Genomic DNA, 57,671 nt, shown 5'->3' with positions numbered 1-57,671 from the left:
CTGCCCTGTGAATCTATTACCCCAACAATTACAATACTACGCCAAAAGCGCCCCTGAAAAAGCCCTCGCGTATCGACTGACTGATTGCATTGAATGTGGGCTTTGCAGTTATGTCTGCCCTAGCGATATTCCATTGGTAGAAATCATTCAAGACGCCAAAGCCGTCCATCGTTTAAACACCGCTGAAAAGGCGCTTGCCGAACAGGCAAAAATACGCCATGAAGCACGATTAACACGACTAGAAAAGCAAGCCGCCGAACGCGAGGAAAAACTCACCAAACAACTCGCCAAACAACTTACTATCCATGCTGACGATCAATCTAACACAACCCCTAACACAGAAACCAAGACACAGCCAAATACACAGTCTAGTCTCAATCAAGCCCAAACCGCTGACTTGATTGCTGGCGCTATAGCGAGATCACAAGCGAGATTACAAGAAAAATCACAAGCCAAAAAACAACAACACCCCCAACAAACAACCACGCCTAGCGCTACAGCAGAAAACTTAGCAGAAAACTTAGCAGATAACTCATCAGATAGCATGACCGCAAACACAGATAACCCTTATCACCCTTATCAAACCCTCATCGCAGAGGCACTACAACGCACGCAGACAAGAAAAAACCAACAAGCGGCACATGACCCAAAACACAAACAACCCTCTCAAACCGACGCTGATGATGCCAAAACGCAGGGTGACGAGTCGACATGACGCACAGAAAACCCTACAGGCAATCAAACGGTAAATCTCAGCAACAACCCCGTGTTCATTTTCCGCGCGTTAAGCAAAATAGGCTCAGCGCGACCCAAATGATGCAGCACGTCTTGATTGCCTTGCTCCCAGGCATCATGTTGCAATGGTATTTGCTGGGTTTTTGTGTCATCATCCAACTACTCCTTGCGCTTTGTACCGCAACCGTTTGTGAATGGAGCATGGCAAAATGCCGTGCCAGACCATTAAACGCGCTAGAATGGCAAACAGGTCTTCTCAGTGCGGTTTTATTGGCACTCGCGCTGCCTGCGATTGCACCTTGGTATGTGGTAGTGGTGGGCGTTTGTTTTGCTATTGTCATTGGCAAACACGTCTTTGGTGGCGTTGGGATGAATATCTTTAACCCTGCTATGCTGGGCTTTTGCGTGGTGGCACTCAGCTTTCCACAGGCTATCGCTTTATGGCCTCTCAGCGGCACACTGACTGGCACACTGACTGGCACTAATCCACTTGATTTTAATGCCATGATATCAACCGCTTCAGCTTACCCGCTATCAATCAGCGACAGCCTACGCCATATTTTCACAACATCCAATGCCCCTGATACGATTGCAGGCGCCACCGTGTTAGGCGCGTACAAGGCCGATAGCCTAATGCTAACCCATGCAACTAACACAGGCATTCACATACCGGCTACTCATGCCATCGCCATGGCTGCCGCTTGGCTAATTGGCGGTATTTACTTATGGTATCGCCAAATTGCCGATTGGCGACTTAGTATCACCTTAATGGTTGTCTTTGTCGGGTTGCTTTGGTTACTTTGGTTGCTGTCAACTGGCACTTCAATAGACACTTCAGTAGTAAATTCAATAGGAAATTCAATAGGTTCTCCGACAGACAACAGCACCCAAACGCGGCTTAGCTTATCGACACACTTCTTTCATGGCTCATTAATTTTCACCGCTTGTTTTATCATCACCGACCCAACGACTGCAGCGACTAGCCGCCAAGGTCGTTTCATTTATGCCATCATTGTCGCGACCGTTGCCGTGTTAATCCGCAACTACAGTAATCTACCTGATGGTTTTGCTTTTGCTATTTTATTTGGCAACCTGTGCGTGCCACTGATCGACGAATACACCAAACCCATTTATGCAAAACAATCAACCAACAACCCCTAGGGCAAACAGCGCAAGCCGCATTTTATTGCGCCTTGTCATAATAACAACGGTTAGCTTGGGCGGCGTTTTCCTTGCCTACCAACTCAGCCAATCCCGCATCGAAGAGAGTCGACAACGCTATTTATCACAACAATTAGTCCAGCTACTGCCAGCAGGCCGCTATGACGATATTTTGCTGAGCCGACAGCAAACCCCCGATTTTATCACTTACCATGCCTGTACCGAGGCAGGTATTGCGTTTACCCTACTTGAAATCGCGACAGAAAAAGCCTATAACGGTCGTATTGAATTACTTGTTGCCATTAACCATCAAAGCCAATCCATCACGCAAATTCGCCCGTTATTTCACCAAGAAACACCCGGCTTGGGTGACCAGATTGATGTCGACAAATCTGATTGGTTGCAACAGTTTGCGGGAAAAATAACCACACCGAGCACGCACGTTGCATTACGCCATAAAGGCGGCCGGATTGATGCTATCACAGGCGCTACCATCACATCACACGCGATTAGTCACGTCATGCAGCAAACGATTAAAACCCTCAACCAGCACCCTTTGCCCACGCCAGACTGCACCAAAAGACAAGGACCAAAGTACAATCAGCAACAATTAACACTCAGCGACAATACACACTAACCGATAGACACCATTATCAACCATGATGAACCATAATGAACCATGATGAATAGCACACCGCAACCGCACACTGGATTATGGAAAAATAACCCAGCAATGATTCAGCTACTTGGGCTGTGCCCCTTGTTAGCCACGAGCACCAGCGTCGTTAATGCCCTCGTTATGGGGATAATGACGATATTTGTCTTGGTTATCACCGCGCTGATTGTCGCCAGTGTCAAGCAATGGATTGACCACGTGGTGCGACTGCCCATTTTCATGCTAATCATTGCCAGCACGGTAACACTATCCGAATTACTGCTACAAGTCATTGCCTATGATTTATACATTGAGTTGGGTATTTTTATTCCACTAATCGTCACCAACTGCTTAATTATCGGTCGGGCAGAAATGGTATTTTCTAAAGTATCATGGCGTCATGCTTGCCTTGATGCATTAATGATGGGCATTGGATTTACTTGGGTTTTGCTGGTACTGGGAGCTGTGCGTGAAATACTGGTCAAGGGCACGCTTTTCTCAGGTTTTAACAATATACTGGGCGGCTGGCTAAGTAACTGGATAGGTGATTTAACGGTCTACATCACTTCGCCTCAGCTATTGGTACTGGCGGGAATGCCCGCAGGGGCATTTATTCTGTTTGGTTTGCTGTTGGCGATACAACAAAAAATTAACGCGCGTATTAATGCCAGCCTTCGCGCTAAGCCGCGCATAAAAAGCCACACCAAAAACAACCCCCAACCAACAAAAGCGACCCACCGCTAACAAACCCCTAACAAATCTTTGCCACGCTAATTAGGATTCAGGCTAATCAGGATTCAGGATTAATCAGACAGGCAATCAAAGGACAATCAGATGATTTAGGCGGCCATCGCGCGTAACATCCACGCTGTTTTCTCATGGATAACCATCCGATCAGAAATCAACGACACACTAGACTCATCACCAGCTTGTTGAGCAGGGATTAATGCTGCACGACAGGTTTTGATGACTTGTTCGTGGGCAACCGTTAAGTGCTTTATCATTTCTGGGGCGCTAGGCACCCCTTCAACCGATTCAATCTGCGTCAGTTGTTGAAAGGTCTGATAAGTCCCTGGTGCAAACACGCCTAAGGTACGAATGCGCTCTGCAATATCGTCCACGGCAGTGGCAAGCTCAGTATAATGCTCCTCAAACATCAAATGCAGCTCACGAAACTGTGGTCCCGTTACGTTCCAGTGAAAGTTGTGCGTCATGAGGTACAGCGTATAACTATCTGCTAATAGTTTGGATAGACCGCCTGCAATGGTTTGTCTGTCTTGTTCATTAATGCCGATATCGACTTTCATGGTTTCTCCTTTTTTGTGTTGCGTGATTTTGTGTTGCGTGACTTTGTGTTGCGTGACTTTATATCTTCGTGATGCGCGAACTGCGAACTATTTTTAACTCGTCTAATCAGCATAACGAGGATACGTCAATTCGTCCAGTGAAAAAAATCAATCGCGCCGATAGGGCTTTACCGATAGGGCTTTTACTGATAAGTGCGTGCCGCACGAGCAAAAAACCATCAACAGACTGATTAATTTAAAAAAATAAAGAAACAAATTTGAAGGATGTTGATTGCTATAACTGAGGGGTATTGAAACATCTTGATGGTGCCCAGGGCCGGACTCGAACCGGCACGGTGTTGCCACCGAGGGATTTTAAATCCCTTGCGTCTACCAATTTCGCCACCCGGGCGGGTTGCTAAATGAAGAGTGGCATAATATGATGTCCCCTGCACTTTGTCAAATAGATTTTATCAAGAATTACACAAAAATAACGCCTCACGTGATAAAATCCGCCATACCTACTAGACAACACTTGCTTTTTACGTCCAAGAACGTACTATGTAGGATTAGTTAGCCCAATTTTTATTAGCAAGGTACCACAAATGGAAAAATCAACTTTACGTAATGTACATATCGTGTCCCAAGATGAATTAATCAGCCCGCGTGCACTCTGCGAAGCTATTCCCGTCACGCCTGCTGCCAGCAAAACTGTCCTCGCCGGCCGCCAAGCTATTCAAGACATACTAGATGGCAAAGACCAGCGAATTTTTGTCGTCGCGGGCCCTTGCTCTATCCACGATGTTGATTGCGCGATGGATTATGCCAAAAAAATCAAAGCACTCGCCGCTGAAGTCTCTGATACGATTTATGTCGTTATGCGCGTTTATTTTGAAAAACCACGAACAACCGTGGGCTGGAAAGGCCTAATTAACGACCCTGACCTCAATGATTCATTCAACATTAACAAAGGACTACATGTCGCTAGAAAATTACTACTTGATTTAGCCGAAATGGGCATCCCAACCGCCACCGAAGCGCTAGACCCAGTTACTCCGCAATTTATCGGTGACTTAATTAGCTGGACCGCGATTGGCGCAAGAACGTCTGAATCACAAACACACCGTGAAATGTCGTCAGGCCTCTCTACCCCGGTGGGCTTTAAAAACGGCACCGATGGTAACTTGGATACGTGTATTAACGCCATCCAGTCGGCGTCTTTGCCGCACAGCTTTTTAGGTATTGATTTTGAGGGAAAAAACGCAATTACCCATTCCACAGGAAACCCTTACTCACACGTCGTGCTGCGTGGTGGACGTAATGGCCCAAACTACGACAGCGTTAGTGTTAAATTAACCGAACAAGCCCTAGCTAAGGCCGAGTTACCACAAAGCATCGTTATCGATTGCGCACACGCCAACTCAAACAAAAACCCGATGCTACAACCACTGGTCATGGAAAATTGCATTCACCAAATCACCGAAGGTAACACCTCAATTTTGGGGCTAATGATTGAATCACACCTCAAAGAAGGCAATCAAAAAATCCCTGCTGATTTGTCACAGCTTGAATACGGCGTGTCGGTAACCGATGGCTGCGTGAGTTGGGAAACCACCGAATCCATGCTAAAAAATGCAGACCAATTGCTCAAGCAGTACTGGAAACGCGCGTAAGTCCTTGCAAATACGCCGCTAATGTCGAACTAACGCCGATGCTTTTCGCCTTAGCGGATTGCTTAACACACCATTCAAACGTCGCATGATAAAACACGCAGCAATGAAACGCACAACCAAAGTCACAGCCAAAGGCAAATGGCGGCAATTATTGCCCGCAATGATACTGGTTGTTTCCATCAGTGCCTTTGACAGCGCTTGGGTTAAGGCACAATCGGCACAGTCGGTACAATCGAGCAACCAAACAAATGCCCTCGCCATTAGCCATACCTACCAGCCAGAAAACAAACCAGACAATGCTTGGAGCGTCTTATCTAGCCCTGCACTGGGGCCTTCCGAGCCGATTGGCAGCTATGCCAATGGCTGTATGCAAGGCGCAAGTGTCTTGCCTGAAACGGGCACAGGCTATCAAAGCATGCGACGACACCGCAATCGCTATTATGGGCAGCCTGAATTAATCCGTTTTGTTGAGCAAGCTGGAGTGTTCATGGACGCAAAGCACGAGCAACGCCTGTTGATTGGCGATTTATCTCAAGTGCGTGGCGGCCCAATGAACTATGGACATAGCAGCCACCAAACGGGGCTGGATGTCGATATTTGGTTGCAAAGTGTCTTCCCCGATGAACCCGCTCACCCCAATCGTGACATGCGCTCTATTGTTGACAAAGCCGCTGGCACAGTGATTGCTGGTGGGTTAACACCCGCAATGCGTGATGCCCTTTATTTTTCGGCAACGTATGATCGCGTTGAGCGCATCTTTGTCAATCCCGTTATTAAACTGGCGCTTTGCCAACAAGAAACAGATACCCGCTGGCTACAAAAATTACGTCCATGGTGGGGTCATGATTCACATTTTCATGTGCGGTTGGCATGCCCTGCTCACGTAGCCAGCTGTGAGTCTCAGGCACCAATCCCTGCTGGTGATGGCTGCGATGATGATTTAGTCAATTGGGTCAATGAACAAAGCGACATTGTCACAGGCAAAATCAAACCGAGCCCCAAACCAACACGCAAAAAAGCACCCAAACAGCTCCCTACCGCGTGTGAAACCTTACTAACAAACTAGTTCAATTACTAGCTGTAAGTTTTTAAAACCGTGCCTGTCAATGCGTCTGGTCGTGCGTCTGGTCATGCATTTGGTCGTGCGCCTATAAGACAGAACTTTCAATCAAATGAATTAAATTTAATTCAAACAAACGCACATCATGGCTGACGTGTTTTTTTTCGTATGCTATAATTATCCTAGTTTTGTCCATTTTAATCACCACTAAACTATCTTAACGAGGTTCAACATGAAAAAAATAGTACTTATTATGTCAACTGCCGCCCTATTTGCAACCGGCTGTTCTAGCATTTCTCAGGCAGACTTAGACGCACTACGTGCTGACGTCGCTGCTGCGAAAGAGTCTTCTGATCGTGCTTACCAAGCCGCACAACAAGCAAACCTAAATGCCCAAGACGCCAAAGCTATGGCAGTCAAAACTGACGAAAAAGTCAACCGTGCGTTTAGTCGCTCACAGCGCAAATAAGCGACCCGCTCGTTTTCGAGTCAAAAAGCCCACTTTTTTGTGGGCTTTTTTATGGATTTTTATGAGCGTTTCTGAGCGCTTTTGTGGTTAGGTCATTCACCGTTTTCTTAATACGGCGATTTTCTAGGTCGTAGGCGTTTTGCTGGACGAATTGTTGCCCTTCTTGCCCACCGCGAGTAACGCTCACCAGTCGCTAACGCACGTCATACGCATAATCGGTGGTGAGATTGCTGGCGGTCTCGACCAACTGGCTGGTGTTACTATTGATAATGCATTGGGTGTCGTATTGGAAATTGTTAAGCGGCGTGTTAATCAGCTGGTCACGGGCGTTGTAGTTCCACTGTCAGTATTCGTATTATTGCCCGTATTGATGTCGCCCAGCAATTCACTCAAGCGATTACCCACCTTGTCATACGAATACGTCTCGTTATCCAGTGTCGGATGATTGGCTTGAATCAAGCGATACGCAGGCGTATAACCATAACCCACCGAGTGGCTAAATAACTCAGCACCTGCCGCATCGTAAAACGTCGTCGCCTGTGTCAATACGCCAGCAGAAAATTTCATAAACAAAGTTCGATATTATCCATTTTCGAAAATTGATGTTGTGTAACTGAGAGGAATTTTTTAGGCTTCTGAAACCTAACTTTTTCCCCTAAATTCTCGACCTTATAAATTTCATCTTTAAAATCATTTAAGCTTACTTTTTTAAATTGTGATAATTTTAAATCAAAAATGAAATAACCTGGAGTGCTATATTCTTGCTTATTTTCAGGACGATGCACATAGTTATTTTGAACAAATAAGTAATGATTGTCTATTGTCGCAATGTAGGAACTATTAAACTCAACATTTAAAATAGATGGCATCGAGTTTTTACAATCATTGTACTTATAGATTCCAACTTCTCCGTCCCAACTTGTATGAATTAAATAATTTGAATTGATTATACCAACCGTATTTCTATAGTAAGGTTGTAAAGTCCATAATAAAAAACCCAAGACAGGCAATATTACTAAAGCAATAATAAATAAAATAATTATTTTAACAAATAACTTAGGGGGCTTTGTCAAAGTGAACCTCCACCACTAATAGATTCAACAACTATTACAATTGTAGCCAATATTAATAAAAGCAAATCGATAGCTAAAATATAAACGCCTAAAAGACCAACATGCATCTCTTTTACATTTAAAGTGACTGTATTTATAAGGTCATGTAAGTTTACATCCCACCAAACGAAATATAAAATAAACCACAAGATAACATTTGCCAACGCAACAAAAAACAAAACCCTTTGTCTTTTCATCGTAATAAAGAAAATAACAGAGAAAAGAAGAACAAAACCAGTAGTCACTGCATCAGCTCTCATCCAATTCATAAAAAAATTCATATATGAAATATTATACTCATACATCATATGAGCACCTAAAATCGGTGGAGAAAGGACAACAACAGTTCGGCTAATTATTAAACTCAGGATAATATTCCTATGTATGTTTATATTTTTCATGCGCTTAACTTTTAATTATCGTTTCACAGCACACTGACTAACTTAGATTTTCAGTTAACTTTCTTGCTTGGTTTTTTCTTCCATTAACTCGATTTGGCTGATTGTATTGGTTCGCTGGGCTTCTAAATGCTCAGTGGTTGCGGCTGTTTGTGCTTCGTCTTTTGCGTTTTTTAGCGCAGCATCAATAGCATGCAGCTTTTCTTTTAGCGCCTGCACAGCTTCGGCTTCTTCTGCTTTATCAAACACATCAGCCTCTTTGCTTTTGTTATTTTGATATCGTTGGTAGGCTTTAACCTCAGCCATAAACATCTCATCGCTGCGGTATTGACGTTGATTCATAAAGGTTGGAGAGACAATTTCAACACCACCCTCGTGCAACGAGTCGATTATTTGTTTGCGCAGGTTAGACCGCGCGCCCAGTAATAGCTTAGGATTACCCAAAAAACCTGCCACGCGGTAGTTCACAGAAAAATCTCCCAAATCAATAACCTGCGAAAACGCATCGAGTAATCCTGTTTTGGCGGCAGCGGCTTCCAAAATTTGACAGACTTGGTGATGCGACACATCATAACCAATAGAAACCGTTGCTGAAACAATGGCTTTATCGCTAGGGATAACGGTCAACGGATGCGTAATAACAAATAGGTTCGGTAGCGTTGTCAGGCTTCTGTCTCGTGTTTGAATTTCAGTATGCAGCAACCCCATGTCCGAAACACGACCAAAATGCTCGCCAATCTCAATAAAATCCCCTGGTTTGAAATTTTTTATGACGCGCAGCATAAACCCCGCCATCATATTTGATGCAAACGTAGTAGAAGAAATAGCAATGACTGCGGTCACTAATAGCGCAATTAAACTAAACACGCTATTTTTGGCCTCACCTGCAATCGGTAAAAAAGCAAAAATAAACGCCAAACCCACAAAAATAACGCCACCGTAATACCAAGCGCTATAACGACGAATGGTCGTATTCGTTTGGCTGGCTAAAAATCGATTAAGCAGCACCAAAACCATCACCAAAACCAGTAAACTAACCCCGATTAGCCAAACACCCTGACCGTTTTGCATGATTTTTCCTTTAAAAGCGTTATAAAACCGCTATAATAGCATGGGTAGATACCCAACAAAAATTCAATTCTTTGGCATTTCCTTTTATCGGGCTAGCAACTCACCACCCAATTAATTGTAATGACTAAAGATAACCATGAGCACACTAATGAATAATCACACAGACACCCCTTATCTCATCAAAGACATTAACTTAGCCGACTGGGGGCACAAAGAAATCGCCATTGCGCGGACAGAAATGCCAGGACTGATGGCCATCACCGAAGAATACCAAGCGCAAAAACCACTCGCAGGCGCACGAATTTCAGGCTCGTTGCATATGACGATTCAAACGGCGGTGCTGATTGAGACGTTAGTCGCACTAGGCGCTGAAGTGCGCTGGGCATCGTGCAATGTCTTTTCTACCCAAGACCACGCCGCTGCCGCGATTGCAGACCAAAACATCCCTGTGTTTGCGTACAAGGGCGAAACACTCGATGAGTACTGGGAATACACCCACCAAATTTTCAACTGGCAAGATGGCGCAACCACCAATATGATTCTAGACGATGGCGGTGATGCGACACTATTGTTAATGCTAGGGGCAAAAGCCGCCAATGACGCGCAACTCATACAAAACCCCAGCAACGAAGAAGAAAGCAGTTTATTCAAAGCCATCGCCAATCAGCTCGCGATTGACCCTGGATTTTATCAGCGCCATTTAGATTCGATTTTGGGCGTCACTGAAGAGACCACAACAGGCGTTAATCGCCTCTACCAAATGCAACGCAACGGCACACTGCCCTTCCCTGCATTTAACGTCAATGATTCGGTCACTAAATCCAAATTTGACAACTTATACGGCTGCCGCGAGTCCTTAGTCGATGGAATTAAGCGCGCTACTGATGTCATGATTGCCGGTAAAATCGCAGTCGTTTGTGGCTATGGTGATGTCGGCAAAGGCTCCGCACAGTCGTTACGCGGGTTAGGCGCAACGGTCTGGGTAACCGAAATCGATCCGATTTGCGCACTGCAAGCCGCTATGGAAGGGTATCGTGTGGTCACTATGGATGATGTCGCAAGCCAAGCTGATATTTTTGTCACAGCAACAGGCAACTACCATGTCATTACGCACGAACACATGAAGCAAATGAAGCACCAAGCGATTGTCTGCAACATTGGACACTTTGATAACGAAATTGATGTGACTGCTTTGCGTCAATACCCGTGGGACAATATCAAACCGCAAGTCGATCATGTTATTTTCCCTGATGGCAAACGGCTGATTTTACTAGCAGAAGGTCGTCTAATCAACTTAGGCTGCGGCACGGGGCATCCTAGCTTTGTTATGTCGAATTCATTTAGCAACCAAGTCCTCGCGCAAATTGAGTTATTTGCCAACCATGACCAGTATCAAAACCAAGTCTACGTCTTGCCTAAGCACCTCGATGAAAAAGTCGCCAAACTACACTTGGGACGCGTGGGTGCAACGCTGACTCAACTAACCGCCGAACAAGCCGCCTATATTGACGTGGACGTTAACGGCCCTTATAAACCATCGCATTATCGCTACTAAGTCGATATTAATCGCTATTAAATCGCTATAAATATCCCCATGAATCAGCCCGTAAATCAGTCCACAAGTGAAAAACCACTGATTGAGTTCCCAACGCATTTTCCGATAAAAGCATTTGGCGAGCACCACGACAGGTTTAAAAACGCGGTCACGCAAATTATCGAGTTGCACGTTGAGACGATTCATATTATCGAATGGCGAGAACAACCGAGCAAAGGCGGTAATTATTGTGCCATCACCATTACCGTGGTAGCGCAAAGCCAGCAACAGCTCGATGCCATTTATATGGATTTGACAGATTGCGAACACGTCACCATGGCACTGTAGCGGTGGTGACGTTACCACAAAATCTGACAGTGATTATCGTCTTTGCTCACAAAGCACAACAACAGCCGTCAACAATCATCAACAATCACTAACAACCATTAACTATTAAGCGAACCACATGATACGCATTCGCGATTTAGGCTTAACCGAATACGTTGACACGCTAAACGCCATGCGTGAATTTACGCTCGCACGAGAGCCCGACACACCCGATGAAATTTGGTTAACCGAACACTTTCCCGTCTTTACCCAAGGGCAAGCGGGCAAACCCGAGCATTTATTGGTCACCCAGCAATCCATCCCTGTCGTACAAAGCGACCGTGGCGGACAAATCACCTATCATGGTCCTGGGCAATCGGTTATTTATTTACTCATTGATATCAAACGCGCCAGTATTGGCATCCGTCAACTCGTCAGCCTAATTGAAAACAGCACCATTGAATACCTTGCCGAATTCGATATCACAGGCTATGCCAAATCTGACGCACCAGGGGTTTATATCGACCACCAAGAAACCCCACAAAAGATTGCATCGCTTGGGCTGCGCGTTAAAAACGGGCGTACTTACCACGGACTCGCCCTCAATGTCGATATGGATTTATCGCCATTTCAGCAAATCAACCCCTGTGGCTACCACGGCATGCAAGTCACACAATTACGTCATTACACGACTTTTAGCCATCATCAGCTAGACACGAGCGCCGTGAGCAATGCCCTCGCAACGCGATTAATGCATGCACTGCAAGACACGGGCAATTCAGCTTCGTAACAGCAATCGGTTTAATGAGGCTTCAGACATGTCTGCATACAAGGCGAATTCGTCTAGCACATGACACCCCAACGCCGACTCAAATACCGCTTGGTTACCCTGAGCACTAAAGTTTTGTGCCGATTCATGCCCTAAATTAGACTGAAAAATGCCTGCGGCTGACACGGGCAAAAAGTCTTCGTAAGTAATGGGCACCAGCTCGACTTGACCATTTTCTAATTGCTGTGGCAACGTTTCTTTTGTCACAGCCGCATCAATCGCAACAGCAGCTCGATGGTATTCAAAGTATGCCAACCCGTCATTGTGCAGCGTCAAATAATCATCAGGGAAATCGACAAAGACCTGTTCTAATGCCGCCTCATAAGTCAAATCTGCGGCTTGGCTTGCCAATTCGCGCGTTTGATGGATTAATTGGTCGTACAGCGCGCGTCCTTTGGGTGTCAGGGCGATGCCACGTTGCTCAATCTCGCCAAACCGTGCGGTATGCGCCCCTGCCACATAATGCCCCTTATCATCGGCAAAATTAACGGCTTCTTCGATGGCTTTAAACGAAGTTTGTCGTAGCAAAATCGGGCATTGGCGACGGGGCGGCCCTTCGATAGTGGCTTTTGCTTGCATACCGTGCGCAGCCATTTGTCGGTGCGCCAAATCAATATCTAATGTGCGCGGCGTTAAGTGGTTAATATGCGGCCCTTTGAATGAAACCACGTCAGCAACCAATCGATGCGTCTCGTGCAATTGCTCGTAAAGCGCTGTCGTGACCGTTGCATTCTGATGCCAACGAAAAGTCTCTAAAGCCGCCGCAATAAACGCATCGGCTTCAGCCGCTGTTAATCCACCACGCTGCTCAAATGACTCGATTAATTGCAATGCCTCAGGGGTGAAAATCTCACGCTTCGCTAACATCGCATTAGCGGCTTCGCGTAGCGCATTATCCTCGACTAATTCTAGCCGCAATAATGAGGTAAAGACACGAAATGGATTGGCTGCCAAATCGGCGCGAGAAACTGGCCGAAATGCAGTCGAATGCACAGGGATACCCGCCACCGACAAGTCATAATAACTGACAGGTTGCATTCCCATCACTGCAAATAAGCGCCTGATATTAAATAGCTCTTTTTCTGTCCCTAAGCGAATTGCACCGTGACGCTCTTCGGAAATTCTCGCCAAATTATCAGCGTTCGTCAGCTGTTGCCGTAGCACGTCATCGTGTTTCAATACCTCATCATTAATGGATTTGACCATCGTCACCAACGTCGAATACGCAGGGACTTCTTGGCTATACATCACCGACATCGCCCGCGCGAATTGCGCGCGGATTTCATTTGGACTCACAAAATTTGTTTGCATATCTTTCCTCGCTTAGGTGTAGATGTAGACGCCGACTTATTGGCTAATACATTAATTTTAATATTTATTTAAGAAAATATCTTATAACCGATACGGTACCAAGCTCGTCTTTTTTATATTAGCAATTATGTTAAACCATTTATATAGAGAGCGCCACCCAATTTGACATAAAAGTTAAACAAAACCGTCAACTTACTGTCACGTTCATCAGACATACTAAAATTCCAAACAACTCTCGGAGAGAACGCCATGAAAATCAATTTAAAACAACAACATTTAGTTCGCCTTTTTATCCCAATTGGGCTATGCATATTAACACCGAGTTACGCACAAAACGCCCCTAATATTGAACATGGGATTCAATTTGGTGATTTACAGCATGATAGTGTAATGGTGTGGAGTCGGTCAGACAGCCCTGCCAAAATGATGATTGAGTACGCGGATAACAAAGAATTTACAAATGCTACCTTGGTTAGCGGTCCTTTTGCACTATCAAAAAATGATTTCACCACAAAAAAAGAAATCTCTGACCTACCCCTAGGAAAAAAAGTATACGTTAAGGTTTGGTACGAAGGCCTGACCAATGACCGTGCAAAAAGCAATGTCGTCACAGGCGAATTTGACACCCTGGATGACCAAACAAATATTCGCTTTGTCTGGGGTGGTGATACAGCCGGTCAAGGCTATGGTATTAACGAAGAATTTGGCGGCATGAAAATCTATGATGCCATGCGACGAACAGAACCACATTTTTTTATACACAGTGGCGATATTATTTATGCTGATGGGCCAATTGCTTTAGAAAAAGAAGCAGAAGAAGGAAAAACCTGGACCAATCTAGTCGCACATGGCGTTGATAAAGTAGCTGAAAGCCTCGATGAGTTTAGAGGGCGTTATCAATACAATTTAATGGATAAAAATGTGCAAGCATTCAATGCAGAAGTACCACAAATTTGGCAATGGGATGACCATGAAGTGGTTAATAACTGGTCTGATGCAAAAGACCTAAGCAATGATACACGTTACCAAGTCAAAGACGTTCCTTTATTAACCGCGAGAGCGGCCGCAGCATTCCATGAGTATAGCCCTAAGCGACCCAATAGCTCGGGAGAACCTAGTCGCGTATATCGAAAAATTAGCTATGGACCATTACTGGATGTTTTTGTCATTGATATGCGCAGCTATCGTGGACCGAATACAAACAACTTGCAAAAAACTTCAAGCCCTGAGACCGCCTTATTAGGGCAAAAGCAGCTGTCTTGGCTAAGTGACAGCCTGAACAACTCAGACGCCGTTTGGAAAGTCATTGCTTCTGACATGCCTATTGGGCTAAATGTCAGTGATGATTATGACAATAATCCGCCACAGCGTTGGGAAGCGGTTGCCAATAATAATGATGGGGTTGCCCTTGGTAGAGAGCTTGAATTTGAAAAACTTTTTTCAGAACTAAAAAACAATCAAGTTGAAAATGTCGTGTGGCTTACAGCGGACGTGCATTATGCGGCTGCCCATTATTACGAACCAATGAAAGCAGCCAGTAAAAATTTTAATGGTTTTTGGGAGTTCGTCGCTGGTCCATTAAATGCGGGTTCTTTTGGCCCAAATAGCAAAGACGCTACATTCGGCATACAAACTATATTTGAAAAAGCACCACCCAAAGGACAATCAAATTTGTCCCCCTACGCAGGGTTACAATTTTTTGGGGAAGTCAATATAGATAACAAATCAAAAACCATGACCGTGAATTTAAAAGACTTAAACGGAGAAATGGTTTTTAGTCAAGACATACCAGCAAAATTATAACACTGCCGTTCAGCGGAGCTAATTGGCTAAGCTGCCAAGGAGTAGCTGCCAAGAAAAAAGCGACTAGGATACGTAAAAACGTGCCTTAGTCGCTTATTTTTTCAACGGTCATTTGACGAGCTGTTATTATCAGTATCTACCATTTTTTTCACACTTTTTTTCGCTCGTTGCTCTATTTTATCAGCGATGGTATGCAATCGCTCACCGACTTTTTGCCCACTCTTATCTAGAATTTTTTGCGTAGGCTTTTGAATTCGCTCGTCTATAACGCCAAAAAACCGAAGCAAAGCAGCCGTAACGGGCTGAAAAAAAGCAATCAATCTGGGAAACCTTTTCAACACCCGATTGAATAGCCAGTTGACTGCGATTAACTCCAATACGGGGCGGATAAAGCGCCCATTGATAAAACGCCACAGCAAAAACGGCAACGTCCAAAGCCATTTGAAAAAGGCAATAATCAAGCTTTTTTGTAAAAGTATCGCGAGCACTTTGTCAATTCCCAGCCAAAAAGCAACCAACGAAGTGATTAAAGGCGCTGGCAACCACAATAGTGTTTTCTTTTTCCAGTGACGCCAAATCCGCCTTATTGGTACCATCACTGGGCGAATAAAGTGGCGCATATTTTTCGTCACAATATGATCGATGACAAAGCGTTTCACCGCAAGATTCATGGCTTTTGCCGCCGACAAACTCAAAAAAAACGTCAGTAGTTTATGCCATACACCAAAGACCAGTTTCTTAATCACGCTTTTAAACAAAATCAACAAAGCAAACCAATACTCAGGCCACACCACCAAAAAACAAAAACCCAAACCTAATAGACCGAACAATGCCCAAAACCATTGCTTTTTCGTCGGTCGTGTCAATTTGGGTTTATGCTCTGTAGACAATAGCGCCTCTTGCTTTGTTTCTATCTGACTTGTAGATAACCGCTTGGTGTCGCTCTGCACTTAATGGTTTACCACACATCATGGCTTGTCTAGCTGAGCTTGGGATTGTGTTAGCCGTTTTTCACTGACTTTACCGACTACTGGCACATCACCTTGGGCAAAAAGTGACAACCGAAATTCTTCGATTAAGTAGGCAAAATCTTGCACCGCAGGCGGCAATGTTTGCGCAATTCGATTGTCGCTTAACTGCGCTGCAAGTCGCGACAAATACGGGTCAAGCCGCTGCTGCCATGCGTTATCTCGACGCGGGTCAAGCCGACATTTATTTAGCCTGACCACCGCGCCTTTGACATAGCGCGCTATATCGGGCAATCGTGTCGGCGCTGTCGCCGCAATAAACCCAGGGAAAACCAAACGCGCCAGTTGTGTCTTGACCGGATCATAACAGACCAAATCCTGATTTAACTCACCGAGCGCAGTTTGGTAAGCGTGGATAATGCCTTGAACGGTTGCTAACAAGCGTGAGGCATCAGCTACTAAATTCGCTGAAATATGGGTTTGTAGCGAATCAAAATCACGGCGATTACGCGGCAAATTTTGCGCCGATAAATATTGCCCGAGCAGTGCATTAACCATGTCTTCGGTCAGGGTAGCCCCCTCACCCACCGCCCGATAACCAAGCGCCAGCTGGGTATCGTTAAAAACCCGTTTTTTCAGATACACAATCTCTTTGTTTAATTGCTTTTTTAAGAACGCTTTTACGCCTTGTTCGTGCGCTGTTTCGGCCATTTGCTCATTATCAATCAGCTGAATCTTAAACCCTGCTTCCGTCTCAATCAAAGCAGGATACGCCACGACTTTTTTTTCATTCAGCGCATAGGTTGTAGGGATTTGACTGGGGAAAGTTTGGGTAAATATTTCGGTAAACACGGACGCACTTCGTGCTTTAAAATCCGCACTCGCCTTTTGTTGATAACGTGTCTGTAATTCGTTGAAATTTCGGCTTTCTTCAATCACATTACCCTGTTTATCCACGATGGCAATATTCATAAAATGATGCGGCGCGAGTTTATCCAAGGCAAAAAGTGATGGCTGTAATTGAATCGAGGTCAATTGGCTTAATTGCGCCATGATGAATTCAATTATCGGCGGGCGTTCCATCGGCGGGCGTTCCATCGGTGGGCATTCCATCGGCGCGAGTGTCTCAAGCGCCTGCAAAATACGCTCAACGAACGGGTTCACTGGCACGAATTGGCGACGGTATTGTTTGGGTAGGCTTTTGATTAATGCGGTGACTTTCTCAGCAAGCATAGCAGGAACTAAATAATCAAAGTCATGGCTTGAAAAACTATTTAAACTCGCTAACGGTAACGCGATTGTTACGCCATCGCGTTCGCTGCCTGGGCTAAATTCATACGTTAATTTTAGCCGTTGCCCACGAATTGACAAGGTATTGGGGTAGGCTTGCTCAGCAATTGGCTGCGCTTGTGTCAAACGAAAATCACGCTCAGGAAACACCAAACGGTGTTTATCAGGCAATTGTGAATACCACGCCTCCAACCCTGAAGTTGCATAAACCTCCGCTGGGATAACCGCTTCATACAGCGCCGCAAATTGCGACTCATCAATCACAATATCACGGCTACGCGACTTGTCCTCTAATGCGAGTAATTTGTCATAGGTGTCACGGTTTGCTTGAATCGCAGGAACGCGTGTATTGATTGCGTTTTCCACCAGTGCATGACGAATAAAAATATCCCGCGCCGCCTCTGGATGCGTGCGTCCATAAGCCACCAACAGGTCTTTTACCAACGGCAAACCATAAAGCAATATGGTTTTTTTTGCCATGACATTACCCTGTTTTTTGCGCCAATACGGATCAGCGACTTGAGATTTGGTTAGGTGTTTAGCCAGCGGCGCTGCCCAAGCAAAGTCAATTTTAGCGACTTGACGCGCATAAACACGGCTGCTTTCAACAATTTCAGCGGCCATAATTTGTGGGTAGCGTTTTTTAAACAAGCGCGAGCCTGGAAAAATGGCAAACTGTTTATTGCGTGCGCCTAGATACTGTTGCGTTTCGGTTTGGTAGCTGCCTAAATGGTCTAAAAACCCCGTTAATAACGCGCTGTGCGTGGCGCGATATTGCCCCATATCCATTTCAACGGGGTGCGCAACGGGGTGCGCTTCTTTGTTTTCGGTGGGGTTTGTTAGCGTTATTTGATAATCCAAATCACTGGCCAATTGTTCGCAAAGCGATAACCACTCGCGGCAACGTACCACCGACAAATAATGTTTTTTCATCCATTGACGCGCTTTGTTTTTAGATTGCTGATAAATGGGGTAAAGGGTATTAAACACACTGACAAAAAACAAAAAATCAGACTGGTTATGCGTGAGATAGCGGTGTATTTGATCGGCTTGGGCCTCTTCGCCCATCGGCCGTAACTTAATATCGCCAACCGCAAGCCCGCCGATAATCGGCAAGCATTCGGCTAGTGCCGCATGCTGTTTGGCATAGAGCAATACCCTCGCAAAACGTGGATCGATTGACAGTTTTGCCATTTGCTTACCACAATCCGTAATCTGGTGCGCCTGATCAACCGCGGTTAATTCATGCAGCAATTTATAACCATCGCGAATCATTTTATGTTCGGGCGGTTCGACAAACGGAAAATGGCGAATATCGCCCAGCCCTAGCGCGGTCATTTGCAAAATGACGGATGCCAAAGACGTGCGTTTAATTTCAGGATCTGTAAACGGTGGGCGCTGATTAAAATCCGCTTCGTCATACAACCGCAGACACACACCCGGCGCGATGCGTCCACAGCGGCCTTTGCGCTGGTCAGCAGAGGCCTGAGAAATTGGCTCTATCGGTAATCGCTGAATTTTGCTGCGGTGTGAATACCGCGACATTCGCGCCAAGCCCGTGTCGATCACATTAATAATTCTCGGTACTGTGACGGACGTCTCCGCGACGTTAGTCGCTAAAATAATACGGCGTTTAGATTTTGGATGAAAAATCGCATTTTGTTCGGCAGGGCTTTGCCGTGAAAACAGCGATAGCACTTGCGTATTTTTAAGGCGCAACTTAGCCAATGCGTCTGCGGTATCACGAATATCGCGTTCGGTTGGCAAAAACACCAACGTATCCCCATACTGTATTTCATCAATCGCAGTGATTGCTTGACAAACGGCTTCGCTAAGCTCACCAGCGGCTTGTTCAGACGGCGGCATATAGCACGTCTCTACTGGGTAAGCCTTGCCCTCAACCATCACAATCGGGGCTTGATTAAAGTGGGTAGCGAATCGCTTTGGGTCTATCGTCGCTGAGGTGATGATAACCTTCAAATCAGGGCGTTTGGGCAATAATTGCTTTAAAAAACCCAATAAAAAATCAATATTGAGGCTACGCTCATGGGCTTCATCAACAATAATGACTTCGTAACAGCTGAGGGTTTTGTCTTGTTGAATTTCAGCCAGTAACATGCCGTCCGTTTGCAATAGCACTTGAGTTCGACTTGATCGCTTTTCATCGAACCGTACTTTGTAACCGACGGCATCGCCCAATGGCACATTAAGCTCTTCGGCAATACGCGCAGAGACCGAACGCGCGGCCAAACGCCGTGGTTGTGTATGCGCGATTTTCCCGCGCGCACCTAATCCAACAGCCAAACATATCTGCGGCAACTTGGTTGTCTTGCCCGAGCCCGTGTGTCCACACACAATCGTGACTTGGTTGTTAGCAATTGTCGTTGCAATCTCATCCCAACGTTGCGTAACGGGCAAATCGTCTGCTTTTTGCGGCGTTGGTAAGACGCTACGGTTTTTCTGCACGCGCTGTTGCGATTGCTGTAATTGCCGAGAAAACTGTGCTATCAGCTGATCGGTCGGTTGTTTTTTATTCGTTCGGTGATGGATTTTTTGCAACAACGCCGAAAGCTTTGGCACATCAACGGTTGTCACCGCCCCTGCATCAAACGCAAGCTGCGTATCCGTCGGCGGCGCTACCTGAGCGGCGACTTCAATCATCGCCTTGGTACGCTTCGGTTTAGTTGACATAGCGCTGTATTAACAAAAATAAAAACCGTAAAATAAAAACCGTGAAATAGAAATCGTATCGCCTGTTATTTGGCCGTTATTTGGCCGTTATTTACTTGATTGGCGGCGTGCTGTTTTGATTTTTTTATTATGGACTAAACAGGCAAAAAACCATAACAAGGCCGCCGTTGCCGCCACCAACATCACATACCGCGCCCAATCGAGATGAAATATATACAAACTCGATGCCAACAAAAAATACACACTCGCCATCAGCGACCCATAGCCAAAGGTATACGCCCGCCCCAATAACGTGCCACGAATCGGCAACGCCAATGGCAAGGCAAAGATGAGTAGGGCTAGCGTTCGCTGCTCAGGCGCGCGCGTCACACCGTAGATAAAAAAGCACACCAGCAACAGACATAAGCTAATCAGCGCTAAAAACCGATAAAAACCCAACGACCACATGCCAGGCGCAGATTTGTCTGTTGATTTTTTTTGCTTTTTTTGCGATTTTTGTTTGTTTTTTTGGGGTGATTTAGTTTGTCTTGTCATCGCTAACCTAGATTGAAAATAAACGCATGACCGCTTCGGGCGGCCGACCGATTTGTGCACGGTTATCATACACGACAATCGGTCTTTCTAATAATTTGGGGTGATTTACCAATGCTTGTAACAAAACCGCTTCATCGCCTTCGTTATCTAGCCCTAGCGCTTTGTAAAGCGGCTCTTTGCTGCGCATCATATCGCGGACTGAGGTAAAACCCAGCGCCACCAATAACGATTGCAACGTAGCCAGTGACAGCCCGTCGTCTAAGTACAACACACAGTCGTAGGGAATACCCTGCTCGGTCAACATTTGAATCGTTTGTCGGGATTTCGAACAGCGCGGATTGTGATATACTATGGCGGTCATTGTTTTTTTTAGTTTGTTATTCTATGAAGCCATTATACCGCACCTTTACCGTCTGTCTATTGATGCTAACCATACTTGGATTATCTGCTTGTGCAACAACGGTACCTTACCAAGCAATGAGTGATACTAAGCAAATCCTACAAAGTGCGGCGCAATACGTCAAAACCCCCACGGATGAAATCGACTTCGACGCCGCTAAAACCTCACTATCCAACGCTGAAGCCGCCATGCAACAAGGCGATTATCCCCGTGCCAAAACCCATCTGCAAAAAAGCAAAGACAAATCCCAAGGCATCATCAAGCGTTATAATACCTCGAACATTCAATTTCGCTACTAACTTCAAACTACTAACTTCAAACTACTAACTTCAAACTACTAACCTCAAGTTACTAACCCCATGCTACAGGCTACCGTCACGGCGATTACTGGCAATAGCGCCCACCTACTCTTAACAGACAGTCGCCAACAACAATGCGAGCAATGCCAGCAGGGCAAAGGATGCCAATCATTTTCTCTTTATCAATGGCTATATGGCAACCAACCGATTGCCGTGCCTAACGCAGGTTATCAGATTAACCAGCAACTGAGCATTCAATTCCCACGTTATCTGTTGTTAAATAGCATCGGATTGATGCTAGGTGCACCGCTACTTGCGTTTCTAATTGGTATATTCAGTAGCGTTTGGGTTGGCGAAGGCTGGGGGTTTTTGGTGGCGTTGACTAGCGCCTGCGCCACTGGCTATTACACCAGACGCGCAGTCAAACAACGCCTACTGCCAACACTAAAAATATCAACCATTCAAACGCGTTAACGCAGCCCCTCAATCGTAGCCCTTCAATCGCAGCCGCCAACAGTAATCCATCAATGACACAGCGTATTGGTCTCACCCATGACGATAGCCCCTGGGCGTTCTAACGGCAATGCCATCATCGGTTGCAACGTCTGCGTGCGCAAATCAAAGCGCAGCAGCATCTGGGCATCTGGTATGGTTGCCAAATACGTTTTACTGTCTGCTAATACAATCGCGCGGTGAATTGGTGCGCCGAGTGGTGTTTGCTGAATACGATCAGGTGCATTAACAAAATCAACGCTAATCAATTGATTGCCCACATTCATAACCAAGACTTGCGCTAACCAGCCTGTGTGCATTTCGTTGATACGCTCAGGGGTTTGAGCGGGAGACTGGGTAGCGGTTTGTGTGAAGGGTATGCGTTGCTTGACAACCAATGTATGCGGATCAACCCAGGCGATTGATTGCCCGATTGATTGACCCATGCTATCAGCCATGCTATCGAAGACAAATAAATTACGTCCATCACTGCTTAGATACGGACGATGGCGCTGGGCTGATATTGGCAACTGATTGAGCGCTTGCTCATCGCCACCATCGCTACCATCGTCACCATCATTACCGTGGCTGTCATAGCGGTATAAGTGTGTATCACTGGTAAAATAAACCGCCTGCGTTATCGGCGATACACTCACAGCAGAAATCGGTTGATTGACGCTAAACGAACGAGACGTCGCTTGATTAAGTCTGACTTGGTGGACAATGCCCTGCGCCATTTCCGCGACAAACAAATACTGCCCATCGGCGCTGTAAGTCAAGCCCACTTCGCCACTAATCGCGATACGCTGGCGGCTTTGTTGATTGCGGTCATAAATAACCACCGCATTGGCGGTACTGTAGGCAATCCAGCGACCGCCGCTATGCATACTGAGTGCTGTGACACCGTTTTCTAAATCAATGGCTTGTTGCTGGCGCGAGCTTAAATCAAGCACATAAATGACGCGGCGATTTCGTTCGCCGTAGGCAAGCACGCCACCAATGCGGCTCACACTGATTAGCTGAGCAGGCGCCTTGAGCGCAATTATTTCGGTCAGTTTATCTTCGTAGGTATCATAAACCGCCAGCTGTGGGGCATCTAAATCAGCAATAAAGGCATAACGCGTTGGCAGATTAAGGCTTGCCTGTACTTCACGCAGCTGCGTTGGCAGCCATGTTTTTTGCGCATAAAACGCCAGACCAAACAAGCCCAAAACCAACAATCCCAGCGCATAATAACGATAATCTTGCAATTGTTTTATCAGCCTATGTGCCACTCTATGCTGCCCCCAACTAATGTATATCTGCAACCGATTTAACCACCGCTTCGCAAGTTGCGGGCGGATGCTGGTCAAACATCAACGTCATGGTATAGGTTTCATTTGGTAGCAATTCCTGTTGCAGCCCCATTATCATCACATGATACCCGCCCTTTTTAAGCTGCGTATCGCCGCTATTTAAGGTCAGTTTGTCTATCGCCTGCATCGACATGGTGCCATTTTTCATGGTCATTTCGTGGATTTCCACCCGCGCGGCCAAGTCAGCAAATGCTGCACCCACTAAGGCAATCGTTGCCGACCCTTGATAATTAATCGTCACATACGCACCCGTTGCTTTAGCACCGGGGATAGGGGCTTGAATAATGCAACCGCTGAGGTGAATCGCACGTTGCTTAATCGCACTTTGCTTAGTCGCCCGTTGTGATTCTGAGTGTTCCTGCGCGTGCAAGCCAGAAAAAGCGCCTACCTGCAGTATCAGAGCCAGCGATAATTTGACTGCCCACCCAAATCTATTAAACCCCGATTTATCAAGCCATAATCCATTGATTACAAATCCATTACATCTACCTCTATTGCATTTATCTATCATGCGTGCGCCGCTCCGTTTAATTCTCGTTTAATTTTCGTTTACGCTTTACTTACGATTATTCCTGTGATGCCAAACAAACCAACCAAGCTTTGAGTAACGCAGGCTCGGGCAATCGCCCCATTCCCAAATAAATTTTGCCTTGACGCGTTTGCCAGACTAGCGTTGCGGGCAGTCCAGCCAAATCTAAATCGGCTAACACAGAGGGGTTATCAACGATTGGTACCGCAAGAGATGCGTGCAACGGCGCGCTAATTTCCGCGACGACTGCTGGCGTATCACCGACATTCGCGGCAATGATATAACCTGACATATCCGCTGAAACCTCCGCTGACATTCCCGCTGACATTCCCGCTGAAAACGCTGACGCGATGGCGGCCAGTTCGGGCAGTTCTTCGCGACACGATGGACACCAAGACGCCCACATATTGAGCAAGATGACGGCGGGATTTTTCGATGCCGTTGTAGATTGTGTTGCAGATGCCGTTGCAGATTGTGTTTCTGGTGCAATCATTGCTGTGAGCTGGGGCACATCAGCCACTGTGGCAACATTGGTTAATTGATAACGCGCATAGGTATCTGGCTCGGTAATCGCCTCAAATGGCGCAGGTATTTCACAACCCAGCGCTGCTTGCCCTGGCGATGATTGGGCTGGCGCTGCTTGTTCTTTCGATGATTGGGCCAGCGTCACACTGATGGATGCGACCGTCAGTATGAATGCCCCACTTAACCTAAATACTAAATTACACCACGCAGCAACGTTCATTGCGAAACAGGGATTGCTTGTTGGATTTGCGCTGCCAATCTAGCGCCCCCTAAATTATAAGGATAAACAGTTAGCAATTGCCTATCGGGTCCATACAAATAGAAATGGGTGCTATGGTAAACGGTATAATGCTCAGGCAAATCAGGTGGATAAACGGCCTTGCCATCAACTTGATAGCCATACGTTGCACGCAACTGTTTCACCAGTGCATCCAGCGTATCCCAATCTGGCGCGCGCAATCCAATAATCCGCGAATCAAAATACGCCGCATAACGGCTCACATCGTCCACGCTGTCACGTGCTGGATCTATGGTGACAAACAACGGCTGAATTTGTGCGGCCTGCGACGCAGACTCCGCATCCAAAATCGCCAGCATATTTTTTATATCAAGCAAGGTCGTTGGGCAAATATCAGGACAGCCTGTAAAGCCAACCGCAATCAATAGGTGCTTGTTGGGAAATGATTTTTCAGTCACGAGCGTGGCTTTTCCATCCGTTAATTGCGTTAGCGAAAACGTCAGCGGTGCCGCCTGAGCAAACGCTAATGGCAACGCGCCCAATGACAGCGCACCCAATGACAACGCGCCCAATGACAGCACACCCAGCTGCCGCACAAAAGTCATTGACCACGGCTTTAGCGACTTAACCGATTTAACCGATTTAACCGATTTAACTGATTTAGCCCACTTAGCCAACCCAGCCCACTTAGCAAGCCCCAAGGCAACAAATAGTACTACGAAATTTGTCACATCACCCACTCTCTTTACCCTTTTCGCCATTTTATTATCACTATTTGTCAGTATCCAAAACACCACAAGAAAACGCCACATCGAAAACGCCACAAGAAAACACCACCGCACTTTATCCTAACATAATTTCGTTAGATTTCGTCCCAGTGTGCCAACCATCTATTTCAATTTGATAGGCGTTGGCGTTATTTATTCTGCTTTTTTCTGCTATTTTTCTGATTTCTTCTGCTATTTTCTATTTAGCCGTGAATAAATTCGAATAAATAACTTCGAATAAATCTTACAAATAAATCCACCAAATAACAACCCGCAGTCGACGAAACCGCTTTTGCACTAACCCCCAAAAATATCATTCGTGTTTTTCACACTAAACCGTTAAAATAGTCCTCTATTTTCCAATTGTTTTGAGTGCTTATTAGATGCAGTTTACGGATTTTTCGAAACTTGATTTGTCGCGTTTGCCATCGCCGTGTTTTGTGGTGGATGAGGTGGCGCTTGTACGTAATTTGCAGATTTTACAGGATGTGTCTGTGCAAAGTGGCGCGAAGGTGTTGGGGGCGTTAAAGGCGTTTTCGATGTGGCATTTCGGCGCCTTAACTTCGCAGTATTTGCATGGCATTTGTGCCAGTGGTTTGCATGAGGCGCGTTTGGGTAAGGAGGCCTATGGCGGTGAGGTGCATGTATTTTCGGCGGCGTATAGTGAGGCGGATTTACGTGATATTTTAGGCTTTGCCAATCATGTTGTCTTTAATTCACCGAGCCAGTGGCAGCGTTTTAAAGCACTTTGCCTGTCGCACTCACGCGCTGATTTGGATTTTGGCTTGCGAATCAATCCCGAGCATTCCGAAGGGGCGGTGCCGATTTATGATCCGTGTGCGCCCGGTTCGCGTTTGGGCATGACTTTAGCCCAATTAGAAACGGTTGATTTTGAGGGCATAAGTGGCCTTCATTTTCATACGTTATGTGAGCAAGGATTTGCGCCCTTAGATCGTACTTTACGTGTAGTGGAAGAAAAATTCGCGCCGTATTTTGATAAAATCAAATGGATTAATTTTGGTGGTGGCCATCATATCACGGCGCCGGGGTATGACACTTCGGGCTTAGTGAAACGCGTTCAAGAATTCAAGGCCAAATACAATTTAGACGTTTATTTAGAGCCAGGTGAAGCGATGGCCATTGGAACGGGGATTTTATCGACGCAAGTTCTGGACATTACCTATAATGCCCTGCCACAGGCGATTTTAGATACGTCGGCCACCTGCCACATGCCCGATACGCTTGAAATGCCCTATCGGGCGGATATTTTGTACGCAGGAGAAGCAAATCAACACGCGCATACCTATCGTTTGGGCGGTTTAACCTGTTTAGCCGGTGATGTGATTGGCGATTATAGTTTTACCGAGCCATTACACATTGGTCAACGCTTGGCGTTTTTAGACATGGCGCATTATACAATGGTTAAAACCACTACTTTTAATGGCACCCGTTTGCCGGCGATTGCCGTTTGGAATTCGGATACGGACACCCTTCAGATTATTCGTGAATTCGGGTATGATGATTTTAAGACTCGCCTTTCGTAATTTGTATTTTTCATAAGAGTATTTCTATGAGCACAACCAATACCGCTTTAAGCTACCCACATTTTCTTGGCTCAGAAATTGCGCAGGCAACTCAAGAGCAAGCCCTCTTTCATGTGCTGCCAGTACCGTATGAAGAGTCGGTATCGTATGGCGGCGGCACGGCGAAAGGGCCAAGCGCCATTTTAAATGCATCGTGGCAACTTGAGGTGTTCGATGGCAAATCACGACCTTGTGATGCGCATATCCATACCTTACCCGCCATTGATTGCTCAGTCCCAACCGAACAAGTTCTAAATGCCATTGAAGAGGCTACTGCGCAAATTGTGCGTGTCGGTGCGGTACCGGCCATATTAGGCGGTGAACACACCATCAGTAGCGGTGTTATTCGTGGCTTAAAAAAAGGCGGCATGACGGATTTTGGCGTAGTGCAGTTTGATGCGCATGCGGATTTACGTCATGCTTATGAAGACAATTTATATAGCCATGCTTCGGTCATGAAGCGCGTGGTTGAAATGGGTGTACCGCTTTATCAACTTGGTGTGCGTGCGTTTTGTGAAGAAGAAATGCAAGCGCGCAAGGAATTTCAAGTCGGTTATATTGATGCGGATGTGTTAGTTCCTAAAAACATAAATCAATTTGAGCTGCCAGATGATTTCCCTGAAAATGTATTTATCAGCTTTGATGTCGATGGCTTTGATCCGTATGTGATGCCGGCAACGGGCACCCCGGTAGCTGGGGGCTTTGGGTGGTATCAAGCACTGGCATTAATCAACAGCATCGCCGCGCAGCGGCGCATCATTGGCTTTGATGTGGTTGAACTTGCGCCGATTGAAAATTTGCATGCTTATGATTTTATCGGCGCACAGCTGGTGTATAAAATCATGGGTATCATTCAGCGCCAGCGTCAACCTAACAATTAATCACCGCACGTACAACAAAGACAGAAAAATCGGTAAAAATCGGTAACAGTGGCTAAAAGCCGGCAAAAGTCGTTAAAATCGGCTAAAAGTCATTATTTTTTAGCTGATACACCGTGCCTAGCCGCGACAAAGACAGCTTAAGGGCTTCTAATGCGTCATACACCTGTACGGACATAACCACCGCAACGAGCTTCTCACCGCCTCGGTGGGGAATCAAAAAAAAGGGACCTACCCCCTTTGATTTCCCTGTTTCTAAAACGTTGTACTTCAAACTTAAATTTGCAGCTTTAAATAGAGAAACAATCGATATGTTGGTTGATATTATCGTGTAGGTCGTTTATTCTAGCGATGAATTCAGAACTAGGTTACAGATGGTGAAAAAAATTAATTTCAAATTCAAAAGCGGCGTTTATCATGCCCCTTGGGAGCAAAGTTTTAAAAAAATATTTACCCCGTTTGAAGAGTTTATTCATCGCCAAACAACCAGTGGTATATTGTTAATGTGCATGGCCGTGATTGCGCTATTACTTGCAAACGGACCATTGGCCGAAGCCTATGAGCATTTTATTCATACTTATGCCACTGTTGGTTTTGGACAATGGCAGATAAAAATGACGCTGCACCACTGGATTAATGACGCGTTGATGGCGTTATTCTTTTTTGTTGTGGGCCTTGAGCTTAAGCGTGAATTTTTAGTGGGTGAGTTGGCAAGCCCGCGTAATGCCGTGTTACCAATAGGCGCCGCAATAGGCGGCATGGTAGTGCCGGCATTGGTGTATTTTGCGATTAATCCATCCGGTGAGCCTGCTATTGGCTGGGGCATCCCGATGGCAACGGATATTGCGTTTGCAATTGGCGCCGTGGCCTTGCTTGCAAGTCGTGTACCTAAAGCATTGATTACGTTTTTGGTGGCATTAGCCATTGTCGATGATTTGGGTGCAGTTATGGTTATCGCATTGTTTTACACAGACACGATAGCGTTAGTTCCATTAGGTGCTGCATTTGCATTATTTGGCGTGCTGATAGCCTTTAACATGGCTGGTGTACGAAAAACAATTCCCTATTTTATCATCGCCGTTTTATTATGGTATGCATTACTACTTTCAGGTGTTCATGCAACACTTGCCGGCGTGCTTGGCGCGATGTCTGTGCCGGCCATTCCTAAATACAAACCACAGCTATTTAGCGACTATGTCAGAGATTTGATGAAGCGTTTTGATGAAAACCATGAGCCTGGCAAGAGCATTCTAACGAATGATGAGTTGCGTGCTGTTGTGCAGACACTTGAAAATGGTGTGCACAGTGTGCAAGCACCACTGCAAAGATTAGAGCACGCCTGGCACATACCAGTGGCCTATTTGGTTATTCCGATTTTCGCTTTAGCCAATGCGGGTATTCCTATGGAGTTTGGAGCGCTTGGACAGACGTTTAGTCACCCGGTTTTTCTGGGTGTGTTTTGTGGTCTGGTGCTTGGCAAATTTATTGGTATTACGGGCGTTTGCTTTGTGTTACTGAAGATGGGTGTTGCGATACTGCCAAAAGATACGAGTCTTGGGCAAATTGCGGGAGTTTCCCTATTGGCAGGTATCGGATTTACCATGTCGATTTTTGTTGCCCAACTCGGTTTTAAAGGAAATGAAGAATTACTGCTATTAGCAAAAACGGGTATTCTTTTTGCGTCTTTGTTTGCCGGACTTGCAGGCTTTATCTGGCTGTATGTTTTAGGCAAGCCGCAGGCGGCGCAGGCATCAAGCTGACAATTGGCAGAATCAAAGGAGTACAAAGGGTTATAAAAGGAGCATAAAGGGATATCTAAGCGGTCGTTTTGGTAATAGCTGTATGTTAGGGCGGGATTATTCGCGCCCCCTGCTTTGTCGATTTTCATCAGTTTTGACCAATGGATTGGTGGTGTAGGTCGTAGTCGCTATCCAGCCTACCTCCTAATAAATTAATGTTTATTTTTCGTTAGCTTTGAGGCAACATTACCCAATACATCGAATATTCATAAAAAAGCCAGTCAATTGATGCATTGACACGATGTATCCCAATGGATACAATAGGGAGATGAGATACACGATAAAAACCACTGAAAGATTTGACCAATGGGTGCGCAAAATCAAGGATGTGCAAGCACTGTCTGCAATTGCGTCTCGTCTAATTCGATTTGAAAATGGTCAGTTTGGTGACGTAAAGTCGGTTGGAGGTCAAGTCAGTGAAGCACGGATTTTTGTCGGTAAAGGCTATCGCTTGTATTTTACGGTGCAAGACTGTACGGTTATCGTAATGCTTTGTGGAGGCCATAAAGACACGCAAGCAAAAGATATAAAAACTGCCAAACAAATCATAAAACAAAAGGAGCAACCCGATGAATATTAAAACAAAACCCTATGATCCATCGCTACTATTGCGTAACGATGAGGTTATTCTGTCAGTAATTAACGAAGCACTTGCTGATGGCGACCCTAAAATTATTGCCACAGCACTCAAGCATATTATTGCCGCAAGAGGTCTAAGAATCAGCGATGTCGCAAAAGATATCGGCGTGAGTCGCCCCAGTTTATACAAAACGCTCTCGGGAGAGCGCGCGCCCTTATTTTCAAATATTATCAACATAATGAATGCGTGTGGATTAGTCATGATCGCTCAAAAAAATCACGCACAGGAAAATCATCAGGTCAGTCAGTGTACAGACTAAATCCAGTTGGTCACCACCGATACAATTTGCTGTCACAGCTTGCCGAGTGCCTGATAAAAGCCCTGATAGATAACATTTACGGGGCGACATTCGCGGATTTGTCGGTGAGTAGCTGTGGTGTAAAATTGTTTATTGCTGGGGATGGTCATTTTGGTAATAGCTGTAGCTTAAGCTATCCCCTGTTTTGTCGATTTTGACCAATGGATGGTGGTATACGGTGAACTCGGTTCGTACAAATACCCCTGAATAAACTCACCCCGCTCGTCAAACTCCGCCGTCAGTCCGTTGTGCGTGTAGAAGTAATAGGTGGTCTGGCTATTACCAGCTTTTTGCACGGTTTTCTTAACACGGCGATTTTCTAAGTCATAAGCATTTTGTTGGACGAATTGTTGCCCTTCTTGCCCACCGCGAGTAACACTCACCAGTCGCTGACGCACGTCATACGCATAATCGGTGGTGAGATTGCTCGCGGTCCCGACCAACTGGCTGGTATTACTATTGAGAATGCATCGGGTATCGTATTGAAAATTATTAAACGGTGTGTTAATCAGCTGGTCACGGGCGTTGTATTGCCACTGCCCAGTATTCGTATTATTGCCCGTATTGTTGTCGCCCAGTAATTCGCTTAAGCGATTACCCACCTCGTCATACGAATACGTCTCGTTATCCAAAGTCGGGGGATTGGTTTGAATCACTCGACCCTGATCCCTTTGATTCTGTGCATGAAATAGATTGGCAATAAAAAATTAATGATAACATGTGAATAATAGACATAAATAGGACCTAGCATAAAATAAGCGATGAGCAAGCCACAAATGCCAGAAGCCCAATAATTCAATAAATTGAATCGTTTAAGTAAAGCTAAATAGAGATAACCTAACGTGAAATTCACCAAAAAAATACTAACTAATAAGATTAAGATATAGCCTACTAAACCGCGCTCTAGAGTTGCAATTGGGGGATTGCTACCCAATAGCAATTGGGATGCAATTGGGATAAATAATGCCACAGATAAAATACAAAGGCTTGAAACAATAAGGCTGGTCAATAAGATTGCTCGGCTTAATGAAACATTATTCTTAAATAAATGAATAGCCATTTTATTATTTTCTCCCTAGTCGCACTGCAGCTTCAAAAACAGCTTTAAAATACTGTGCTGCGCTGTGTTTATTTGTATATCCCGATAAAAAATATCATAGCTATCTTCGGGATTTTGCGACGCAACAAAAAAGACCTTCCGTTTTTCAATAGGGTGGTAAAAGTAATGTATGATACGATTTATTTCGACACTTTTTTGCTGGCGATTGTCATAAGCAGAAAAGGTTTCCCATTGATTATAACCGTGACCGCGACATTGCATATAGCCGCTATTTAACCAAATGTTTTTCAGCTCAACTGCCTTTTCATCAATAGGGTAGTCTGCAGGGAGCTGATAAACATACTGCACTGCCGATAGTTCATTTATAATGTGTAAATTTAAGGCTTCAGACGGAATAAGATTCTTGTCTATAGCAGGGCGGTTACCAATTCCGACTAACAAAAAATTTAGGCCGACAAAAACAGTCATCAGTATGAGTATCTTCATTATTTATTCATTTTTTTACAATCAGGCTCAGGACAAGGAAATTCATTTTCAGGTCGAGCACAATTACAATAAGCAGGTGTATCAATGGGTCCGTCAGGACTTACTGAAGCACCACCGACTGTCACAGCATCCGCTGAAGGCAGGTGCGCATTATCATTCCCTGGCGCTCTGAATCCTACATCATTGCCACAAGGAATACATTCCCAATAGCATAAGCAAAACCCAAGAACATTGAAAGGCAAACTACTACCAAATTGATACCATGTTCCATTGCAAATAGGTGGCGGTGAGGGCTCAGGGCATTCCCCCAGAGAACTACAATATCCTTTCAATCCCAATTCATCCACAAACATCAGTGGACTTTGTCCTGCATACCCATACGTATTAATGCCACCTGCTAACCCAATCGGGTCGGTTTGCAAGTAGCGACCTAGGTTAGGATTATAATCTCGATGATAGTTTTGGTAAAGGTTAATTTCTTCGTCGTGTACCTGCCCTGGAAAACGCAGGTTATTTTTCACCGTCTCGGTGGTGATTTGCACTTCACCGAAAGCCTGATAAAAGCCTTGCCAGACGATATTCGCGGATTTGTCGGTGAGTAGTTTGGCGCAAGTCCGTTTATGACCCATTAATCACTAACTGATTTCGCTATCGTAATACGATAAAATCCATCGTGGGTTTTATAGTATCCATGATGCTAATGTTTTAATTTTAAGAATAAGCTACGGCAAATGAGTAATTATTTTCTTGTGAGCAATCGAATAATCCCCTGACTTTTAATAATCACAAAGAACCAAAAAGATGCCATAACAACATTTTGCCAATTAACTTGTTCTAACACTGAGTAATTGTAATCAGATAACGAAGAAAATTCACTATTAATTAATAGAGTTTCCATTCTGTAGGCGTAAGTTATCGATAGTATATCAGGTGTGTACAAAAATAAATTAAAATAAGAGAAAATTATGATTATTAAATTAGTTAGCGCATATCGTCCCTCCATATCTGCTCTTCCGAAACACGTAATTGTGCTCCCATAAATCCAAAAAAGGGCCATCAATAAAAAGAAGATTGTTGCGTAAACTAGCAAAAAAACAGAGGTGTGCATGATTAATGAATCCTGCTCTATTAATATTCCAGGCATAGTGCCAATTCCCTGATAAACTAAAACTATGTCTATGATAAATTTATAAAGCAAATAAATAAGATTTAATCTTACGAAGATTTTCACTACATCTAAATAGTTCATTTCATTCACAATCTAATTATTATTCGGTTAACTATTTTCGCATGGTTCAGCGCAAAAATCCGTCCCTTCACAAACTTTAAGACAAGCTTTAATGTTAAGCCCATGCGCTGTCTCACAAACCCATTGCTCACCCAAGACAGGCCTCCGTACTCGGTGAGGCCTATTTCTGTCACAATGACTACTATCCATTTCTATACAGGCTTTTTTGCATTTCTCGCATGCTTCTGGATCGGGTTTTGGTTTTGGTTTTGGTTTTGGTTCACACCAATGCCCCAGTCCTGCATTCTCCAAAGCTTGGCAAGATGGTTCCAGCCCATAAACATCCACAAACACCAACGGACTTTGCCCTGCATACCCATACGTATTAATGCCACCTGCTAACCCAATCGGGTCGGTTTGCATATAGCGGCCTAAATTAGGATTATAATCCCTGTGGTAGTTTTGGTAAAGGTTAATTTCTTCGTCGTGAATCTATAAAACCCATCCGTGGGTTTTATCCTTGTGCGCTTGCTAAGGCAAAAGCGCACTGCGGACTCGCGTTGGCTTACGCAGTAATCCGCCGCGATTCAAAACGTGTTCCTGTCGTTTTGTGACCCAGGAAACGCAACGGGTTTTTCACCGTCTCGGTGGTGATTTGTATGTCACCGAAAGCTTGATAAAAGCCTTGCCACACCACATTCGCGGATTTGTCGGTGAGTAGCTGTGGCGTACCTAGATGGTCGTTTTGGTAATAGCTGTAGCTTAAGCTATCCCCTGCTTTGTCGATTTTGACCAATGGATTGGTGGTGTAGGGGCTGCTTGGCTCGTACAAATACCCCTGAATAAACTCACCCCGCTCGTCAAACTCCGCCGTCAGGCGCTGGCGCACGTCGTAGGCGTATCATTAATTTGACTTTGAATAATCAAGAAAAAACTTTTTAAACAATGCCACTAGCCAATATAAAAGCAAATCGAGAACCAACAGAGCACATATCACTAAAAAAATATAAGCGACATAACTAATTATTTTATCATGGCTAATATTCAAGCCCCGCCCAAGGAACATTCCATTAATATAACCGAAAGGATAATAAAGAAATACCCAAATCCTTCTACCAAAGCTAACACCATGATAAATTTTGCAATGCTTACATTTATAGCCTAACAAAGGATAAAGAATAAAAATTAGTAATTTGATTTTTTTATTGCAGCTTTTGCATTTTGGTTTTTGCATTTCAACTTATTTCTCACTTTCTATAAGACAACGGAAATAAAAAAAGCACGTAGTTTTCACTACGTGCTGTATTTGGCGGAACGGACGGGATTCGAACCCGCGACCCCCTGCGTGACAGGCAGGTATTCTAACCAGCTGAACTACCGCTCCAATAACTGGTGGGTGCTAAGGGACTTGAACCCCTGACCCTCGCCTTGTAAGGGCGATGCTCTACCAACTGAGCTAAGCACCCGATAGGTGTTGCGTATTTTACAGATTTATGACGACTTGGCTAGTTTTTTTGTTAATTTTTTATCGCCTTTTTATTGCTTTTTAAGCGGGGCAATCATGCCTTTTTGCCAAAAAAACATTTATCTCTATGAATAAATAAAAAATAAAAATGGTTTCAAATCGGCGGTAGCTCGCCTTATTGCCACCTTATTACCGCCTCATTACCGCCTTATTGCCACCTTATTACCGCCTCATTACCGCCTCATTACCGCCAGCTCACGCTAAAAAACATCGAAATCCAAGCAAAAAAGCGGCATTAAGCGGCACAGCATTAAGCGGCGTGGCATCACATGGTATTAAAAATCAATACACCGCCCTTTGAATTCCCAATCGCCATAGCGCGTTGGCTCTAGCCCTTTTTCTGGCTTGCGACCGCCGTATTCTTTGGGCATATTTTCGGACACTGGCGAGTTCGCATTGGCCTGATTGGCTTGATTGACCTGCATGCCAGCACTTTCTAAGTCTGCTGGCTTCTCTGATGGCGCTACGGGATTAGGTTGTTTGGCATTTTTTTTTGGTCTATAGATTTTCACGGCATCTGTCATCTGGTAAACTCCTATCGTATAATAAACTATCTTAATAAATTGAGTATAACAAAATGCATAACATTTGGGCAAAATTACCATATAAAAGCTATGCCGTCAGCGGTCACGACACCACCAGCTTTTTACAAGGGCAACTCACGCAGGACGTTAATCAGATAAGCGAAAACCACTGTCAATACGGCGCATTCTGTTCGCACAAAGGCCGCATGTTTGGCGTGTTTTTACTAAACAAACTGAATGATACTTTCTATTTACGCATTATCGAATCCAGCGAACAGCCCGTTGTTAACCGCTTAAAAATGTTCGTTTTGCGCGCCAAAGTCACTTTTGAAGCACTCAGCGACACCCACATTGGCTGTGACAAGGCAATGGCAGCAGCCTTTTGCGAGGCACAAGGCATCACGCTGCCTACGGCTGACTTTGAGGCAATCACTCAAGATGGATTGTCAATCTGTGCGCTACCGAAGCACTTTTATGAAATTCGCCTTAGTGCCGATTCACCGCTAGCGCATTGGTTTGACCAAACGCACCCTGACCAAGAAAACACCCCCGCAGTAAATGCACTGCGCTTGGCTGGTGGACATTTTAACATCCAGCCTGACGGCATTGAAAAATGGTTACCCCAGCAGACGCCTTTGGATAATTGGGGTAGCATTAACTATCAAAAAGGCTGCTATGTCGGCCAAGAAATCATCGCTCGTAACAAATATTTGGGCCAAGTTAAAAAAGGCTTTGCCGTCGCCACCATTGATGCACCGCTCACCTTAGCGGTCAATGCAACTATCCAGCATGAAGGCAGAGACATTGGTCAAATCATCGAAACCCAAATCATCGGTGCGCAAACGATTTGCCTAGGCTTGATGCCATTTGATCGCATGCAAACAACACTGACTATTGAGGGCCAGCCCGCCGTTTTTCATCGCATCCAAGATGACGTATAATGGCAGCATTAAGGTCGTATTAATGACCAAAATGACTAAAACAACAAAGATAACCTAACACTACCCGACAAAGCAACCACCCGACAAAACAACCATCAGAGGCAGACATGAAACAAACCGTTAGCAGCCGCTCTACTAAGAAAAAAGCATTGCGTATCAATTTGGATGAAAAGAAATACGGCACTATCGTAGAGATTGGCGCAGGACAAGAAGTTGCCCGCCAATTCTTTCGTGCTGGCGCGGCTGCAGGCTCCATCGCCAAAACCATGTCAGCCTACGACATGCAATTTTCGGATGCCATTTACGGCGTGCAAACAGGGGGGCGTTATGTCAGTAAAGCACGCGCCAAAGCCATGATGGAAAAGGAATTTGACCTTGTCATCGAACGCGTTGCCAAAACACGCTCAAAGAATTCTCGCTTTTTTGCCTACGCAGCCACCGTTGCTGCCAAAAGTTGGAACCGTGACAACGAATGCCATGCGTGGTGCGGTGTCCGCTTGCAGATGTACCCTGGCGCCGCGCCTTCGGACATTATTGTCCACGCTCGGATGCTAGATAAAACCGCCGAGCAGCAACAAGAGGCCCTAGGCGTACTCGGCGTCAATATTATCTATGGCGCTTACTACTACAGCGACAACCCCAGAAAAATCATTGATTCACTGACAGATAACCTAGAGCCTGACCGACTAGAAATCGATTCGATTGAATTTAACGGCCCCTACTTTGAAGAAATCGACAACCTTGGCATTAACTTACACCTCATTCGCAGCTGGAAAACGCGAGCCGTCATGTTTTATTCAGATGGCTCTGTCGCTGTACCCGCTGAGATGTTGTATAAAAAGAATGTCCTTGCGATTCGAGGCTCGTTTCGCCCTGTCACCAAACTCAACGTTGATATGATTGAACAAGGCATGCACGCCTTTCGCAAAACGGCAGACGTGGATGATGACAACACGATTGCTATCGCAGAGATTAGTTTAAATGACTCGCTAGGTAACGATCACGGCGCCACCGAATCCGATATTATCGAACGCGTTCAGCTATTGACGCATCTCGGTTACCATGTGATGATTTCTGACTATACCCGTTACTTTTCATTACGCGCCTATTTTCGTCAGTACACGCAAATGCAAATTGGGATTGTTTTAGGCATCATCAATATCCGACAAATCTTTGACCATGCCTTTTACCGTGGTATCGAAGGCGGCATGCTAGAGGGGTTTGGCAAACTATTCCCAGATAATACTAGGCTATACGTCTATCCAGAAAAAAACGCAGACGATCTCATCACTGCTGACAACTTAACCTTAGCAGACGACATCAATCATTTGTACCAGCACCTAAAAGCAAACCACTTTATTTGCAGCATTGATTGCAGTGACACGGCCTTGTTGGATATTTATTCTAGAGAGATCATTAAATCGATTAAAAACGGGGATAACGATTGGCAAGCCGCTCTACCCGAAGGGGTTGCAGAAATGATCACCAACAACGGTTTGTTTGGCTGCCAAACGACATCTTAATGACGCCATAATCACATCTTAATCACGTCATAAATTTGTGATGATTTGTACCATTAAAACAAGTACCATGACAATTAATAACAACTAAACGACAATCACTAAACAACCCGCAAAGGAGCTCCCATGAACCAAGAATTATTACTGGCATTAGTCGCCGCTGTTGCCCTCATCATCGGCTTTATTATCGGCAAGATGGTAGGCAGCAAGTCAAAAAACAACCCCGCCACACAAAAAGCACAAGAAGAATTAGAAGCCTACCAAAAAGCAGTCAGCGAACATTTTGGCAAAACGGCAGATTTGATTGATGACCTGACTCAAAGCTACAAAAAAGTCTTTGACCACCTGGGAGAAAGCGCCCACACCCTGCTCAACGAAGACGAAGTTAACACGCACATTGCATCCCGCGCCAGCAAAACCATCACCCTAAGCTACCAACCAAACTCGCAAAAACAACCACCAAGCAATAGCCAATCAGATCACGCAACACCTGCATCTTCACCAGCAGCAGGGGCAGCATCAGGGGCAGCAACTGCCGACAAAGTAGTGAATAACACCAAGCAGCAACCTAAATCTGAAAGTGATTTGGACGCGATGCCCTTGGATAAGACGCCTTCAGACAAGGCAAATTCAGACAAGGCAAATTCAGACAAGGCAAATTCAGACAAGGCGCATTCAAACAAGGCAGCCCCGGATACGCGCAACACCAAAATTGACGGCACAAACACTGCGTCAAATAATGAACCAAAAAATGCCGACAGAAACGACGATAAAAACAACGATAAAAGCGACGACAATAGCCAAACAAAACACAGCAAATAGCAAATTTAAGCACACGCTAAATTCCGCAGCGATTGACTTTACCCGCACAAGGATGTGCGAGTAAAATCCACGAGTCAATCCCAATACGTCACAAACAATTAATCCTTACAAAGGTTCTTGCAAAGGTTCTTGCGAATGTCCTTGCAAATATCCTTGCAATTATTGCATACCTGTGATAAAAATATCCCCATGAAGCAGCTACGACCAAAACCCTACAACAAAATCAAAAACGTCTTGATTAAAAAGACGATTTTAGCCAACCCGTAATCTATTGATCTTCTACCAACTGAGCACCCCTCAATCAAACGGCTAGTCTGCTGATTATAGCCAGCTGATTATAGACAGCTTACCACCCCCATATTGGAGAAAATCAAATGCAACAAAGCGACATCGATAACTTTTATCAATACCCTGATGAAAAAGGGTTTTTCAATGAATTTGGCGGTCAATTTATTTCTGAAACGCTGATGCAAGCGGTACTGGATTTATCGCATCACTACAATAAAGCAAAGAAAAGCAAAGCCTTTTGGGACGAATTCGATGCTGACTTAACCCACTACGTTGGTCGGCCAAGCCCTTTATATTTCGCCAAACGCTTATCAGAAGAAAATGGTGGCGCCAAAATCTACCTAAAACGCGAAGATTTAAATCATACAGGCGCACACAAAATCAACAACACGGTCGGGCAAGCACTACTCGCCAAAAAAATCGGCAAAAAACGGATTATCGCTGAAACAGGCGCAGGGCAGCATGGGGTCGCCACCGCAACCATTGCCGCCAGACTGGGGTTAGAATGCGTTGTCTACATGGGCGAAAAAGACATTGCAAGACAAGCACCTAACGTGTATCGAATGAAACTAATGGGCGCGACTGTTATCCCTGCCAAATCGGGTTCTAAAACCCTCAAAGATGCATTAAACGAAGCCCTACGTGATTGGGTTGCGAACGTTGACGATACCTTTTATGTCATTGGCACGGTTGCAGGGCCACACCCTTACCCAGAAATGGTGCGCGATTTTAATTCGGTCATTGGTCGCGAAGCCAAACAACAAATCCTCGCTCAAACAGGACGCTTACCCGATGCCCTCGTTGCGTGTGTCGGCGGTGGCTCTAACGCGATGGGGCTATTCCACCCCTTTTTAAATGACCGCAGCGTTAAAATCTACGGTGTAGAAGCAGCAGGCAAAGGGGTCGACACCACAGAACACGCGATGGCTTTACAGCGTGGCAAAATTGGCGTGCTGCACGGCAATAAAACCTACGTCATGTGCGACTCACATGGTCAAATTACCGAGCCTTATTCAATTTCTGCAGGGCTTGATTACCCTGGAGTGGGACCAGAACACGCCTTTTTAAAAGACACGGCGCGCGCGACGTATGTTGGCATTAATGACGAAGAGGCACTGGCTGCCTTTAGGCTACTTTCGACCGTAGAAGGCATTATTCCAGCATTGGAATCATCGCATGCACTCGCCTATACCCTTCAACTAGCCAAGCAAATGGATAAATCTGAACAAATCATCCTTAACCTGTCGGGTCGCGGTGATAAAGACATGAACACCATCGCCAAAATCGACGGCGTTGATTTATCCTAATCGCAGCGAGGAATGACCATGAACCGAATTGAAACACGCTTTGCTGAGCTTAAATCAGCCAATAAAAAAGCCCTAGTCCCTTTTATCACGACAGGCGATCCAGCAGGAGTTGATATCACCGAACTCATGCACGCGTTAGTGTCTGGCGGCGCTGACATCATCGAATTAGGCGTCCCCTTTTCAGACCCTGCCGCAGACGGCGAGACCATCCAGCACGCCAGTGAACGTGCGATTGAAAACGGTGTCAGCTACGAGGATACCTTTGCTGCTGTCCAGGCCTTTCGCAAAAAAAACCAAACCACGCCCGTGGTATTAATGGGTTATTTAAATCCAGCAGAAATCCATCAATCAGGCTTTACAGGCTATGTCGAATCAGCGAAATCAGCGGGTGCTGACGGGCTAATTCTCGTCGATTTATCGTATGAATCAGGTGCCGAATACCGAAAATCAATAAAATCACAAGATATTGATTTAATAAACCTAATCGCACCAACCACCAGCAAAACAAGGCTAGGGAAAATACTCAAAAGCGCCACAGGGTTTGTCTATTACGTCTCTATGCGCGGCATTACTGGCGCAAATAAAGCGCTAGATAATCAAGAGATTGAAGCCGCCATCACTGCGATCCGAGAAAAATCGACGCTGCCTATCTGCGTCGGATTTGGCATATCGGACGGTGATACTGCCAAAAAACTCGCACAATATGCCGATGGCATCGTTGTTGGTTCCGCATTGGTAAAAAAACTGTATAATGCACAGCAAAATAATGAAAATGTTTTGGCAACCGCGACCGCATTTATGCAAACCCTGCGCCACGCGATTGATGACTGACTTATTGATGATGAAGCAATAATGCAGGCAATGATGCAGGCGACAGTGGAAACGACAATGCAGACAATAAATAAAGACAATTAACCTAAGGGCTTTGATATGAATTGGTTTGAAAAACTTGTTCCCTCGAAAATTCGCACCAACGACAAACGTCAGGTGCCAGATGGACTATGGTCTAAATGCGATGCTTGTGGCGCCACGATTTATACGGCTGAGCTGGTTGAAAACCAGCGTGTTTGCCCCAAATGTGACCACCACATGCGCATACCCGCGAGACAACGCGTTGAAAAACTACTAGACAAAGACAGCCTAGTCGAAATTGGCACCCAGCTAAAACCCATAGACAAGCTAAAATTTCGCGACGCTAAAAAATACAAAGACCGTTTGGTAGCCGCGCAAAAACAAACCCAAGAAAACGATGCATTGGTTGCCTTTTCTGGTCGTTTGCATGATGCGCCTATTGTTGTTGCGGCGTTTGAGTTTACGTTTATGGGCGGCTCAATGGGCTCTGTCGTCGGTGAGAAATTTGTTCAAGCTGTCGAAGCCGCTATTGCGGCGCAGTGTCCGTTTGTCTGTTTTTCAGCGTCTGGCGGCGCCAGAATGCAAGAAGGTCTCACTTCGTTAATGCAAATGGCAAAAACGTCTGCTGCACTCACCAAACTAAGCGATGCCCGCTTACCATTTATTTCGGTACTAACCGACCCAACCATGGGTGGCGTTTCGGCTAGTTTTGCGATGCTAGGCGACTTAATTATCGCAGAGCCCAAAGCCTTAATCGGGTTTGCAGGCCCGCGTGTTATCGAGCAGACCGTTAGAGAAACCCTACCCGAAGGGTTTCAGCGTAGCGAATTTTTGCTTGAAAAAGGCGCCATTGATAGAATTATTGATCGCAGAGCACTACGCGACGAATTAGCCAGTTTACTCAATGCGCTAATGCATCATAAAACGGGCAATGCGCCTGTGTCAGCGCGAACTGACGCAGCGCATCACAAGGCAGACAACAAAGCAGACAACGCGCCTGAAAAAACACCGACACAAGAAAACAACAGCGACAGCCCAAGTAACCACTCAGGCAACGACTCAAGCGATAACTCAAGCGATAACCCATCAGACACGACAACGCATGAAAAACAATAACCTGTGCTCTCACCGCTTTTCTAACGCGTGCTTTAACTGTTTTTCTCGCTGGCTTTCTCGCTGAATGTTTAACTAACCCTCAGCCAACCCAACAATGCATCGCCCTATTGACACCACCAGCTGGCATTTATCCGACTGGCTTTCTTTTTATGAAAAGCTGCATCCTGTTGGCATTGATATGGGGCTAGACCGCACCGCAAAAGTCTGGCAAACACTCCGTCAACGCCACCATATCGAGCGTATCGCGACCCAGTGCATCATCACAGTTGCAGGCACCAACGGCAAAGGCTCCACCTGTCAGATGTTGGCTGACTGCTTTGCAGGACAACTCAACCAAGTCGGTAAATACACATCCCCGCACATCACTGTATTTAATGAACGGATTCAAATCAATAACAATCCTGTCAGCGACCAATTAATTATCGAGCAGTTTCAACGCATTGAATCTGCACGCGGCGACATTACGCTGAGCTATTTCGAAGCCACCACATTGGCGGCATTATTGGTCTTCTTTTTTGAACAAGTCGAGTGCGCTATTCTAGAGGTTGGGCTCGGTGGCCGCCTCGATGCCGTCAATATTATTGATGCGGATGCCGTCATCATCACCAGTATCGGCGTTGACCACGCCGAGTATTTAGGCGAAAACGTGGTTGGCATTGCCCTAGAAAAAGCTGGCGTGTGTCGCCCTAACCGTCCTTTGGTCTTTGCGCAAACCGACATTTACCCCGAATTAATCGAATACACTCAAAAACAAGCTATCCCATTAAAAGCCAACGGAATTGACTACCAAATTACGAACCAAATCACGAACCAAATCACGAACCAAATTACGAACCAAACGCTGAATCAAGCCGTGCACCTACCTAATAAATCCTACCCAATTCCTGCCAATCTAGCCGAGTTGGGTGCAAAACAAATCGACAATGCAGCAGCGGTTATTACCTTATTGGACTGGATTGGCTATTTACCTGAGGATTATACAGACGCCTTAGCCCAGTTTGCGCTCGCAGGACGGCTACAAAAAATCGCCCAAGCACCCGATATTATTATTGACGTGGCCCATAATGCAGATGCCGCCAACAATCTTCGCCGTATCATTGCACAACACCGCCACCGCTACTCACAGTGCTATGCCGTTATTGGGATGCTAGCTGATAAAGACCATGCACAGGTGTTTGCCGCACTTGACGGCTGTTTTGACCGTGTTTTTTTGGGTGATACGCCTGGTACCAGAGGACTATCGGCAAAAGCACTGGCTGCCATTGCAGCGCCTTACTTAACGTGTCCAATGGCCTCTTATACAGACTTGACAGCGGCGTTGGCTGCCGCCAAAGCCATGGCAACACCTGATGATGTGATTTATGCGTTTGGTTCATTCACGGTGGCTTCAGCTTTGATGGGTCATCCTGACGCTTGCCCTAATTCCTCCTCGCCCTAATTCCTCGCCCTAATCCTTCGTTTTAATCAACCTTGCTAACGAAATCAGATAATGAAATCAGGTAGCTCATCACATAACCAAGCAAACAAGGCCTGCTGTGCCGTATTTTTCCGTGGCAGTTGTGAGAGCTCATCGCGCAATCGTAGTAAATCAGCAAAGACATCCACATCGCCCGCTACTGGCAGAACGGTCTTTGCAAGCCCTTTTTTTAACAACTGGGCACACAACATTTGACATGTTTCAGCGACACTGTAATTAACCGCCGTCCAGACGGATGGCGCTATCGGTTGCGCTGCGCCAAACAAGTAAAACCCCCCATCATAAGCTGGGCCAACGACAAAGTTATTATGCTGTTGCTTTAATTTATCATGGGCTTGTAATATCTGATCTGGTATAAGCTGCGGGCTATCGGTGCCTATCATTATCACCGCATCATAATGCGGTTGCAAGGCTTGATAAACCTGTGCCAAACGCTGCCCTAAATCCCCATTTCCTGTCCATAGCGCCGCAAAATTGGTCGCCAAATTATCACGCGCATAAACCCAGTACGGTGGCTTTTCGGCAGACACTGTTTGATTATACGGTTTAACGGCCTCCGCTTCGGCAACCGCCCAATAAGGCACGATGGCCTCAATCTGACCACGGGCGGTTATTTTCTGAGCTGCTGTCTGAGCTGCTGGCTGGGCGACTATTTGCACGGCCTCTTGCACGACCTGCGCGACCGCCGCGAGGCTTTTGGCGTAAAATTCAGTGGCTTTTTTTTCGCCTATTGTCTCTGCCAACCGCGTTTTGACAGGGCTCAAGCCAATGGTTTTGGCGAAAATCGCCAGCGCGACGCGATGGGTCGCCTGCTGATTACTCATTTGCCGCTACGCATTCGCTGTGACGCATTCGCTGTGACGCATCGCGCTTGTCTTAGGCCGTTTTTTGCCGATTGTTTCGTCTCTTGCGTTGTATCCATCATATTATTTTCTATCGCCTAACGGTTTTTGTATTTTGTGTTGCCGTTGTTGTTGCCGCAATCGGCGCAATCGACGTAATTGGCGCCATTCAGGCCATGCTTGCCGCAACCACAATATTTGATGTCGAATGGTTGTCCTTAGCCAGCCTTGGTGTTGATATTTCCGTGCGCTGGTCCATAACCAGCTGCCAACGGGTTGCAAGCAAATCCCCTGTTGCCGCGCCCGCCACACGAGCAGGTGATCCTCACCATAGGCGGCCTGTTCTGGGTATCCACCAAGCTGTTCAAATAAGTCGGCACCAAGACAAAATCCTTGGTCGCCAAATGGCGTGTGTGCCAGCCGAGAACGTAGTTTGACACCCATTTGATTAAGCCGCATTAAGGCCGTCGCATCTTTTAAAAATGCCAAATCAAAATAATGCAATCGCGTTGGGTGTTGGCTAATCGAATCCGCCAACGCATCAAAACTGTTATCCGACAACACGGTATCGGCATGTAAAAACCACAAAAAATCACCGTTGGCAACGGCGGCGCCCGCATTCATCTGGGATGCCCGGCCAGCAGGTGCTTGCTTGATTATCAACTGTCCACCTTCAGGTAGCGATTGTGTCGCCGTATCGGCTTGTAACCGCGCAAACAAATCGTTAGCCGACAGACTGGTAACCAATACGATATCAAGTACGCGATAAGCCGTGGATGTCTTCGTTAGCAATAACCTTGTCAACTGTGACAATAATAACTGCCAAGCGGTCTCATTATCGGCTAAGGGCACAATAATCGACAATGTGACGGGGGGCAAACTCAGCCTCTGTGTCTTCATACGGCGCTTATTGATGTCTCAATGCCAACATCAACGCCAACATCAACGCCAGCATCAATACTAACTCCATCAACGCTAAGGTGGACTGGCTTAATGTGCGCTAGCTTAATGTGCGCTAGCTTAATGTGCGCTGGCTTAATGTGGCTTAACGCGCTCCCTATAGCCCACTGTCGTCTCATGCTAATCATTGCATCAACACGTTCAACCAACGGCGTTGTGTGTTAGTTATCGCGGAGTCTGGCGTCAAAATGGCTTGATCTAACGCTCGCCGATACGTCTCATCGATAGGCGGCAACGGTGTCGCTAGCAATGCGGTTAATAATGCCTTGGCTTGCTCAAGCGACTGCCCATAGCGTGCAATGACCTCTGCGACCGTCACATGCTGCGCGGGATCATCTTGCCAGCAATCATAGTCGGTTGCGATACATAGCGTGGCATAGCATAGTTGCGCTTCGCGAGCCAAAAACACCTCCGGAACATTTGTCATCCCCACGACATCACACCCGACCATCCGTAAAAAATGACTTTCCGCTTTTGTCCCCAAGCGCGGCCCGTCAACGCAGGCATAGACTTTGTCTTGGTGCAGTGTCATGCCTTGTTGTTTTGCCTGTGCCGCCACCCACGCTGTCAAGTTGGGACAAACAGGCATTGCCGTAGAAACGTGTGCCACAACCCCTTGACCAAAAAACGTTTTATCGCGATTACCACGAATCAAATCTAGGTATTGGGTTGGCAAAATAAACGCCCCTGGATGAATGGATTCACGTAGGCTACCCGTCGCAGAAACCCCCAATAACTGCCGCGCGCCCAATTGTTTTAAGGCAAAAATATTGGCACGGTAGTTAATTTCATGCGGCATCAATTGATGCTGCTCACCGTGGCGCGGTAAAAATAACAGCGTGTGCCCTAAGCACTCCGCCTTGACAATCGGCGCCGAAGGCTGACCAAACGGTGTGTCGATTTTAATTTTATCAATAACATTCAATCCAGGTAATTGATACAGCCCTGTGCCGCCAATAATTGCTAACATATTAACTCCTCTGATAATCGATGATTTACTTTGGCTGGCCGGACTGATCGGGCTGGTCGGACTGTGTCGTGTTATTCGCGGTACTCGGATTACGCGTTGCTTGCCGCTTAAATGGCAATACCAACAACCACCAAAAGCCTGTTTTTTGTGCATCGGGATAGGCCGATAGCCCAATTTTCATGGCTTGGTGGCCTGCTTTTGGCTGTGCTCGATAGGTTTTAAAGAGATAATCCCAGCACGACAAATTAAATCCAAAGTTACTGTTGGTTTCTATTACTCGTGTCGAATGATGGACGCGATGCATATCGGGGGTCACCAATAGTTTACGCAGCACACGATCCACGTTGTGCGGTAGGCGTAGGTTGCCATGATTAAACAGCGCAGTCGCATTTAACAAGATTTCAAACAACACCACCGCCAAAAACGGCACACCCAATAACCACACAGCACTACATTTTATTAGCGCAGAAATGATAATTTCCAAGGGATGAAAACGCAACCCCGTGGTGACGTCAATGTCTTGATCAATGTGATGCACTTTGTGCAACCGCCACAACCAAGGGACGTAATGAAAAACCACATGCTGCCCATAAATAATCAAATCCAACACGATAACCGAGAGGATGACTTGCCAATAAAAGGGCAAATTGAGCCAATTAAATAGCCCGATGTCTTGCTGCGTTGCATAGATGGCAACGCTTGCCGCCGTAAAAGGCACAAACAGCCGCAATGCTAACGTATTCGCAACAACCAAAGCCAAATTCCTCGTCCAGCGTTTTGATTTGGCAAATGTCAGTTGCCGCTTAGGTCGCCAGTGCTCAGCCAATGCAACAGCAAGCAATACAGCAAAAAACACCCCTAATCGCCACACTATTTCACTCGTCACGATTAAACACCTCCATCAAAGCAACGCGCCGCCGCAGGAACTACCCGAACCTGCCGTACAGCCATAACAGTGATCGGCAACGGCAACCCCCGAATCAATCGCTGAAAAATCGTCAATCTGCCAAATATCACGCGGTTTTCCATTTAATGGAATGTCCAGCATCTGATTAAAATCACAATCATAAATTTGCCCATCCCAACCAATCGAAATCAAATCGCGACACATGACCGCTTGCGCGGCTTGTGGATTAAAATTATCAATCAGTAACTGCATATACGATTCAAGCTTACCCAATCTTGCCAACCAATGCGCATAGCGTTTGATTGGCATATTGGTAATCGTAAACAATTGGTTAAATTCAATACCAAACATAGTCTGCAAATGATTGTGATAATCCGCTGCTAACGACGCCTGTGGCGGCGGCAAATGCTCACCGACGGGGTTATAGACCAAATGCAACTCAAGCCCGCTATCTGGCTGCCCATAGCCTAATGCATTGAGTTTGCGCAGTGCCGCAACGCTTTTATCAAAAACGCCTTTACCCCGTTGCGCATCAACGTTGTCTTCCATATAGCATGGCAATGATGCCACAATTTGCACCTCTTGCTCGGCCAAAAACTCGGCTGTATCGGTCTGTCCTGGTTCGTACAATACCGTTAAATTGCAACGATCAATCACTTGTTTACCCATTGCTCGAATGGCGCTGACAAAGGGTCGAAAATGCGGATTTAACTCAGGTGCCCCACCCGTAATATCAACGGTATCAATACTTGGCGCTTTACTGAGCAGTTCAATCAATCGTTGAACCGTCGCTTGCGTCATGTTTTCCGTGCGATTAGGCCCTGACTCAACGTGGCAGTGATGGCAAGCTTGGTTGCAACGTTTACCAATATTGACTTGTAATGTTTTGAGCTGTTCACGTTTTAATACAATGCCGTGCGATGCTAACGTCTCAGCGAAACGGGGTTGTTCCATAAAATTCTCCTCTTTTAATCATGACCAACGCATTAATGATGCGTTTGGGATTGCAAAAATAGGCTATAATGAATAGACGATACAAAACGGACCACCGACCACCTAGGCAACAACCTCATCGTCGCCACGTATGAAACCGCCTCAACAAACGCATCGCCCAATTTGGCTTATGCGCTTGGCGCCACTGCCCCGCCACATATTTATTCGCCTCGGTAAAGGTGGGGTAGGCATGAATGGTACCCAGTATTTTATTTAAACCAATGCCGTGCTTCATCGCCAGTACAAACTCCGCGAGCAACTCACCTGCATGCGCGCCGATAATCGTTACCCCAAGGATTTTATCACTTTTTGGCCGAGTCAGCACCTTAATGAATCCATACGCTTCGGATTCCGTAATCGCGCGGTCTAAATCACTGAGATGATACGTCGATACTTCATAGGCAACGCCGTCGGCTTGTGCAGATTTTTCATTCAATCCGACACGGGCAACCTCTGGATCAGTAAAAGTCACCCAAGGAATCACCCGATAATCGACTTTAAATCGTTTAAACGGCGAAAACAACGCATTAATACTGGCGTACCATGCTTGATGTGCCGCTGCATGCGTAAACTGATACGGACCAGTCACGTCACCGCAGACATAAATGCTCGGAATATTCGTCTGCATCAGCGCATTCGCTGCCACCGTGCCTGTTTTATTTAGCTGAACACCCAGTGTTTCAAGGCCAAAACCTTCAATATTGGCTTGGCGCCCTAATGCAATCAGCACTTGGTCAAATCCAACGTCAACCCGTTCTCCTTGATGCAGACAAGTGACCGTCTTTGGACTAAAGCCCTCGACTTCATGTTGGGTTAGCACCGTCACATCCGCTTGACGTAATCGCGCTTCGATAAAATCAGTGACATTGGCATCTTCTCTGGACATAAGCGTCGGTGAGCGCTCAATAATGGTCACATTTGCGCCTAATCGTGCAAAAGCCTGCGCCATTTCCACGCCAATCGGCCCACCACCAATGATGGCAAGACGTTCTGGGCATGCAGACAGTTGCCACAAATTATCACTGGTCAAATAAGCAATATCAGCCAATCCAGGCAAATCTGGCACGCGTGGACGAGCCCCCGTTGCGACAATAATTGCGCGTGCCGTCAGCGCGCTACCGTTGACTAACACTTCGTGCGCACCCGTAATGCTAGCTTGCCCTGCAATACAATCAACGCCCAGTTGGCTATAGCGTTCAACCGAATCGTGTGGTTCAATGGTGGCAATAATCCGTTGTACTCGCTGCATCACCGTCTGAAAGTCCCATTCTACATGTGCTTGACCTAAGCCAAAATCTTCGGCCTGTTGGATTTGCGACAGCACTTTGGCCGTTTTTATCAGCGCTTTACTCGGTACACAACCGGTATTGAGGCAATCACCGCCCATTTTATGCTGTTCGATTAAGGCGACCTTGGCGTTGGTTGCGGCGGCGATATAACTCGACACAAGACCCGCTGCGCCTGCACCAATCACAATTAGATTATAGTCAAATTTTTTCATTCAAAAACGCTCATCGGTTGCCTTTTTTTGCTTATCTCTATTTGAATTAATATACATTTTTTTATTTAGTTACGTTTATTTAGTGTTAGCTTGGTGCTGTTGGGGTTATATGGCTAGCGTTATACGTTAGTCGCGTGTCTTTTACGCATCACCGCCAATATTTTTTTCGACAGTAACGGCAGTAACCCTAATAAAACAAAAGCAATCCACAGCGTCGGTGACATAATATCCGATAATGCCGTGATTTGCCCCAGCTCCGTCCCTGCATAGACATAAACGGCGGTACCTGCCAACATGCCGATTTGACTAACCACATAAAAAACCCACAACCGAATTGGCATCAGCCCCATTAATAAATTCACCACGAAAAAAGGCACCACAGGCACAAGGCGCAGTGCAAACAAGTAAAATGCACCTTCTTTTTTGATACCTTGATTCACTTTTTCCAAATAATGACCATATTTTTGCTGAACGGTATCCCGAAAAATAAACCGCGAAAACAAAAAAGCGAGGCTCGCACCGATGCTACTCGCAAATGAGACAACGACTAACCCAAGCAAAAAGCCAAACAAAGCGCCTGCTAATAACGTCAGTATGGCCGCAATGGGCAATGAAAGCGCCGTCGCTATCACATACAGCAAAAAGAAACCCAACAACACCAACAGACGATTGGCATCATAATAGGCGGCAAACACCGCGCGTTGCTGCTGGATGTAATCGAGCTGCATATACTGCGACAAGTCTAATGCAAAAAACGCCACAATCGCCATCATCACCACAGAGATAACAGCGATTTTTAGCAGGTTTTTACGATTTGACGGTGTACGATTTGACGGTGCTTTCATAACGTTTTCATCAAGTGACTCAGGGACTCGCGTGTTTAGGTTGCTCTGACTAGACCAGATACTAGACCAGATAATTCATCAGCTATGATTTATCAGCATGATTCATCACTAGACTGGCTTTGTCGTTTATACGTCTATTTACGCTAGGCTAATCAAAATGGTTTCAGTGTGATTCGCTTCCCTTCGTTTCGTTTCGTTTCGTTGCGTTGCGTTATAATTCATTTTTTGGGTAGTGGATACGAAGACTACTTAGCTATTTGGCTATTTGATTGATTGTTTGAGCTTGCGATTAAAACTGTGTTCGCCTTTCAAATGCGTGACCCAGTGTATAGCTGTCTGTGTATTCTAATTCGCCACCCATCGGCACACCAAACGCAATACGGCTGGTCGACACGCCATATTTTCTAGCGAGTTCCGCCAAATAATAGGCCGTTGCATCACCCTCTGCATTAACATTCGTCGCTAGAATCAGCTCTTGTGTTTGACCTGATTGTAGCGTGGCCTCTAATATATCCAACCCCAATTCATTGGGGCCAATCCCATCCAACGGCGACAAATGTCCCATCAGGACAAAATATCGGCCTGAGAAGTTAGTCGATTGTTCAATCGCAATCACATCCATCGGCCCCTCAACCACACAAATCAAGCTGTCATTGCGGCGGCTATCACGACAAATATGACAAATGGGATGTTCACTCAAATTGCGACAACGCTGACAACTACCCACACTGCCTACGGCAGCGTTAATGGCATTGGCAATTTGCGTCGCTGCAGCGCGGTCATGCTGCAATAGATGAATCGCTAACCGCTGTGCGGTTTTTTTTCCCACGCTAGGCATCAAACTAAGTGCTTGGATAAGGTGCTCAACTTTTTCAGAAAACATCGCGTTATAATTTGCTCCGCATTAAGCGTGTATCGCCTATTTTTAGCATGATTGCTAACAGTAACTATTTCGGTTAAAAGGGCATTTTCATACCGGGTGGCAGCTGCATGCCATTGGTCAGCTCTGACATATGTTCGGCGGCTTTTTCTTCGGCTTTTCTTAGCGTATCATTGAGGGCTGCCGCGACTAAATCTTCGAGCATATCGCGGTCTTCACTCAGCAAAGTCTCGTCAATATTCACACGTTTGACAACATTTTTGCACGTGGCCGTAATTTTGACCAAACCGCCTGCCGACTCACCCTCTACTTCGATATTTTCTAGTTCTTTTTGTGCTTTTTCCATGTTTTCTTGCATTTTTTGCACTTGCTTGAGCATACCGCCCATATTTCCACCAAACATATTAGTTACCTCTCTCGTTATCATTTATTTTTCGTCAATCTTGTGATTATCATTATGCGCCTAACCAGCCTACTCAGCCCAGTCAGCCGACCCAATACCGATGAAAATAAAACCGTATGATGTTCATACACAGCACGCACATTATGACGGTTTTTTGTCCATTTTCTTAATGGTATTTGTCAAAATTCTTGCCTCAAATTCATTCACCACTTGCTGCACAATAGGATGTTGCGTAAATGCCGTGATGACGGCTTGATCGGCATCGACTTGCGCTTTTTTTTGTCGTTCCGCTGGGGTTTCGCAACGAATATCGGTATAGTTGACTCGCACGTTTATCGGCTGAGCAAAATAGCATGACAGCGCCTCGCTCAGCTCTGTCATACTATCGGGTGTCACGAGCACTTCGTTAGCCGGCAATAAATCCAAAATAGCATCAGCCCTGCCTTGATTCGCCTCAATACGCAATACGCCAGCGCTGACAAAGTGATAGGTAAAATCAGATAGCCCCAAATTTTCGATGGCATCAAACCAATCGAATACCGCTATTTTCGATAGCAAAGCACCATCTGCGCTATCATTTTTTTCGTTGTTTTCACTGCTGTTTCCGCCGTCATCTACGCTATTACCTACCTTATTATCTATCCTATCGTTTGACAACACTTCGGTGTCTTTTTCAATCGGCATTTCGGCTGGCATCTCGACTGGCATTTCGGCTGGCATTTCGGCTGGCATTTCGGCTGGCATTTCGGCTGGCATTTCGGCTGGCATTTCGGCTGGCATTTCGGCTGGCATTTCGGCTGGCGCGGTTATGTCGCGCGCACTTTTCATCACCGCGCGTACCGCCTCCATAGAGGGCGTAGGGTCATTATCATTTGCAGGCGTGTTTGATAAATTATAGGGGTGCGACTCAGTCGCTGTGTGTTCGGGTGCAGCTGGAATTTCTGGATGTTGCGTTATTTCAGGTAGCGTCAGTGCCGCTGAGTTTGATTGTATCTCTGTCGCGCCTATCTCTGACACACCTGGAGTAGCCGACGAGGTGGCTGTCTCTGGGGTATCGCAGCGTTCAACTTGTTCAGCTTGTTCAGCTTGGTCGAAAAACTCAGATTCTGCCGCTAATAAACTGTCCGCCGCATCAACTGGACTGGATTTTACGTGTTGGGCAAATCCATTGTCTGGTGCGCTTTCTATTGGTGCGCTTTCTATTGGTGCGTCAGGGGCAGTATTCAGGGCAGCATCTGCGCTAACTTCTGCTTTACCTAGCGCTTCATTTGAATCGCTGTCATCAGAATACGTATCCGCTAGTAGTGTGCGGTGGCGTGGCACCCAATCCTCTGGAATAAACGCCAGCATACGCAACAAGGTCATTTCGATTACCTGTTTGGCATCATGATGTTGGTGCAATTGCGTCAAGGACTTATCGGCGATATCATACCAAAGGTGCAACAAAGGCTTGGGGATATCGTGCACTGTGCTTGATAGCGCAGCAGAAAGCGAATTAACAATGCCTTCTTTTGCCCAAGCCATTGCCTGCAAGCGCTGCATTAATTCTGTCAAAAAAGTCACTGCATCAATATCGTATTGGTCTAATCGCCGAACCGCTGCGCTGAGTTGATTCGCATTATTGGTGGCGATGGCAAATACAATCGCCTCAATATCTGCTGGATGAATTGTCCCTAAAATCTCTGATACCGCTTGCACAGTCAATTTGCCTTGACCATACGTAATCGCTTGATCGGTTAAACTCAGCGTATCGCGCAAACTACCGCGCCCTGCTTTTGCCAAAATTGATAATGCGTTGTCTTCAAAGCCAATGCGCTCACTATCACAAATATGGTGTAAATGCTGCTGAATTTGCCTATCGGTCAGTGATTTTAGGCTAAACTGGATGCACCGTGACAAAATCGTATTCGGGAGTTTATCAGGGTCTGTTGTCGCCAAAATAAACTTAACGTGCGGCGGCGGCTCTTCTAGCGTTTTGAGTAGCGCATTAAAGCTACTTTTAGAGAACATGTGAACTTCATCAATCAAATAGACTTTGTAACGCCCCTTGGTCGGCAGATACGCGACACTATCAATTAATTCACGCGTTTCATCAACACCGGTGCGTGACGCGGCATCGACTTCGATTAAGTCAACAAAACGCCCATCGGCAATTTCTTGGCAGCTTTGGCACGTCCCACAGGGATTAGGAGACACGCCGTTGGTCTCACAGTTAAGTGATTTTGCAAAAATTCGAGCAATCGATGTTTTCCCTACGCCACGCGTCCCCGTAAACAAGTACGCATGATGAACTTTATCTTGGGATAATGCATAGGCAAGGGCTTTCACCACGTGAGCTTGGCCCACCAAATCGTGAAAAGTTTGAGGTCGCCATTTTCTGGCTAAGACGCAATAAGTCATCAATGCATTATAAAAGATTTTACCGATGCCGCAAAGACAAAAGAAAGCAAAACAAAAGAAAGGTCAACAAGACAAGCGCTGATAAAAAACAATCCACAGCATAAGTTAAAAATAACGTGGGTTAGAAGCCACGTTGGTGGCAAAAAAAATAAGCTACACCAGCGGACTTCGGTGCACAACGTCGCTGCTGCCGCTGCTCCCTTCCGGGCCTGACGGGGTTCACAGTTGGTTGTCACGAAGGACCAGTGTAGCCACTGACTATTATACGGCAAATTGCCCCAAGGTAAAGCACAAGTCTTGCTGAGTATAAAAAATACCCAGCGCATGACTGCCTTCTTATCCCTTTTAAACGAGACGAACCAACCACTTTCTATAATTTGTGTTAAAATATGTGCGAGTTTACAGTGAGATGGGTAATTAAATTATTAATCTTTATCAACTCTTATCAACTCTTATCAATTCGATAACGGAGAATTCGCGATGCGATCCTTTTTAATTATTTTTAGTTTATCCGCGATTGCGATATTTGTTTTTCATTTTCAAGCAACCGTCTATGCAACGCTAACACAACCTTGGACCGAGCTGCTGGCAAAAATTAGCGCAAGCCTCATCCATTTATTCGACGATGACGTAACCAGCGCAGGCGTGCAGATTCTCACAGACCCGAGTCAAAACAGCCAAAATTTCGCAGGGGTTGAGATTGTCGCAGGCTGCAATGGCATTGAGGCTTGGTTAGTCCTTGTGGCTGCGATTATGGCATTTCCACCCTACAGCTACTTGCGGTTTCGCTGGGTTGTTTTAGGTGTTATTGTCATTATGCTATTTCCACTCGGATGGGATGCTTGGTTTGGCAAATCGCTTATTGCCTTTGCCTTTGTTTTGCTGACCCAGTTTTACTGCCCCATTGGCTGGCAAAAACTATGGGGGCTCGTGATTGGTTTTATTGCCATCCAAGCACTCAATGTCGTGCGCGTCATTAGCTTGTTTTACTTAGGCCAATGGGATAAAGGCCTGTTTGATTTTGCGCATTACTATGCATGGCAAGCGCTGATTATTTTGGATGCCTTGGTTGTCTTTTTAATTTGGCTCTCTAAACTACCTAATGAAAATCCGCCATCGGACCAACCACCGAATAACCGACAACCTGCAGACAACGCATCAACGGCCGCCATACAACAATCATGAACACCAATATGTCAAACGCCAACCAACCGACCAAAAATATCTATCGTTTTTTTGCCGAAACACTGATGTGGTCTATTATTTGTTTTGTCGCATGGTTTGTTTGCGCCCGTGTCTTAAACATTCCACTGATTTGGCTCTCTGAATGGGTGCTGGGTTTCTTAAGTCAAGGGACCATTACCGATGTCAAAATGCACTACAGCGCTACCGAAGGTTTTCGTGTCATCAACCAACAATTTCAAATCATGACCAGCATTCCGCCGCCTGGCGACCAACCTGTATTTGCCGCTACCACGCCGCTGATTTATGGTTATGGGCTGGCGCTATTTGCCGCCTTGACACTCGCCACCAACAAAGACGAAGGCAAAAAATGGCGAGAGATTGGCATTGCATATTTGGTCTTTTTAGTCGTACAACTGATTGGCATTAGCACGCAAGCATTGATGCAACTGGTGTATTTTTCGCCGCCTGCTATCAGCAGTCATTTTCCTTTGGTCAGCGAATACTTGAACGTATTAGGTGTCAGCTATCAGATTGCGACGCTGTTGCTGCCCCCAGTCACACCATTGGTGCTATGGATATTGTTTAACGTGGCTTATATTGAACAGTTAGTTGGGCGCAAAATTTCATCAAAATAGGCCGTCATGCCTAAGAAAAACATCAATTTTATCAAAGTTAAAAAAGAAAACACAGCAATTGAAACAAAAGGGATGACTTCATTTTCAAACCGTCAGACGTGAGAAATCCAGCAAAAGAAGTCGTAACCAATGAAGCGGCTTGTCTTTCTGAGCGATCGTTTATGGTCAATGGTGGTACAAATGGACTATCTAATCGAAAAAGCAAATTTAATAAAATCAAAGAATATTGGGGCATTGAATGAATATTTTAAAAGGTATCACACTAACCCTGTTATTTTTTCCAGGCTATCTTCTGGCCGCCGAATGTCGCGCAATAGACTTACAAAATATAACCGATGAACAGTTTCAGGAAAAATTTCCGTCACTCAACAAATCGGATTATAAAAACGCAGGAGCCGCTTTGGTTGAATGCCAAAATGACTCAGGTCAAAAGGGTTATCTTGGAGGCTATCTTCACGGCCCAGGTTATGTTGAACAAATATCTGGCAAGAAATCGTTATATATGGTTGTAACGCCGGGTGGGGGGGCAATGACTATTAATGCCGCTACACTTAACATTGTTAAAATGAGTTACGAGGGTTATGAGCAGCATGACGTTGATGGGTTATTGACAACATGTGAAGTTCTAATAGACCATCCTTTAACTATCAATAAAGTTACCCGTTATGAAACTGACCTAGCTCCTTTTTCTGAGTATCTTGCCGAAAAAGCAGAATCTAAGACTTGCCAAGAATCATATGAAATTACGAGAAGTCTCGATGAAATATTAATGCCATTAAATCCAAAATACGATGATACTGATTTCATCCCTGCAAAATCTAACTCTTACTACTATAGCCGAATAGGTCGCTATACCGCTTACCTAAAAAAATACCCGATGTCTGCCGACACGGTACAGCAATATACACAGATGGCGGTGTGGTTATTGAGCTATCAACTACATAACGAAGCGATTTTAGTGGCGACAAATGTCGTTAATTTTGACAACAGTATCACCCAAGCGTATTTTGTCCTAGGTCGCGGCTATGAGGCCCTAGGCGATAACGCAAAAGCAAACGAAAACTACAAGCGCTTTGTCGAGCTGGCACAGTCCCAAGGCATCGACATCCCTGCTGATATTCAACAGCGGGTTAATTGATGGTTAGATGGCTTATCTGTAAGATTTCTTCGGGTTGTTTACAGTATTTTTTGAGAGAATACTGTAATGAACATGCACAAACGAATACGCTTAACACCGCTTGATCGCCAAGAGATTTGGCGTCTTTATCAAACCAGACAATGGCGAGTAACCGAT

61 protein-coding genes, 3 tRNA genes, 1 other RNA gene and 1 pseudogene (1 of these 66 running past the window's edge) are annotated in these 57,671 nt (G+C 45.6%); 29 read left to right on the top strand and 37 right to left on the bottom strand.

Going from position 1 to position 57,671, the window contains the following annotated elements; translation table 11 throughout:
• The 4 genes in view from rsxC to GCU85_RS03650 are tightly spaced (at most 42 nt apart) and all read left to right on the top strand, a layout consistent with a single transcriptional unit that may run on beyond the window.
• Positions 1-715, top strand: the 3' portion of a protein-coding gene (rsxC, locus tag GCU85_RS03665) for an electron transport complex subunit RsxC (RefSeq protein WP_152809484.1). 1,298 nt of this gene lie to the left of the window's left edge; 715 of the gene's 2,013 nt are visible here — the last part of the coding sequence; its start codon lies off the left edge, out of view; the stop codon is at positions 713-715.
• A complete protein-coding gene (locus GCU85_RS03660) occupies positions 712-1,896 on the top strand; it encodes an RnfABCDGE type electron transport complex subunit D (RefSeq protein WP_152809482.1) in 1,185 nt (394 codons plus the stop codon). The genes rsxC and GCU85_RS03660 overlap by 4 nt, the downstream gene beginning before the upstream one ends.
• Positions 1,868-2,533 (top strand): RnfABCDGE type electron transport complex subunit G, encoded by a 666-nt coding sequence (locus tag GCU85_RS03655; protein ID WP_152809480.1) that lies wholly within the window; start codon positions 1,868-1,870, stop codon positions 2,531-2,533. The genes GCU85_RS03660 and GCU85_RS03655 overlap by 29 nt, the downstream gene beginning before the upstream one ends.
• A gap of 42 nt (positions 2,534-2,575) precedes the next feature.
• Positions 2,576-3,295: an electron transport complex subunit E gene (locus tag GCU85_RS03650; RefSeq protein ID WP_152809478.1), complete on the top strand. Its 720-nt coding sequence runs from the start codon at positions 2,576-2,578 to the stop codon at positions 3,293-3,295.
• Positions 3,296-3,390: 95 nt separating this feature from the next.
• On the opposite strand, the gene GCU85_RS03645 is transcribed toward GCU85_RS03650, so the two are convergent.
• Together GCU85_RS03645 and GCU85_RS03640 are read right to left on the bottom strand one after the other, a co-directional pair.
• Positions 3,391-3,858: a Dps family protein gene (locus tag GCU85_RS03645; RefSeq protein WP_152809475.1), complete on the bottom strand. Its 468-nt coding sequence runs from the start codon at positions 3,856-3,858 to the stop codon at positions 3,391-3,393.
• Positions 3,859-4,162: 304 nt separating this feature from the next.
• Positions 4,163-4,249 (bottom strand) — tRNA-Leu (locus GCU85_RS03640).
• A gap of 193 nt (positions 4,250-4,442) precedes the next feature.
• Here GCU85_RS03640 and GCU85_RS03635 point away from each other — a divergent pair.
• The 3 genes from GCU85_RS03635 to GCU85_RS03625 all read left to right on the top strand — a co-directional run bounded on the left by GCU85_RS03635 (position 4,443) and on the right by GCU85_RS03625 (position 7,039).
• On the top strand, positions 4,443-5,510 hold the full coding sequence (locus GCU85_RS03635) for a 3-deoxy-7-phosphoheptulonate synthase (protein WP_152809473.1): 1,068 nt from the start codon (positions 4,443-4,445) through the stop codon (positions 5,508-5,510).
• Between the two features lie 103 nt (positions 5,511-5,613).
• Positions 5,614-6,576: a penicillin-insensitive murein endopeptidase gene (gene mepA, locus GCU85_RS03630; protein ID WP_218110519.1), complete on the top strand. Its 963-nt coding sequence runs from the start codon at positions 5,614-5,616 to the stop codon at positions 6,574-6,576.
• 226 nt (positions 6,577-6,802) lie between these two features.
• A complete protein-coding gene (locus GCU85_RS03625; protein WP_152809470.1) occupies positions 6,803-7,039 on the top strand; it encodes an alanine-zipper protein in 237 nt (78 codons plus the stop codon).
• Between the two features lie 49 nt (positions 7,040-7,088).
• Here GCU85_RS03625 and GCU85_RS09945 read toward each other — a convergent pair whose 3' ends face one another.
• From GCU85_RS09945 to GCU85_RS03605, 5 genes are all read right to left on the bottom strand, one after another.
• On the bottom strand, positions 7,089-7,226 hold the full coding sequence (locus tag GCU85_RS09945; RefSeq protein WP_218110518.1) for a hypothetical protein: 138 nt from the start codon (positions 7,224-7,226) through the stop codon (positions 7,089-7,091).
• 125 nt (positions 7,227-7,351) lie between these two features.
• Positions 7,352-7,606, bottom strand: coding sequence for a hypothetical protein (locus GCU85_RS03620; RefSeq protein ID WP_152809468.1), 255 nt, complete (start codon positions 7,604-7,606; stop codon positions 7,352-7,354).
• Positions 7,603-8,112, bottom strand: a complete 510-nt coding sequence (locus tag GCU85_RS03615) for a hypothetical protein (protein WP_152809466.1) — start codon at positions 8,110-8,112, stop codon at positions 7,603-7,605. The genes GCU85_RS03620 and GCU85_RS03615 overlap by 4 nt, the downstream gene beginning before the upstream one ends.
• Complete coding sequence (locus tag GCU85_RS03610) at positions 8,109-8,552, bottom strand: hypothetical protein (protein ID WP_152809464.1); 444 nt, start codon at positions 8,550-8,552, stop codon at positions 8,109-8,111. Before GCU85_RS03610 ends, GCU85_RS03615 begins: the two co-directional genes overlap by 4 nt.
• A 54-nt stretch (positions 8,553-8,606) precedes the next feature.
• Entirely contained in the window at positions 8,607-9,620 is a 1,014-nt protein-coding gene (locus tag GCU85_RS03605; RefSeq protein WP_152809462.1) for a mechanosensitive ion channel family protein, read from the bottom strand.
• Positions 9,621-9,756: 136 nt separating this feature from the next.
• On the opposite strand from GCU85_RS03605, the gene ahcY reads away from it, so the two are divergent.
• From ahcY to lipB, 3 genes are all read left to right on the top strand, one after another.
• Positions 9,757-11,175 (top strand): adenosylhomocysteinase, encoded by a 1,419-nt coding sequence (ahcY, locus tag GCU85_RS03600; protein WP_152809460.1) that lies wholly within the window; start codon positions 9,757-9,759, stop codon positions 11,173-11,175.
• A 39-nt stretch (positions 11,176-11,214) separates the two neighbouring features.
• Positions 11,215-11,502 (top strand): YbeD family protein, encoded by a 288-nt coding sequence (locus GCU85_RS03595; protein WP_152809458.1) that lies wholly within the window; start codon positions 11,215-11,217, stop codon positions 11,500-11,502.
• Between the two features lie 118 nt (positions 11,503-11,620).
• Entirely contained in the window at positions 11,621-12,271 is a 651-nt protein-coding gene (gene lipB, locus GCU85_RS03590) for a lipoyl(octanoyl) transferase LipB (protein WP_152809456.1), read from the top strand.
• Here the strand turns inward: lipB and hglS are convergent.
• Positions 12,260-13,621, bottom strand: coding sequence for a 2-oxoadipate dioxygenase/decarboxylase HglS (gene hglS, locus GCU85_RS03585; protein WP_152809453.1), 1,362 nt, complete (start codon positions 13,619-13,621; stop codon positions 12,260-12,262). The genes lipB and hglS overlap by 12 nt on opposite strands.
• 249 nt (positions 13,622-13,870) lie before the next feature.
• Between hglS and GCU85_RS03580 the strand changes: the two genes are divergently transcribed.
• Positions 13,871-15,424: an alkaline phosphatase D family protein gene (locus GCU85_RS03580; RefSeq protein ID WP_152809451.1), complete on the top strand. Its 1,554-nt coding sequence runs from the start codon at positions 13,871-13,873 to the stop codon at positions 15,422-15,424.
• A 101-nt stretch (positions 15,425-15,525) separates the two neighbouring features.
• Here GCU85_RS03580 and GCU85_RS03575 read toward each other — a convergent pair whose 3' ends face one another.
• The 4 genes from GCU85_RS03575 to arsC all read right to left on the bottom strand — a co-directional run bounded on the left by GCU85_RS03575 (position 15,526) and on the right by arsC (position 21,268).
• On the bottom strand, positions 15,526-16,374 hold the full coding sequence (locus GCU85_RS03575; protein WP_152809449.1) for a hypothetical protein: 849 nt from the start codon (positions 16,372-16,374) through the stop codon (positions 15,526-15,528).
• Between the two features lie 18 nt (positions 16,375-16,392).
• A complete protein-coding gene (gene hrpA, locus GCU85_RS03570) occupies positions 16,393-20,373 on the bottom strand; it encodes an ATP-dependent RNA helicase HrpA (protein WP_152809447.1) in 3,981 nt (1,326 codons plus the stop codon).
• A gap of 87 nt (positions 20,374-20,460) precedes the next feature.
• The gene (locus GCU85_RS03565; protein WP_218110516.1) at positions 20,461-20,907 is read right to left on the bottom strand and encodes a DUF2069 domain-containing protein; all 447 of its coding nucleotides are present in this window, start codon (positions 20,905-20,907) and stop codon (positions 20,461-20,463) included.
• A gap of 7 nt (positions 20,908-20,914) precedes the next feature.
• On the bottom strand, positions 20,915-21,268 hold the full coding sequence (gene arsC / locus GCU85_RS03560; protein WP_152809442.1) for an arsenate reductase (glutaredoxin): 354 nt from the start codon (positions 21,266-21,268) through the stop codon (positions 20,915-20,917).
• Positions 21,269-21,291: 23 nt separating this feature from the next.
• Here arsC and GCU85_RS03555 point away from each other — a divergent pair, with 23 nt between their 5' ends.
• Together GCU85_RS03555 and GCU85_RS03550 are read left to right on the top strand one after the other, a co-directional pair.
• The gene (locus GCU85_RS03555; RefSeq protein ID WP_152809440.1) at positions 21,292-21,606 is read left to right on the top strand and encodes a DUF4398 domain-containing protein; all 315 of its coding nucleotides are present in this window, start codon (positions 21,292-21,294) and stop codon (positions 21,604-21,606) included.
• Positions 21,607-21,666: 60 nt separating this feature from the next.
• Positions 21,667-22,080, top strand: a complete 414-nt coding sequence (locus GCU85_RS03550) for a SoxR reducing system RseC family protein (RefSeq protein ID WP_152809438.1) — start codon at positions 21,667-21,669, stop codon at positions 22,078-22,080.
• A gap of 50 nt (positions 22,081-22,130) precedes the next feature.
• Here GCU85_RS03550 and GCU85_RS03545 read toward each other — a convergent pair whose 3' ends face one another.
• The 4 genes from GCU85_RS03545 to GCU85_RS03530 form a co-directional block, all read right to left on the bottom strand.
• Positions 22,131-23,348 carry a YncE family protein gene (locus GCU85_RS03545; protein ID WP_152809436.1) on the bottom strand — a complete coding sequence of 406 codons (1,218 nt, stop codon included), beginning with the start codon at positions 23,346-23,348 and terminating at the stop codon, positions 22,131-22,133.
• Between the two features lie 40 nt (positions 23,349-23,388).
• Positions 23,389-23,823: a copper chaperone PCu(A)C gene (locus GCU85_RS03540; RefSeq protein ID WP_218110515.1), complete on the bottom strand. Its 435-nt coding sequence runs from the start codon at positions 23,821-23,823 to the stop codon at positions 23,389-23,391.
• A 196-nt stretch (positions 23,824-24,019) separates the two neighbouring features.
• The gene (locus GCU85_RS03535) at positions 24,020-24,727 is read right to left on the bottom strand and encodes a TlpA family protein disulfide reductase (protein ID WP_152809432.1); all 708 of its coding nucleotides are present in this window, start codon (positions 24,725-24,727) and stop codon (positions 24,020-24,022) included.
• Positions 24,724-25,476, bottom strand: coding sequence for an SCO family protein (locus tag GCU85_RS03530; protein WP_218110514.1), 753 nt, complete (start codon positions 25,474-25,476; stop codon positions 24,724-24,726). The genes GCU85_RS03535 and GCU85_RS03530 overlap by 4 nt, the downstream gene beginning before the upstream one ends.
• Positions 25,477-25,895: 419 nt before the next feature.
• Between GCU85_RS03530 and nspC the strand changes: the two genes are divergently transcribed.
• Positions 25,896-27,056, top strand: a complete 1,161-nt coding sequence (nspC, locus tag GCU85_RS03525; protein ID WP_152809428.1) for a carboxynorspermidine decarboxylase — start codon at positions 25,896-25,898, stop codon at positions 27,054-27,056.
• 26 nt (positions 27,057-27,082) lie between these two features.
• Positions 27,083-27,976 carry an agmatinase gene (gene speB, locus GCU85_RS03520; protein ID WP_152809426.1) on the top strand — a complete coding sequence of 298 codons (894 nt, stop codon included), beginning with the start codon at positions 27,083-27,085 and terminating at the stop codon, positions 27,974-27,976.
• Positions 27,977-28,058: 82 nt separating this feature from the next.
• On the opposite strand, the gene GCU85_RS03515 is transcribed toward speB, so the two are convergent.
• On the bottom strand, positions 28,059-28,247 hold the full coding sequence (locus tag GCU85_RS03515) for a hypothetical protein (protein WP_152809424.1): 189 nt from the start codon (positions 28,245-28,247) through the stop codon (positions 28,059-28,061).
• A 100-nt stretch (positions 28,248-28,347) separates the two neighbouring features.
• On the opposite strand from GCU85_RS03515, the gene nhaA reads away from it, so the two are divergent.
• The 3 genes from nhaA to GCU85_RS03500 all read left to right on the top strand — a co-directional run bounded on the left by nhaA (position 28,348) and on the right by GCU85_RS03500 (position 30,671).
• A complete protein-coding gene (gene nhaA / locus GCU85_RS03510) occupies positions 28,348-29,733 on the top strand; it encodes a Na+/H+ antiporter NhaA (protein WP_152809422.1) in 1,386 nt (461 codons plus the stop codon).
• A gap of 307 nt (positions 29,734-30,040) precedes the next feature.
• Complete coding sequence (locus tag GCU85_RS03505; protein WP_152809420.1) at positions 30,041-30,352, top strand: type II toxin-antitoxin system RelE/ParE family toxin; 312 nt, start codon at positions 30,041-30,043, stop codon at positions 30,350-30,352.
• Positions 30,342-30,671: an addiction module antidote protein gene (locus tag GCU85_RS03500; RefSeq protein WP_152809418.1), complete on the top strand. Its 330-nt coding sequence runs from the start codon at positions 30,342-30,344 to the stop codon at positions 30,669-30,671. Before GCU85_RS03505 ends, GCU85_RS03500 begins: the two co-directional genes overlap by 11 nt.
• A gap of 167 nt (positions 30,672-30,838) precedes the next feature.
• Here GCU85_RS03500 and GCU85_RS03495 read toward each other — a convergent pair whose 3' ends face one another.
• The 7 genes from GCU85_RS03495 to GCU85_RS03465 form a co-directional block, all read right to left on the bottom strand.
• Positions 30,839-31,366 carry a hypothetical protein gene (locus tag GCU85_RS03495; RefSeq protein ID WP_152809415.1) on the bottom strand — a complete coding sequence of 176 codons (528 nt, stop codon included), beginning with the start codon at positions 31,364-31,366 and terminating at the stop codon, positions 30,839-30,841.
• 419 nt (positions 31,367-31,785) lie between these two features.
• Entirely contained in the window at positions 31,786-32,256 is a 471-nt protein-coding gene (locus GCU85_RS03490) for a hypothetical protein (protein WP_152809413.1), read from the bottom strand.
• Positions 32,256-32,885, bottom strand: coding sequence for an RHS repeat domain-containing protein (locus GCU85_RS03485; protein ID WP_152809411.1), 630 nt, complete (start codon positions 32,883-32,885; stop codon positions 32,256-32,258). Before GCU85_RS03485 ends, GCU85_RS03490 begins: the two co-directional genes overlap by 1 nt.
• 647 nt (positions 32,886-33,532) lie before the next feature.
• On the bottom strand, positions 33,533-33,961 hold the full coding sequence (locus tag GCU85_RS03480) for an RHS repeat domain-containing protein (protein WP_328592787.1): 429 nt from the start codon (positions 33,959-33,961) through the stop codon (positions 33,533-33,535).
• An 88-nt stretch (positions 33,962-34,049) separates the two neighbouring features.
• Entirely contained in the window at positions 34,050-34,373 is a 324-nt protein-coding gene (locus GCU85_RS03475; RefSeq protein ID WP_152809409.1) for an RHS domain-containing protein, read from the bottom strand.
• 418 nt (positions 34,374-34,791) lie between these two features.
• Positions 34,792-34,868, bottom strand: a tRNA-Asp gene (locus GCU85_RS03470).
• A 6-nt stretch (positions 34,869-34,874) separates the two neighbouring features.
• Positions 34,875-34,950 (bottom strand) — tRNA-Val (locus GCU85_RS03465).
• A 177-nt stretch (positions 34,951-35,127) separates the two neighbouring features.
• Here GCU85_RS03465 and GCU85_RS03460 point away from each other — a divergent pair.
• Positions 35,128-35,310, top strand: a complete 183-nt coding sequence (locus GCU85_RS03460) for a hypothetical protein (protein ID WP_152809407.1) — start codon at positions 35,128-35,130, stop codon at positions 35,308-35,310.
• On the opposite strand, the gene GCU85_RS09940 is transcribed toward GCU85_RS03460, so the two are convergent.
• On the bottom strand, positions 35,285-35,533 hold the full coding sequence (locus GCU85_RS09940) for a DUF1674 domain-containing protein (protein WP_218110513.1): 249 nt from the start codon (positions 35,531-35,533) through the stop codon (positions 35,285-35,287). The two genes, GCU85_RS03460 and GCU85_RS09940, sit on opposite strands and share 26 nt — an antisense overlap.
• A 53-nt stretch (positions 35,534-35,586) precedes the next feature.
• On the opposite strand from GCU85_RS09940, the gene ygfZ reads away from it, so the two are divergent.
• From ygfZ to GCU85_RS03420, 7 genes are all read left to right on the top strand, one after another.
• Positions 35,587-36,474 carry a CAF17-like 4Fe-4S cluster assembly/insertion protein YgfZ gene (gene ygfZ / locus GCU85_RS03450; RefSeq protein WP_152809405.1) on the top strand — a complete coding sequence of 296 codons (888 nt, stop codon included), beginning with the start codon at positions 35,587-35,589 and terminating at the stop codon, positions 36,472-36,474.
• 107 nt (positions 36,475-36,581) lie between these two features.
• A complete protein-coding gene (locus tag GCU85_RS03445; RefSeq protein ID WP_152809403.1) occupies positions 36,582-37,997 on the top strand; it encodes a TonB-dependent receptor in 1,416 nt (471 codons plus the stop codon).
• Between the two features lie 123 nt (positions 37,998-38,120).
• Positions 38,121-38,816, top strand: coding sequence for a YhcB family protein (locus GCU85_RS03440; protein WP_152809401.1), 696 nt, complete (start codon positions 38,121-38,123; stop codon positions 38,814-38,816).
• A 374-nt stretch (positions 38,817-39,190) separates the two neighbouring features.
• A complete protein-coding gene (gene trpB, locus GCU85_RS03435; RefSeq protein ID WP_152809399.1) occupies positions 39,191-40,411 on the top strand; it encodes a tryptophan synthase subunit beta in 1,221 nt (406 codons plus the stop codon).
• A gap of 18 nt (positions 40,412-40,429) precedes the next feature.
• On the top strand, positions 40,430-41,242 hold the full coding sequence (gene trpA, locus GCU85_RS03430) for a tryptophan synthase subunit alpha (RefSeq protein ID WP_152809397.1): 813 nt from the start codon (positions 40,430-40,432) through the stop codon (positions 41,240-41,242).
• Between the two features lie 99 nt (positions 41,243-41,341).
• Entirely contained in the window at positions 41,342-42,379 is a 1,038-nt protein-coding gene (gene accD / locus GCU85_RS03425) for an acetyl-CoA carboxylase, carboxyltransferase subunit beta (protein WP_152809395.1), read from the top strand.
• A gap of 94 nt (positions 42,380-42,473) precedes the next feature.
• Positions 42,474-43,817 carry a bifunctional folylpolyglutamate synthase/dihydrofolate synthase gene (locus GCU85_RS03420; RefSeq protein WP_152809393.1) on the top strand — a complete coding sequence of 448 codons (1,344 nt, stop codon included), beginning with the start codon at positions 42,474-42,476 and terminating at the stop codon, positions 43,815-43,817.
• 44 nt (positions 43,818-43,861) lie between these two features.
• Here GCU85_RS03420 and GCU85_RS03415 read toward each other — a convergent pair whose 3' ends face one another.
• The 12 genes and pseudogenes from GCU85_RS03415 to ffs all read right to left on the bottom strand — a co-directional run bounded on the left by GCU85_RS03415 (position 43,862) and on the right by ffs (position 54,806).
• Positions 43,862-44,680, bottom strand: a complete 819-nt coding sequence (locus tag GCU85_RS03415; protein WP_152809391.1) for a TIGR04282 family arsenosugar biosynthesis glycosyltransferase — start codon at positions 44,678-44,680, stop codon at positions 43,862-43,864.
• Positions 44,681-44,782: 102 nt separating this feature from the next.
• Positions 44,783-45,598: a glycosyltransferase gene (locus GCU85_RS03410; RefSeq protein ID WP_152809388.1), complete on the bottom strand. Its 816-nt coding sequence runs from the start codon at positions 45,596-45,598 to the stop codon at positions 44,783-44,785.
• The gene (locus GCU85_RS03405; RefSeq protein WP_152809386.1) at positions 45,595-45,777 is read right to left on the bottom strand and encodes a hypothetical protein; all 183 of its coding nucleotides are present in this window, start codon (positions 45,775-45,777) and stop codon (positions 45,595-45,597) included. Before GCU85_RS03405 ends, GCU85_RS03410 begins: the two co-directional genes overlap by 4 nt.
• Positions 45,778-45,782: 5 nt before the next feature.
• Entirely contained in the window at positions 45,783-46,628 is an 846-nt protein-coding gene (mtnP, locus tag GCU85_RS03400) for an S-methyl-5'-thioadenosine phosphorylase (RefSeq protein ID WP_152809384.1), read from the bottom strand.
• 25 nt (positions 46,629-46,653) lie between these two features.
• Positions 46,654-47,514, bottom strand: a complete 861-nt coding sequence (locus tag GCU85_RS03395; RefSeq protein WP_218110512.1) for a sterol desaturase family protein — start codon at positions 47,512-47,514, stop codon at positions 46,654-46,656.
• A 15-nt stretch (positions 47,515-47,529) separates the two neighbouring features.
• Complete coding sequence (gene arsS / locus GCU85_RS03390) at positions 47,530-48,489, bottom strand: arsenosugar biosynthesis radical SAM (seleno)protein ArsS (protein WP_152809382.1); 960 nt, start codon at positions 48,487-48,489, stop codon at positions 47,530-47,532.
• A gap of 115 nt (positions 48,490-48,604) precedes the next feature.
• Positions 48,605-50,026, bottom strand: a pseudogene (locus GCU85_RS03385) (dihydrolipoyl dehydrogenase family protein); the annotation flags it as partial.
• A gap of 122 nt (positions 50,027-50,148) precedes the next feature.
• Positions 50,149-50,874: a TVP38/TMEM64 family protein gene (locus GCU85_RS03380; RefSeq protein ID WP_152809378.1), complete on the bottom strand. Its 726-nt coding sequence runs from the start codon at positions 50,872-50,874 to the stop codon at positions 50,149-50,151.
• A gap of 289 nt (positions 50,875-51,163) precedes the next feature.
• Positions 51,164-51,757 (bottom strand): recombination mediator RecR, encoded by a 594-nt coding sequence (gene recR / locus GCU85_RS03375; protein WP_152809375.1) that lies wholly within the window; start codon positions 51,755-51,757, stop codon positions 51,164-51,166.
• A 73-nt stretch (positions 51,758-51,830) separates the two neighbouring features.
• A complete protein-coding gene (locus GCU85_RS03370) occupies positions 51,831-52,157 on the bottom strand; it encodes a YbaB/EbfC family nucleoid-associated protein (RefSeq protein WP_152809373.1) in 327 nt (108 codons plus the stop codon).
• Between the two features lie 141 nt (positions 52,158-52,298).
• Positions 52,299-54,557: a DNA polymerase III subunit gamma/tau gene (gene dnaX, locus GCU85_RS03365; RefSeq protein WP_152809371.1), complete on the bottom strand. Its 2,259-nt coding sequence runs from the start codon at positions 54,555-54,557 to the stop codon at positions 52,299-52,301.
• Positions 54,558-54,709: 152 nt separating this feature from the next.
• Positions 54,710-54,806: signal recognition particle sRNA small type (gene ffs, locus GCU85_RS03360), an RNA gene on the bottom strand.
• 231 nt (positions 54,807-55,037) lie between these two features.
• On the opposite strand from ffs, the gene GCU85_RS09935 reads away from it, so the two are divergent.
• The 3 genes from GCU85_RS09935 (at position 55,038) to GCU85_RS03345 (ending at position 57,515) form a co-directional block, all read left to right on the top strand.
• Positions 55,038-55,742, top strand: coding sequence for an archaeosortase/exosortase family protein (locus GCU85_RS09935; RefSeq protein ID WP_218110511.1), 705 nt, complete (start codon positions 55,038-55,040; stop codon positions 55,740-55,742).
• Positions 55,743-55,750: 8 nt separating this feature from the next.
• Positions 55,751-56,377 carry an exosortase H-associated membrane protein gene (locus GCU85_RS03350; protein ID WP_152809369.1) on the top strand — a complete coding sequence of 209 codons (627 nt, stop codon included), beginning with the start codon at positions 55,751-55,753 and terminating at the stop codon, positions 56,375-56,377.
• 238 nt (positions 56,378-56,615) lie between these two features.
• Entirely contained in the window at positions 56,616-57,515 is a 900-nt protein-coding gene (locus GCU85_RS03345) for a hypothetical protein (RefSeq protein WP_152809367.1), read from the top strand.
• The last annotated feature ends 156 nt before the right edge of the window (positions 57,516-57,671 follow it).

The organism is Ostreibacterium oceani, assembly GCF_009362845.1.
GTDB classification, from domain to species: Bacteria; Pseudomonadota; Gammaproteobacteria; order Cardiobacteriales; family Ostreibacteriaceae; genus Ostreibacterium; species Ostreibacterium oceani.
The sequence above is the reverse complement of the archived record's forward strand: the minus strand, read 5'-3'. Positions and strand labels throughout refer to the sequence as shown.

Coding starts and splice junctions, on each gene's coding strand:
- arsS (WP_152809382.1), bottom strand. CDS start 48,489: ATGGAACAACCCCGTTTCGCTGAGACGTTAGCATCGCACGGCATTGTA.
- GCU85_RS03620 (WP_152809468.1), bottom strand. CDS start 7,606: ATGAAATTTTCTGCTGGCGTATTGACACAGGCGACGACGTTTTACGAT.
- GCU85_RS03555 (WP_152809440.1), top strand. CDS start 21,292: ATGAAGCCATTATACCGCACCTTTACCGTCTGTCTATTGATGCTAACC.
- lipB (WP_152809456.1), top strand. CDS start 11,621: ATGATACGCATTCGCGATTTAGGCTTAACCGAATACGTTGACACGCTA.
- hrpA (WP_152809447.1), bottom strand. CDS start 20,373: ATGTCAACTAAACCGAAGCGTACCAAGGCGATGATTGAAGTCGCCGCT.
- ygfZ (WP_152809405.1), top strand. CDS start 35,587: ATGCATAACATTTGGGCAAAATTACCATATAAAAGCTATGCCGTCAGC.
- GCU85_RS03645 (WP_152809475.1), bottom strand. CDS start 3,858: ATGAAAGTCGATATCGGCATTAATGAACAAGACAGACAAACCATTGCA.
- mepA (WP_218110519.1), top strand. CDS start 5,614: ATGAAACGCACAACCAAAGTCACAGCCAAAGGCAAATGGCGGCAATTA.
- GCU85_RS03580 (WP_152809451.1), top strand. CDS start 13,871: ATGAAAATCAATTTAAAACAACAACATTTAGTTCGCCTTTTTATCCCA.
- GCU85_RS03500 (WP_152809418.1), top strand. CDS start 30,342: ATGAATATTAAAACAAAACCCTATGATCCATCGCTACTATTGCGTAAC.
- trpB (WP_152809399.1), top strand. CDS start 39,191: ATGCAACAAAGCGACATCGATAACTTTTATCAATACCCTGATGAAAAA.
- GCU85_RS03420 (WP_152809393.1), top strand. CDS start 42,474: ATGCATCGCCCTATTGACACCACCAGCTGGCATTTATCCGACTGGCTT.
- GCU85_RS03410 (WP_152809388.1), bottom strand. CDS start 45,598: ATGAAGACACAGAGGCTGAGTTTGCCCCCCGTCACATTGTCGATTATT.
- GCU85_RS03370 (WP_152809373.1), bottom strand. CDS start 52,157: ATGTTTGGTGGAAATATGGGCGGTATGCTCAAGCAAGTGCAAAAAATG.
- GCU85_RS03380 (WP_152809378.1), bottom strand. CDS start 50,874: ATGAAAGCACCGTCAAATCGTACACCGTCAAATCGTAAAAACCTGCTA.
- dnaX (WP_152809371.1), bottom strand. CDS start 54,557: ATGACTTATTGCGTCTTAGCCAGAAAATGGCGACCTCAAACTTTTCAC.
- GCU85_RS03660 (WP_152809482.1), top strand. CDS start 712: ATGACGCACAGAAAACCCTACAGGCAATCAAACGGTAAATCTCAGCAA.
- GCU85_RS09935 (WP_218110511.1), top strand. CDS start 55,038: ATGCGATCCTTTTTAATTATTTTTAGTTTATCCGCGATTGCGATATTT.
- GCU85_RS03610 (WP_152809464.1), bottom strand. CDS start 8,552: ATGAAAAATATAAACATACATAGGAATATTATCCTGAGTTTAATAATT.
- hglS (WP_152809453.1), bottom strand. CDS start 13,621: ATGCAAACAAATTTTGTGAGTCCAAATGAAATCCGCGCGCAATTCGCG.
- GCU85_RS03565 (WP_218110516.1), bottom strand. CDS start 20,907: ATGACAAGACAAACTAAATCACCCCAAAAAAACAAACAAAAATCGCAA.
- GCU85_RS03445 (WP_152809403.1), top strand. CDS start 36,582: ATGAAACAAACCGTTAGCAGCCGCTCTACTAAGAAAAAAGCATTGCGT.
- GCU85_RS03595 (WP_152809458.1), top strand. CDS start 11,215: ATGAATCAGCCCGTAAATCAGTCCACAAGTGAAAAACCACTGATTGAG.
- GCU85_RS03550 (WP_152809438.1), top strand. CDS start 21,667: ATGCTACAGGCTACCGTCACGGCGATTACTGGCAATAGCGCCCACCTA.
- GCU85_RS03415 (WP_152809391.1), bottom strand. CDS start 44,680: ATGAGTAATCAGCAGGCGACCCATCGCGTCGCGCTGGCGATTTTCGCC.
- mtnP (WP_152809384.1), bottom strand. CDS start 46,628: ATGTTAGCAATTATTGGCGGCACAGGGCTGTATCAATTACCTGGATTG.
- GCU85_RS03635 (WP_152809473.1), top strand. CDS start 4,443: ATGGAAAAATCAACTTTACGTAATGTACATATCGTGTCCCAAGATGAA.
- GCU85_RS03605 (WP_152809462.1), bottom strand. CDS start 9,620: ATGCAAAACGGTCAGGGTGTTTGGCTAATCGGGGTTAGTTTACTGGTT.
- nhaA (WP_152809422.1), top strand. CDS start 28,348: ATGGTGAAAAAAATTAATTTCAAATTCAAAAGCGGCGTTTATCATGCC.
- GCU85_RS03485 (WP_152809411.1), bottom strand. CDS start 32,885: ATGGGTCATAAACGGACTTGCGCCAAACTACTCACCGACAAATCCGCG.
- arsC (WP_152809442.1), bottom strand. CDS start 21,268: ATGACCGCCATAGTATATCACAATCCGCGCTGTTCGAAATCCCGACAA.
- speB (WP_152809426.1), top strand. CDS start 27,083: ATGAGCACAACCAATACCGCTTTAAGCTACCCACATTTTCTTGGCTCA.
- accD (WP_152809395.1), top strand. CDS start 41,342: ATGAATTGGTTTGAAAAACTTGTTCCCTCGAAAATTCGCACCAACGAC.
- GCU85_RS09940 (WP_218110513.1), bottom strand. CDS start 35,533: ATGACAGATGCCGTGAAAATCTATAGACCAAAAAAAAATGCCAAACAA.
- GCU85_RS03345 (WP_152809367.1), top strand. CDS start 56,616: ATGAATATTTTAAAAGGTATCACACTAACCCTGTTATTTTTTCCAGGC.
- GCU85_RS03655 (WP_152809480.1), top strand. CDS start 1,868: ATGCAAAACAATCAACCAACAACCCCTAGGGCAAACAGCGCAAGCCGC.
- GCU85_RS03650 (WP_152809478.1), top strand. CDS start 2,576: ATGATGAATAGCACACCGCAACCGCACACTGGATTATGGAAAAATAAC.
- GCU85_RS03405 (WP_152809386.1), bottom strand. CDS start 45,777: ATGAGACGACAGTGGGCTATAGGGAGCGCGTTAAGCCACATTAAGCCA.
- GCU85_RS03535 (WP_152809432.1), bottom strand. CDS start 24,727: ATGAACGTTGCTGCGTGGTGTAATTTAGTATTTAGGTTAAGTGGGGCA.
- ahcY (WP_152809460.1), top strand. CDS start 9,757: ATGAGCACACTAATGAATAATCACACAGACACCCCTTATCTCATCAAA.
- GCU85_RS03505 (WP_152809420.1), top strand. CDS start 30,041: ATGAGATACACGATAAAAACCACTGAAAGATTTGACCAATGGGTGCGC.
- trpA (WP_152809397.1), top strand. CDS start 40,430: ATGAACCGAATTGAAACACGCTTTGCTGAGCTTAAATCAGCCAATAAA.
- recR (WP_152809375.1), bottom strand. CDS start 51,757: ATGTTTTCTGAAAAAGTTGAGCACCTTATCCAAGCACTTAGTTTGATG.
- GCU85_RS03440 (WP_152809401.1), top strand. CDS start 38,121: ATGAACCAAGAATTATTACTGGCATTAGTCGCCGCTGTTGCCCTCATC.
- GCU85_RS03625 (WP_152809470.1), top strand. CDS start 6,803: ATGAAAAAAATAGTACTTATTATGTCAACTGCCGCCCTATTTGCAACC.
- GCU85_RS03350 (WP_152809369.1), top strand. CDS start 55,751: ATGTCAAACGCCAACCAACCGACCAAAAATATCTATCGTTTTTTTGCC.
- GCU85_RS03490 (WP_152809413.1), bottom strand. CDS start 32,256: ATGAAGATACTCATACTGATGACTGTTTTTGTCGGCCTAAATTTTTTG.
- nspC (WP_152809428.1), top strand. CDS start 25,896: ATGCAGTTTACGGATTTTTCGAAACTTGATTTGTCGCGTTTGCCATCG.